General features: G+C 69.2%; 61 protein-coding genes and 2 tRNA genes (1 of these 63 only partly in view). 21 read left to right on the top strand and 42 right to left on the bottom strand.

Translation table 11 applies throughout. The features are described 5' to 3' along the window. The 3 genes from dapF to ftsY all read left to right on the top strand — a co-directional run. Positions 1 to 447, top strand: partial view of a diaminopimelate epimerase gene (dapF, locus tag GXW78_RS14110; protein WP_211869467.1) — the 3' portion only. The gene continues 384 nt to the left of window position 1, outside the view; only the last 447 of its 831 coding nucleotides appear in the window; the start codon falls outside the window, past its left edge; its stop codon occupies positions 445 to 447. Beyond that, positions 444 to 1,712 (top strand): tRNA (N(6)-L-threonylcarbamoyladenosine(37)-C(2))-methylthiotransferase MtaB, encoded by a 1,269-nt coding sequence (mtaB, locus tag GXW78_RS14105; protein ID WP_211869466.1) that lies wholly within the window; start codon positions 444 to 446, stop codon positions 1,710 to 1,712. Before dapF ends, mtaB begins: the two co-directional genes overlap by 4 nt. A gap of 278 nt (positions 1,713 to 1,990) precedes the next feature. After that, positions 1,991 to 2,947: a signal recognition particle-docking protein FtsY gene (ftsY, locus tag GXW78_RS14100; RefSeq protein ID WP_246522189.1), complete on the top strand. Its 957-nt coding sequence runs from the start codon at positions 1,991 to 1,993 to the stop codon at positions 2,945 to 2,947. A 442-nt stretch (positions 2,948 to 3,389) separates the two neighbouring features. Here the strand turns inward: ftsY and GXW78_RS14095 are convergent, their stop codons facing one another. Further along, positions 3,390 to 4,334, bottom strand: a complete 945-nt coding sequence (locus tag GXW78_RS14095) for a hypothetical protein (protein WP_211869465.1) — start codon at positions 4,332 to 4,334, stop codon at positions 3,390 to 3,392. Between the two features lie 323 nt (positions 4,335 to 4,657). On the opposite strand from GXW78_RS14095, the gene GXW78_RS14090 reads away from it, so the two are divergent. The 4 genes from GXW78_RS14090 to mobA all read left to right on the top strand — a co-directional run bounded on the left by GXW78_RS14090 (position 4,658) and on the right by mobA (position 7,558). Further along, positions 4,658 to 5,227 carry a peroxidase-related enzyme gene (locus GXW78_RS14090; protein ID WP_211869464.1) on the top strand — a complete coding sequence of 190 codons (570 nt, stop codon included), beginning with the start codon at positions 4,658 to 4,660 and terminating at the stop codon, positions 5,225 to 5,227. Between the two features lies 1 nt (position 5,228). Next, on the top strand, positions 5,229 to 6,026 hold the full coding sequence (locus tag GXW78_RS14085; protein WP_211869463.1) for a creatininase family protein: 798 nt from the start codon (positions 5,229 to 5,231) through the stop codon (positions 6,024 to 6,026). After that, positions 6,023 to 6,625, top strand: a complete 603-nt coding sequence (locus GXW78_RS14080; protein WP_211869462.1) for a cysteine peptidase family C39 domain-containing protein — start codon at positions 6,023 to 6,025, stop codon at positions 6,623 to 6,625. The genes GXW78_RS14085 and GXW78_RS14080 overlap by 4 nt, the downstream gene beginning before the upstream one ends. Before the next feature lie 315 nt (positions 6,626 to 6,940). Then, the gene (gene mobA, locus GXW78_RS14075; RefSeq protein ID WP_211869461.1) at positions 6,941 to 7,558 is read left to right on the top strand and encodes a molybdenum cofactor guanylyltransferase MobA; all 618 of its coding nucleotides are present in this window, start codon (positions 6,941 to 6,943) and stop codon (positions 7,556 to 7,558) included. Between the two features lie 170 nt (positions 7,559 to 7,728). Here the strand turns inward: mobA and GXW78_RS14070 are convergent, their stop codons facing one another. Both GXW78_RS14070 and mobB read right to left on the bottom strand, forming a co-directional pair. Continuing rightward, positions 7,729 to 8,088: a hypothetical protein gene (locus tag GXW78_RS14070; protein WP_211869460.1), complete on the bottom strand. Its 360-nt coding sequence runs from the start codon at positions 8,086 to 8,088 to the stop codon at positions 7,729 to 7,731. Positions 8,089 to 8,113: 25 nt separating this feature from the next. Further along, positions 8,114 to 8,644: a molybdopterin-guanine dinucleotide biosynthesis protein B gene (gene mobB, locus GXW78_RS14065; protein WP_338147750.1), complete on the bottom strand. Its 531-nt coding sequence runs from the start codon at positions 8,642 to 8,644 to the stop codon at positions 8,114 to 8,116. A gap of 141 nt (positions 8,645 to 8,785) precedes the next feature. Between mobB and GXW78_RS14060 the strand changes: the two genes are divergently transcribed. Further along, entirely contained in the window at positions 8,786 to 9,364 is a 579-nt protein-coding gene (locus GXW78_RS14060; RefSeq protein ID WP_211869459.1) for a DUF4269 domain-containing protein, read from the top strand. Between the two features lie 176 nt (positions 9,365 to 9,540). Next, complete coding sequence (locus tag GXW78_RS14055; protein WP_211869458.1) at positions 9,541 to 10,683, top strand: PA0069 family radical SAM protein; 1,143 nt, start codon at positions 9,541 to 9,543, stop codon at positions 10,681 to 10,683. Positions 10,684 to 10,721: 38 nt separating this feature from the next. Here the strand turns inward: GXW78_RS14055 and GXW78_RS14050 are convergent, their stop codons facing one another. Genes GXW78_RS14050 through otsB form a run of 3 tightly spaced genes read right to left on the bottom strand, consistent with a single transcriptional unit; the run spans position 10,722 to position 14,603 of the window. Beyond that, entirely contained in the window at positions 10,722 to 12,089 is a 1,368-nt protein-coding gene (locus GXW78_RS14050) for an alpha,alpha-trehalose-phosphate synthase (UDP-forming) (protein WP_211869457.1), read from the bottom strand. Beyond that, positions 12,074 to 13,870 (bottom strand): glycoside hydrolase family 15 protein, encoded by a 1,797-nt coding sequence (locus GXW78_RS14045; protein ID WP_211869456.1) that lies wholly within the window; start codon positions 13,868 to 13,870, stop codon positions 12,074 to 12,076. Before GXW78_RS14045 ends, GXW78_RS14050 begins: the two co-directional genes overlap by 16 nt. Further along, the gene (gene otsB / locus GXW78_RS14040; protein WP_211869455.1) at positions 13,857 to 14,603 is read right to left on the bottom strand and encodes a trehalose-phosphatase; all 747 of its coding nucleotides are present in this window, start codon (positions 14,601 to 14,603) and stop codon (positions 13,857 to 13,859) included. The genes GXW78_RS14045 and otsB overlap by 14 nt, the downstream gene beginning before the upstream one ends. Positions 14,604 to 14,760: 157 nt before the next feature. Between otsB and GXW78_RS14035 the strand changes: the two genes are divergently transcribed. Then, positions 14,761 to 15,741 (top strand): DMT family transporter, encoded by a 981-nt coding sequence (locus GXW78_RS14035; protein ID WP_246522185.1) that lies wholly within the window; start codon positions 14,761 to 14,763, stop codon positions 15,739 to 15,741. 55 nt (positions 15,742 to 15,796) lie between these two features. Here GXW78_RS14035 and GXW78_RS14030 read toward each other — a convergent pair whose 3' ends face one another. Further along, complete coding sequence (locus tag GXW78_RS14030; protein WP_211869454.1) at positions 15,797 to 16,273, bottom strand: MarR family winged helix-turn-helix transcriptional regulator; 477 nt, start codon at positions 16,271 to 16,273, stop codon at positions 15,797 to 15,799. 101 nt (positions 16,274 to 16,374) lie between these two features. Between GXW78_RS14030 and GXW78_RS14025 the strand changes: the two genes are divergently transcribed. After that, complete coding sequence (locus GXW78_RS14025; RefSeq protein ID WP_211869453.1) at positions 16,375 to 16,821, top strand: VOC family protein; 447 nt, start codon at positions 16,375 to 16,377, stop codon at positions 16,819 to 16,821. Positions 16,822 to 17,207: 386 nt separating this feature from the next. Here the strand turns inward: GXW78_RS14025 and GXW78_RS14020 are convergent, their stop codons facing one another. The 13 genes from GXW78_RS14020 to ffh all read right to left on the bottom strand — a co-directional run bounded on the left by GXW78_RS14020 (position 17,208) and on the right by ffh (position 25,899). Then, positions 17,208 to 17,978 (bottom strand): ComEC/Rec2 family competence protein, encoded by a 771-nt coding sequence (locus tag GXW78_RS14020; protein WP_211869452.1) that lies wholly within the window; start codon positions 17,976 to 17,978, stop codon positions 17,208 to 17,210. Next, the gene (locus GXW78_RS14015; RefSeq protein ID WP_211869451.1) at positions 17,975 to 18,220 is read right to left on the bottom strand and encodes a hypothetical protein; all 246 of its coding nucleotides are present in this window, start codon (positions 18,218 to 18,220) and stop codon (positions 17,975 to 17,977) included. The genes GXW78_RS14020 and GXW78_RS14015 overlap by 4 nt, the downstream gene beginning before the upstream one ends. Before the next feature lie 147 nt (positions 18,221 to 18,367). Then, a complete protein-coding gene (locus GXW78_RS14010) occupies positions 18,368 to 18,640 on the bottom strand; it encodes a hypothetical protein (protein ID WP_211869450.1) in 273 nt (90 codons plus the stop codon). Positions 18,641 to 18,881: 241 nt separating this feature from the next. Beyond that, positions 18,882 to 18,958: transfer RNA gene (locus GXW78_RS14005), tRNA-Arg, on the bottom strand. A gap of 29 nt (positions 18,959 to 18,987) precedes the next feature. Then, positions 18,988 to 19,064: transfer RNA gene (locus GXW78_RS14000), tRNA-Arg, on the bottom strand. A gap of 77 nt (positions 19,065 to 19,141) precedes the next feature. Further along, a complete protein-coding gene (gene leuB / locus GXW78_RS13995) occupies positions 19,142 to 20,257 on the bottom strand; it encodes a 3-isopropylmalate dehydrogenase (RefSeq protein WP_211869449.1) in 1,116 nt (371 codons plus the stop codon). 68 nt (positions 20,258 to 20,325) lie between these two features. Then, complete coding sequence (leuD, locus tag GXW78_RS13990; protein WP_211869448.1) at positions 20,326 to 20,937, bottom strand: 3-isopropylmalate dehydratase small subunit; 612 nt, start codon at positions 20,935 to 20,937, stop codon at positions 20,326 to 20,328. Beyond that, positions 20,937 to 22,367 carry a 3-isopropylmalate dehydratase large subunit gene (gene leuC, locus GXW78_RS13985; RefSeq protein ID WP_211869447.1) on the bottom strand — a complete coding sequence of 477 codons (1,431 nt, stop codon included), beginning with the start codon at positions 22,365 to 22,367 and terminating at the stop codon, positions 20,937 to 20,939. Before leuC ends, leuD begins: the two co-directional genes overlap by 1 nt. Before the next feature lie 50 nt (positions 22,368 to 22,417). Continuing rightward, positions 22,418 to 22,849 (bottom strand): 50S ribosomal protein L19, encoded by a 432-nt coding sequence (gene rplS / locus GXW78_RS13980; protein WP_211869446.1) that lies wholly within the window; start codon positions 22,847 to 22,849, stop codon positions 22,418 to 22,420. A gap of 24 nt (positions 22,850 to 22,873) precedes the next feature. Further along, positions 22,874 to 23,614, bottom strand: coding sequence for a tRNA (guanosine(37)-N1)-methyltransferase TrmD (trmD, locus tag GXW78_RS13975; protein ID WP_211869445.1), 741 nt, complete (start codon positions 23,612 to 23,614; stop codon positions 22,874 to 22,876). Continuing rightward, complete coding sequence (gene rimM / locus GXW78_RS13970) at positions 23,611 to 24,129, bottom strand: ribosome maturation factor RimM (protein WP_211869444.1); 519 nt, start codon at positions 24,127 to 24,129, stop codon at positions 23,611 to 23,613. Before rimM ends, trmD begins: the two co-directional genes overlap by 4 nt. A gap of 22 nt (positions 24,130 to 24,151) precedes the next feature. Next, positions 24,152 to 24,490: a 30S ribosomal protein S16 gene (gene rpsP / locus GXW78_RS13965; protein WP_211869443.1), complete on the bottom strand. Its 339-nt coding sequence runs from the start codon at positions 24,488 to 24,490 to the stop codon at positions 24,152 to 24,154. Positions 24,491 to 24,513: 23 nt separating this feature from the next. Continuing rightward, on the bottom strand, positions 24,514 to 25,899 hold the full coding sequence (gene ffh / locus GXW78_RS13960; protein ID WP_211869442.1) for a signal recognition particle protein: 1,386 nt from the start codon (positions 25,897 to 25,899) through the stop codon (positions 24,514 to 24,516). 352 nt (positions 25,900 to 26,251) lie between these two features. Here ffh and GXW78_RS13955 point away from each other — a divergent pair, with 352 nt between their 5' ends. Then, positions 26,252 to 26,686 (top strand): DUF1801 domain-containing protein, encoded by a 435-nt coding sequence (locus GXW78_RS13955; protein WP_211869441.1) that lies wholly within the window; start codon positions 26,252 to 26,254, stop codon positions 26,684 to 26,686. Between the two features lie 16 nt (positions 26,687 to 26,702). Beyond that, the gene (locus GXW78_RS13950) at positions 26,703 to 27,104 is read left to right on the top strand and encodes a DUF1801 domain-containing protein (protein WP_211869440.1); all 402 of its coding nucleotides are present in this window, start codon (positions 26,703 to 26,705) and stop codon (positions 27,102 to 27,104) included. Positions 27,105 to 27,115: 11 nt separating this feature from the next. On the opposite strand, the gene GXW78_RS13945 is transcribed toward GXW78_RS13950, so the two are convergent. Next, entirely contained in the window at positions 27,116 to 27,493 is a 378-nt protein-coding gene (locus tag GXW78_RS13945) for a hypothetical protein (protein ID WP_211869439.1), read from the bottom strand. A 355-nt stretch (positions 27,494 to 27,848) separates the two neighbouring features. Here GXW78_RS13945 and GXW78_RS13940 point away from each other — a divergent pair, with 355 nt between their 5' ends. Beyond that, positions 27,849 to 28,775: a cation diffusion facilitator family transporter gene (locus GXW78_RS13940; protein ID WP_211869438.1), complete on the top strand. Its 927-nt coding sequence runs from the start codon at positions 27,849 to 27,851 to the stop codon at positions 28,773 to 28,775. A gap of 464 nt (positions 28,776 to 29,239) precedes the next feature. Here the strand turns inward: GXW78_RS13940 and infC are convergent, their stop codons facing one another. The 4 genes from infC to GXW78_RS13920 all read right to left on the bottom strand — a co-directional run bounded on the left by infC (position 29,240) and on the right by GXW78_RS13920 (position 33,934). Continuing rightward, positions 29,240 to 29,767 (bottom strand): translation initiation factor IF-3, encoded by a 528-nt coding sequence (gene infC / locus GXW78_RS13935; protein WP_211869437.1) that lies wholly within the window; start codon positions 29,765 to 29,767, stop codon positions 29,240 to 29,242. Between the two features lie 133 nt (positions 29,768 to 29,900). After that, the gene (gene thrS, locus GXW78_RS13930) at positions 29,901 to 31,835 is read right to left on the bottom strand and encodes a threonine--tRNA ligase (RefSeq protein ID WP_211869436.1); all 1,935 of its coding nucleotides are present in this window, start codon (positions 31,833 to 31,835) and stop codon (positions 29,901 to 29,903) included. A 63-nt stretch (positions 31,836 to 31,898) separates the two neighbouring features. After that, a complete protein-coding gene (locus tag GXW78_RS13925) occupies positions 31,899 to 32,804 on the bottom strand; it encodes a glycosyltransferase family 9 protein (RefSeq protein WP_211869435.1) in 906 nt (301 codons plus the stop codon). Beyond that, positions 32,804 to 33,934: a glycosyltransferase family 4 protein gene (locus GXW78_RS13920; protein ID WP_211869434.1), complete on the bottom strand. Its 1,131-nt coding sequence runs from the start codon at positions 33,932 to 33,934 to the stop codon at positions 32,804 to 32,806. The genes GXW78_RS13925 and GXW78_RS13920 overlap by 1 nt, the downstream gene beginning before the upstream one ends. Before the next feature lie 44 nt (positions 33,935 to 33,978). Here GXW78_RS13920 and GXW78_RS13915 point away from each other — a divergent pair, with 44 nt between their 5' ends. Continuing rightward, positions 33,979 to 34,305: a multidrug DMT transporter permease gene (locus GXW78_RS13915; RefSeq protein WP_211869433.1), complete on the top strand. Its 327-nt coding sequence runs from the start codon at positions 33,979 to 33,981 to the stop codon at positions 34,303 to 34,305. A gap of 17 nt (positions 34,306 to 34,322) precedes the next feature. On the opposite strand, the gene GXW78_RS13910 is transcribed toward GXW78_RS13915, so the two are convergent. Genes GXW78_RS13910 through GXW78_RS13900 form a run of 3 tightly spaced genes read right to left on the bottom strand, consistent with a single transcriptional unit; the run spans position 34,323 to position 36,485 of the window. Continuing rightward, a complete protein-coding gene (locus tag GXW78_RS13910) occupies positions 34,323 to 35,180 on the bottom strand; it encodes an N-acyl homoserine lactonase family protein (RefSeq protein ID WP_211869432.1) in 858 nt (285 codons plus the stop codon). Continuing rightward, positions 35,177 to 36,082, bottom strand: a complete 906-nt coding sequence (locus tag GXW78_RS13905; protein ID WP_211869431.1) for an NAD(P)-dependent oxidoreductase — start codon at positions 36,080 to 36,082, stop codon at positions 35,177 to 35,179. Before GXW78_RS13905 ends, GXW78_RS13910 begins: the two co-directional genes overlap by 4 nt. 4 nt (positions 36,083 to 36,086) lie before the next feature. Next, positions 36,087 to 36,485: a carboxymuconolactone decarboxylase family protein gene (locus tag GXW78_RS13900; protein ID WP_211869430.1), complete on the bottom strand. Its 399-nt coding sequence runs from the start codon at positions 36,483 to 36,485 to the stop codon at positions 36,087 to 36,089. 134 nt (positions 36,486 to 36,619) lie between these two features. Here GXW78_RS13900 and GXW78_RS13895 point away from each other — a divergent pair, with 134 nt between their 5' ends. Continuing rightward, positions 36,620 to 37,054 carry a cupin domain-containing protein gene (locus GXW78_RS13895; protein WP_211869429.1) on the top strand — a complete coding sequence of 145 codons (435 nt, stop codon included), beginning with the start codon at positions 36,620 to 36,622 and terminating at the stop codon, positions 37,052 to 37,054. 39 nt (positions 37,055 to 37,093) lie between these two features. Then, on the top strand, positions 37,094 to 37,978 hold the full coding sequence (locus GXW78_RS13890) for an alpha/beta fold hydrolase (protein ID WP_211869428.1): 885 nt from the start codon (positions 37,094 to 37,096) through the stop codon (positions 37,976 to 37,978). Here GXW78_RS13890 and GXW78_RS13885 read toward each other — a convergent pair. From GXW78_RS13885 to GXW78_RS13825, 13 genes are all read right to left on the bottom strand, one after another. Beyond that, positions 37,968 to 38,414, bottom strand: a complete 447-nt coding sequence (locus tag GXW78_RS13885) for an ATP-binding protein (RefSeq protein ID WP_211869427.1) — start codon at positions 38,412 to 38,414, stop codon at positions 37,968 to 37,970. The two genes, GXW78_RS13890 and GXW78_RS13885, sit on opposite strands and share 11 nt — an antisense overlap. Further along, positions 38,411 to 38,752, bottom strand: coding sequence for an STAS domain-containing protein (locus GXW78_RS13880; protein WP_211869426.1), 342 nt, complete (start codon positions 38,750 to 38,752; stop codon positions 38,411 to 38,413). The genes GXW78_RS13885 and GXW78_RS13880 overlap by 4 nt, the downstream gene beginning before the upstream one ends. 51 nt (positions 38,753 to 38,803) lie before the next feature. Then, complete coding sequence (locus GXW78_RS13875) at positions 38,804 to 39,946, bottom strand: PP2C family protein-serine/threonine phosphatase (RefSeq protein ID WP_211869425.1); 1,143 nt, start codon at positions 39,944 to 39,946, stop codon at positions 38,804 to 38,806. Further along, positions 39,943 to 40,470, bottom strand: coding sequence for a DinB family protein (locus tag GXW78_RS13870; protein WP_211869424.1), 528 nt, complete (start codon positions 40,468 to 40,470; stop codon positions 39,943 to 39,945). The genes GXW78_RS13875 and GXW78_RS13870 overlap by 4 nt, the downstream gene beginning before the upstream one ends. A 27-nt stretch (positions 40,471 to 40,497) precedes the next feature. Next, positions 40,498 to 41,508 carry a GNAT family N-acetyltransferase gene (locus GXW78_RS13865; RefSeq protein WP_338147749.1) on the bottom strand — a complete coding sequence of 337 codons (1,011 nt, stop codon included), beginning with the start codon at positions 41,506 to 41,508 and terminating at the stop codon, positions 40,498 to 40,500. Continuing rightward, positions 41,505 to 42,707: a pyridoxal phosphate-dependent aminotransferase gene (locus tag GXW78_RS13860; protein WP_211869423.1), complete on the bottom strand. Its 1,203-nt coding sequence runs from the start codon at positions 42,705 to 42,707 to the stop codon at positions 41,505 to 41,507. The genes GXW78_RS13865 and GXW78_RS13860 overlap by 4 nt, the downstream gene beginning before the upstream one ends. A gap of 39 nt (positions 42,708 to 42,746) precedes the next feature. Further along, positions 42,747 to 43,211 (bottom strand): GNAT family N-acetyltransferase, encoded by a 465-nt coding sequence (locus GXW78_RS13855; RefSeq protein ID WP_211869422.1) that lies wholly within the window; start codon positions 43,209 to 43,211, stop codon positions 42,747 to 42,749. Further along, on the bottom strand, positions 43,208 to 44,410 hold the full coding sequence (locus tag GXW78_RS13850; protein WP_211869421.1) for a pyridoxal phosphate-dependent aminotransferase: 1,203 nt from the start codon (positions 44,408 to 44,410) through the stop codon (positions 43,208 to 43,210). The genes GXW78_RS13855 and GXW78_RS13850 overlap by 4 nt, the downstream gene beginning before the upstream one ends. A gap of 83 nt (positions 44,411 to 44,493) precedes the next feature. Then, the gene (locus GXW78_RS13845) at positions 44,494 to 45,453 is read right to left on the bottom strand and encodes a tripartite tricarboxylate transporter substrate binding protein (RefSeq protein WP_211869420.1); all 960 of its coding nucleotides are present in this window, start codon (positions 45,451 to 45,453) and stop codon (positions 44,494 to 44,496) included. A gap of 51 nt (positions 45,454 to 45,504) precedes the next feature. Beyond that, positions 45,505 to 46,305 (bottom strand): ABC transporter permease subunit, encoded by an 801-nt coding sequence (locus tag GXW78_RS13840; protein ID WP_338147748.1) that lies wholly within the window; start codon positions 46,303 to 46,305, stop codon positions 45,505 to 45,507. Beyond that, the gene (locus GXW78_RS13835) at positions 46,302 to 47,132 is read right to left on the bottom strand and encodes an ABC transporter permease (protein WP_211869419.1); all 831 of its coding nucleotides are present in this window, start codon (positions 47,130 to 47,132) and stop codon (positions 46,302 to 46,304) included. The genes GXW78_RS13840 and GXW78_RS13835 overlap by 4 nt, the downstream gene beginning before the upstream one ends. Beyond that, positions 47,129 to 48,217 (bottom strand): ABC transporter ATP-binding protein, encoded by a 1,089-nt coding sequence (locus tag GXW78_RS13830; protein WP_338147747.1) that lies wholly within the window; start codon positions 48,215 to 48,217, stop codon positions 47,129 to 47,131. Before GXW78_RS13830 ends, GXW78_RS13835 begins: the two co-directional genes overlap by 4 nt. A gap of 7 nt (positions 48,218 to 48,224) precedes the next feature. Next, positions 48,225 to 49,319, bottom strand: coding sequence for a polyamine ABC transporter substrate-binding protein (locus tag GXW78_RS13825; RefSeq protein ID WP_211869417.1), 1,095 nt, complete (start codon positions 49,317 to 49,319; stop codon positions 48,225 to 48,227). A 254-nt stretch (positions 49,320 to 49,573) separates the two neighbouring features. On the opposite strand from GXW78_RS13825, the gene GXW78_RS13820 reads away from it, so the two are divergent. From GXW78_RS13820 to GXW78_RS13810, 3 genes are all read left to right on the top strand, one after another. Then, entirely contained in the window at positions 49,574 to 50,221 is a 648-nt protein-coding gene (locus tag GXW78_RS13820; protein ID WP_211869416.1) for a hypothetical protein, read from the top strand. 114 nt (positions 50,222 to 50,335) lie between these two features. Continuing rightward, positions 50,336 to 52,273, top strand: coding sequence for a glycosyl hydrolase family 28-related protein (locus GXW78_RS13815; RefSeq protein WP_211869415.1), 1,938 nt, complete (start codon positions 50,336 to 50,338; stop codon positions 52,271 to 52,273). A gap of 16 nt (positions 52,274 to 52,289) precedes the next feature. After that, on the top strand, positions 52,290 to 52,667 hold the full coding sequence (locus GXW78_RS13810; RefSeq protein WP_211869414.1) for a phage tail fiber protein: 378 nt from the start codon (positions 52,290 to 52,292) through the stop codon (positions 52,665 to 52,667). A 63-nt stretch (positions 52,668 to 52,730) separates the two neighbouring features. Here the strand turns inward: GXW78_RS13810 and GXW78_RS13805 are convergent, their stop codons facing one another. Beyond that, positions 52,731 to 53,144, bottom strand: coding sequence for a hypothetical protein (locus GXW78_RS13805; RefSeq protein WP_211869413.1), 414 nt, complete (start codon positions 53,142 to 53,144; stop codon positions 52,731 to 52,733). 64 nt (positions 53,145 to 53,208) lie between these two features. On the opposite strand from GXW78_RS13805, the gene GXW78_RS13800 reads away from it, so the two are divergent. Further along, positions 53,209 to 53,739 (top strand): structural protein (locus tag GXW78_RS13800; protein WP_211869412.1); only part of this gene is annotated, 531 nt, incomplete at its 3' end.

Raw genomic sequence — 53,739 nt, 5'->3', positions numbered from 1 at the left:
GCGCGGGAGGTCGACACGCTGCACCTGCCGCTCGCCCTCGGCCCGGTCAGCGACCCGGCGGCCTGCTCCATGGGCAATCCGCACGCGACGTTCTTCGTCGATGACCTGGACGCCGTGCCGGTCACCGAGATCGGCCCGCGCCTCGAACACGACCCGATCTTCCCGCAACGCGCCAATATCGGCTTCGCGCAGGTCACGGCACCGGACCGGATGCGATTGGTCATCTGGGAACGGGGCGCCGGGCTGACCCTCGCCTGTGGGTCCGGTGCCTGCGCTGCGATCGTGAACGCCGTGCGCCGCGGCCTGACGCAGCGCCGCGCGACGGTCACGATGCCCGGCGGCGACCTGATCATGGAATGGCGCGAGAGCGACGGCCATGTGCTGATGACCGGCCCCGTTGCCACCAGCTTCACCGGCACGCTGGACCTCGAGGCGCTGGCGGCATGACGGCGGCGCCGGAGGATGCGGCGCCGGTCAGCGTGCTGACCTTCGGCTGCCGGCTGAACACCTACGAATCCGAGGCGATGCGGGATCTGGCCACAAAGGCCGGGCACGCGGGCGCCATTGTCGTGAACACCTGCGCCGTCACCGCCGAGGCCGAACGCCAGGCCCGCCAGGCGATCCGCCGTGCCCATCGCGACAATCCCGGCGCGCGCATCATCGTCACCGGCTGCGCCGCGCAGATCGCGCCGGAGAAGTGGGGCACGATCCCCGGCGTCGAGCGCGTCATCGGCAATGCCGACAAGCTGAAGCCCGAGACCTGGGCGGCGCTCGACGCGCCCCCTGCCCCGGTCACGGACATCATGGCCGCGACCGAGACGGCCGCGCATCTCGTCACCGAATTCGCTGGCCGCGCCCGCGCCTTCGTGCAGGTCCAGCAGGGCTGCGATCATCGCTGCACCTTCTGCGTCATTCCCTTCGGCCGCGGCCCGTCCCGGTCCGTGCCGATGGGCGCGATCGTCGAGCAGGTGCGCGCCCTGGTCGCCGCCGGCTATCGCGAGATCGTGCTGACGGGCGTCGACATCACCTCCTACGGTCCCGACCTCCCGGGACGGCCGACGCTCGGGCAGATGGTGCGGCGGCTGCTGGCGCTGGTGCCCGAGTTGCCGCGGCTGCGGCTGTCCTCGCTCGATCCGGTGGAGGTCGATGACGATCTCTGGCGGCTGATCGCCGAGGAACCGCGGCTGATGCCGCATCTGCATCTGTCGCTGCAACACGGTTCCGACCTGATCCTGAAGCGGATGAAGCGGCGGCACCTGCGGGCGGATGCCATCGCGCTGGCCGACCGCGCGCGTCGGCTGCGGTCGGACATGGTGTTCGGCGCCGACCTCATCGCCGGCTTCCCCACCGAGACGGAAGCCCACTTCGCCGACACGCTCTCGCTGGTCGAGGCCTGCAACCTCTCCTTCCTGCATGTGTTCCCCTATTCCGAACGTCCCGACACGCCTGCGGCGCGGATGCCGCAGCTGCCCGTGCCGGTTCGCCGCGAACGCGCGGCCCGCCTGCGCGAGGCCGGGGCCAAGGCAGCGGCGCGGCTGTTCACCGCGCGCATCGGACAGGAGGAAGACGTGCTCTTCGAACACGAAGACCGCGGCCATACCCAGCAATTCGCCCCGTTGCGCCTGGCGCGGGGTGTCGTGCGACCCGGCGAGATCCGCCGGTTGCGGGTGACGGCGGCCGCCCACGACACGCTGCTGGCGGAGGCCGCCTGATGGCGCTGCGCGACCTTTGGAACCGTATGCGCGGCAGTGACCCGGCCCAGCCCGGCCAGCCGCCCGATCCCACGCCGAGCGAGCCCATCCGGCCGCCTCAGCCGCCGCCCTCGCCCCCGCCTGAGACGCCGCCGCGCCCGCCGGAACCGCCCGCCGAGCCGCCGCCGCCGGTCGAGGACCCGACGCCGGAACGACCCCGGGAAACCCCGCCGCCCATGCGGGAACCACCGGCGGACGCCCCACCCGTGGAGTTGCCGCCACCATCGCAGCTTCCCCCCATGGAAGCCCCCCCACCGACCGCCGAGGAACCAGCCCGCCAGGGCTGGTTCTCACGTCTGAAGGCGGGTCTCGCTCGCTCCACCGCCAAGCTGACTGACAGCGTCACCGCCGTCTTCACGAAGCGGAAGCTGGATGACGCAGCGCTGGAGGAACTGGAGGAGACGCTGATCGCCGCCGATCTCGGCGTCTCGGCGTCGCAACGCATCGTCGAGGGCTTCCGCAAGACTCGCTTCGGCAAGGAAGTCACCGACGAGGAAGTGAAGGCGACCCTCGCCGAGGAGATCGGCGAGATCCTCGCCCCCGTCGCAAAGCCGCTGGTGCTCGATACTTCCCGCGCCCCGCATGTCGTGCTGGTCGTCGGCGTGAACGGCACCGGCAAGACGACGACGATCGCGAAGCTCGGCAAGCAGTATCGCGACCAGGGGCTGCGGACCGGCTTCGTCGCCGGCGACACCTTCCGTGCCGCCGCCGTCGAGCAGCTTCAGGTCTGGGCCGACCGCACCGGCGCCCGCTTCTTCCCGCCTGCCAAGGCGGGCGCCGATGCGGCCGGCCTCGCCTTCGATGCTTTGACTGCTGCACGGTCGGAAGCGCTGGACGTGCTGCTTGTCGACACCGCCGGCCGGCTGCACAACAAGTCGGCGCTGATGGAGGAGCTGCGGAAGGTCATCCGCATCATCCGCCGCGTCGATCCTGGCGCACCCCATTCCGTTCTGCTCGTGCTGGACGCCACCACCGGCCAGAACGCCGTGCAGCAGGTGAAGGTGTTCAAGGAGATGGTCGACGTCACCGGGCTGGCGGTAACAAAGCTCGACGGGTCCGCGAAGGGCGGCGTGGTCGTCGCACTGGCACAGGAATTCGGACTGCCCGTGCATGTCGTCGGCGTCGGCGAGAAGGCGGAGGATCTGCGGCCGTTCTCGGCACGGGAATTCTCGCGCGGGTTGCTCGGGCTGGACTGACGATCGCCCGCGGCCGACGGGAATTGGAGAGGCGGCGCTGGCGCGTTGACGTCAGGGTTGCCGCAGCGGACGGATCAGGAAGGGGCGCCGCCCCTTCCCGAACCCTGCCCCGGCAAAGGCCGAAGGGCCTTTGCAAACCTCAACCTGGTGCTGCGCGCGCAGGGTCGGACCATTGTCGTCATACGGCTCTGCGCACCGAAGGGGTTTTAGATCGGGGGAATGACCTTCGCGCCCGGCGCCAAATGATGGCGGTCCAGGCCATCCATGGCCTGGCGGGGTGAGGCTCGGAGAGGGGCAGAGCCCCTCTCCGATCCACCGTCGCGCAAATGGCCGCGCCCCTCGCCAAACCTCACTGCGTCGACATGCCTGGACCCCAACTCCCTGGCTACAGGGCGACTGTCGCGGAGAGCCGTTACCTGGCCAGGCAAGGGAGCGCCGCGCGTCACGGCGGCGGCCAGCTTCGAATGATCTCCTGCGCCGCCGGCCCCAGCGCATCGCTCTGCAACGCCAGCGGATCGCCGAGGACGCCCTCGGCCAGCACCTTGTCCAGCATCACGGCGGAGAGCAGCCGCATTGCTTCGGGTGACACGCCCTGCTCCAGTGGCGGGGTGCCGGTCAGCGTCTCGGCGACGACCACGCGATCCTCGCGTTCCGGATCGTCGCGCAGCAGCCAGTCGAATAATTGGCGTTGCAGATACAGGCGCCGCGGCTGGTGCGTGGCCATCACGAGGCCCAGGGCGCGGTCCCAGGCCAGCGTCGGATAAGCCGCGCGCCAGCGGTCGAGCTGCGCGCGGAACTGATCCAGCTGCGCCGCGGCCGCGATGTGGAAGCACCGAGCAATCCCCGGCCGCACCGCGTCGCGGTATTCGTCGAGCAGCGGCTGATCGATCTCGCCGCGCTGGCGGATGCGCTGCGTGAAGCGCCGCACTTCCGCGAGCAGGCCCAGCTCGGCGGCGCGCTGTTCGGCCGACAGTCCTGCCTTGGCGGCGGTTTCGGTCTCTGCCGCGGTCAGCCGGCGTTCGAACCCCGCGAGCCAGTCAAGCCGCGCCGCGTCCAGCTGCCCCAAGCCGAAGGGGACCAGTCGCAGATAGAGGGCCGCAGCGCTGTGCGCGACGGAGCGCACGCGGTTGAACGCAGTCTGGTCGACGTTGAAGATCTCAGGCTGGTCGATGCCCGGACGATACAGTGCGATCTGGTCGAAGCGGTTCACCAGCAGCGGGACGGCGGCGCGCTGCGCGGCGAAAAGGTGCGTGCGCGCGGCCTCGTAGGTCTGATGGAAGTCGGCGTTGAGATCGTCAACCGCATCCGCCCGTGCCGCCGCGCCGGCCAGCAGCAGCGGCAGGGCGACGAGCGCCGCCCGGGCCAGCATTCCATGCCTCGATGCCATCCGAAACCCTCCGCTCATGGCCCGGCAAGGCCTGGTGCGAGGGAACTATCGTGACCGGTGGACGGCGGCGCAATGCCGCCCGACGGGGCCGTTATCAGCGCGCCGCGGCCCCGCTGGACCGCGACCGGCCGGTTGCGCGGCGCTGACGATCGCCATGGAACGATGACCTACACCATCGCGCGGGAACCGCGAGCCGGACGGCGATCAGCAGAAGGTCCACGGCCCACATTCCCTCCCCGGATCGCCCACCGCGCCGACCGCGCCCCTTGCCACCGCCGCCTCACGGCGCGACACCCCTCGGCAGGAACGCCAGGACGGAACCGATGAACAAGCCCATCGCTCGCACCCCGATCCCCGACATCGCCACGCTGCCCGAGGATATCCGCACCCGCATCCTGACCGTGCAGGAGAAGTCGGGCTTCGTCCCCAACGTCTTCCTGATGCTCGCGCATCGGCCGGAGGAATTCCGCGCCTTCATGGCCTATCACGACACGCTGATGGACAAGTCGGAGGGTCTGACCAAGGCGGAGCGCGAGATGATCGTCGTCGCCGTCTCCTCGCTGAACCAGTGCCAGTACTGCGTCGTCGCGCATGGCGCGATCCTGCGCATCCGCGCGAAGAACCCGCTGATCGCCGACCAGATCACCGCCAACTGGCGCAAGGCCGACATCACCGACAAGCAGAAGGCGATGCTGGAATTCGCGATGAAGGTGACGCAGCGCGCCAACGAGGTGAACGACGCCGACCACGACGCCCTGCGTCAGTCCGGCTTCGACGACGAGGCGATCTGGGACATCGCCGCCATTGCCGCCTTCTTCGGCATGTCGAACCGTCTGGCCAACGTCACCAATCTGCGGCCCAATGACGAATTCTACGCCATGGGAAGGGGCTGACATGACCGAGGTTCGCTGGGAACGACTGACCGCGCCGCAGCTTCGCGCACTCGCTGACCGCAACGCCGTGGTGGTGGTGCCGGTGGCGAGCCTGGAGCAGCACGGCCCGCATCTGCCGGTCTGGACCGACAGCTTCATCGGCCATTCGGTGGCAGTGCGCGCGGCGGAACTCAGCACGGACCTGCCCGCGGTGGTCCTGCCCCCGATGTGGCTCGGCCTGTCGGAGCACCATTTCCCCTTCGGCGGCACGATCAGCGTGGACTACGCGACCTTCGCCGGCATCCTGCGCTGCATCGTGAAGTCTCTGCTCGCGGATGGCTTCAGCAAGGTGATGCTGTTCAACTCTCATGGCGGCAACATCGATCCGCTGGCGGTTTCGGCGCGCGAGCTCGCGCATGAATTCGGCATCCCGGTGCTGACGACGACGATCACCAAGGTCGCACCGGCCGCGATCTCCGCTGCGCTGACGGCGCAGAAGGCGATCCATCACGCCTGCGAGGGCGAGACCAGCATCTGGATGCATCTCGACCCATCGCAGGTCCGGATGGAGGAGATCGCGAACTCGGTCTCCCCCGGGAACTTCGATGCCGGCAGCCAGGTGTCCTCGCGCTTCTGGTCCTTCTCCGAACGCGCGCCCGTCACCGGCGTGCGCGGCGATGCCCGCGCCGCAACGCCCGAGAAAGGCAAGGTGATCTTCGAGGCCATGGCCGAAGGTCTCGCCAGGGAGCTTCGCGAGACATCCAACTGGTCGCCGCCGGACGATGTCTGGCAGCGCGGCCGGGCCCAGGGGAAGCGGTGATCCCACCGTATTACGGGCAATGGGAATCGGCGGAGCGGATCGGCGCGGTCCTCGCAGGCGGGTTGCGGGCAGCCGATGATCCGCTCTGGCCGCGTTCGGGCGCGGCCGGCGCCGCCGACTACGAACGCTGGGCCGACCATCTCTGCGGCGTCGCCTGCCTGCGCATGGTGCTGGCCGCCCGCGGCATCGTGCCGCCGCGCGCCTTCGACCTGGCGCGAGAACTGACGTCGCGCGGCGGCTATGTGCTGCAGCGCGATGGTGGCATTCGCGGCCTGATCTACGCCCCGGCCGCCGCCTGGTTGCAGCAGACCTACGGCATCCCCGCCACGGTCCGCATCGATGTCCCGGCCGCGGCGATCTCGGCGCAGGTGAGCGGCCGCGGGATGTTCATCGCGTCAGTGCATCCTTCGATCCGCCAGCCAAGCATCGAGCCGCCATCGCGCGGCGGGCACCTGGTGCTGGTCTTCGCCGCTGCCGACGGCGCGCTGCGCTTCCATAACCCCTCCGGCGATACGCCGGCGTCGCGACAGGATGTGCGGCTGCCGGTCAGCGCGTTCGATCGCTTCTACGCCGGCCGGGGGATCGCGCTGGAAGGATAGCGCGCGCCGGGCGTCGGTTTCCAAAGGCCCTCCTGATGACCTTGTCGCCTGTAGCCGCCGCCATCGGAGGGGCCCTGCCCCTCCGAACCACCCCGCCAGGTGCTTGGAGCACCTGGACCGCAATCTGTTGGCGCGGGAGATCGCGACCGCGCATTTCACGCGCGAAGGCGGGCCTCGGCACCCTTCCCCACCCGGCCGCGCGGCGCCAGCTGGCGTTGGCGGGGCCTCCGGCCTCGGGCGGGCAGCGTGCAGCGGCCAAGCCCCTGCAATTCTCCCCGGGATCATCCAATGTCCTCCGCATGGATGACGACCTCCATGCGCTCTGACACGCTGGGCGTGCTGCTGGCGGGCGGCTTGGCGCGCCGGATGGGCGGCGGGGACAAGCCGTTGCGGCATCTCGGCGGCAGGCCGATGCTGGACCATGCGCTTGGCCGGCTCGCGCCGCAGGTCGCGGTGGTGATCCTGAACGCGAACGGCGATCCATCGCGCTTCGGGTCCTATGGGCTGCCCGTCGTCGCTGATGGGCTACCGGACCATCCGGGGCCCTTGGCCGGTATCCTGGCCGCGCTCGACTGGGCGGCGGAGCACCGGCCCGACCTCCCTTGGGTGATCTCGGTACCCGGGGATTCGCCGTTCATCCCGCTGGACCTGGTGGCGCGGTTGCATGCGGCACGGAAGGCTGCGGGGTTGCCGATCGCCTGTGCGCGCTCAGGGCACCGGACGCACCCGCCTGTCGGACTATGGCCCGTTGCGCTGCGCGCGGATCTCGCCGACGCCCTTGCCGCCGGGGAGCGCAAGGTCGCCCGCTGGGCAGGCGGCCATGGCTGCGCGGAAGCCGAATGGCCCGATCGACCGGTGGATCCCTTCTTCAACGCCAATGCGCCGGCGGACCTGGCGGCGGCGGAGGCGTTCCTGCCCGAGGTTGAGCCATGAGCTGCGCCGGACCTCGGCGCGCGATGTGCCGAACGGACGCCCCCGGCCGCGCATGCTGGCGCGGCGCTGCCGGAGGAGGTCGCGGCCACACGCGGCGGCCGGCAAAGGAACGGCTCGCCCCCTGGCGCAGGCGGGCGAGCGTTGCGTCCGTCCTAAGCCTCGCCACGTGATCAGCCGAGAATCTGCGAGAGCCCGAGCGCCGCTAGTCCAAGCCCCACAGCCAGCCGCAGGGCGCTGCCGCCTGGAATCTCGACCTCCCGCCCCGGCGCGTGCGGGTCGTAGAGGATTGTCACCGGCCCGGGTCCGTCCCGCCGCGCCAAACCGCGCAGGTCGTTGGTCGGCACGCTGACAGGCGAACCATCGGGCAGGACGAAGTCGAAACGCCAGGCCGGGCCGGCCGAGGTCGACTGGTACAGGACCGTCGCGCGCGCCCGCCGCCAGCGCAGCCGCCGCCACAGTCCTCGCAGATCGTGCCGGAGCAGCATCACCGCCAGAAGGCAGAGCAGGACACCGGAGGAAGTCGCCGTCACGTCAGCTTGTCCGCCATGCGGCCCATCAGGCTTCCTGACGCTGCGCCCAGGCGATCGTCTCGACGGACCTCGCATGAGCGAGGACGAGCGCGGCGACGCCCTCGACATCGTCGAGCAGCGCATGCGGCAGGTCATAGGGCGGCGCGATGTCCGAAGCGACGGCCACGATCCCCGGCATCTCCGGCCGCATCCAGGGCTTGCCGTTGGCAGCGCGATGCACCTCGATCTTCGGATGGGCGTCGCGCTTGAAGCCTTCGACGATGATGAGGTCAGCCGGGTCCATCCGCGCGAGAAGTTCCGGCAGCGTCGGCTCCCGTGCCGTGCGGAGTTCTGTCATCAGCGCCCACCGCGCGCCGGATGCCACCATCACCTGCTGCGCCCCGGCCTTGCGGTGTTCCCAGGAATCCTTGCCGGGCACGTCCACATCGAAGCGGTGATGCGCGTGCTTCAACGTGGAGACCGACAGGCCCTGCCCGATCAGCCGAGGCAGCAGCTTCACCATCAGCGTGGTCTTGCCTGCGCCGCTCCAGCCTGCGAGGCCGATGATGCGCGTCACGTCCGCTCCCGAATGACGTTCGGCGCGCGGCCTGCGCCACGCGCCTTTCACATGTGCGGCGCGGGCGGCGCGCGGTCAATCGTCGCCGAGCGGTCATGCATCAGCTACAGGCGGCGTGTCGGGGCACGGGTGGACGGAAGGGTGGCCGGGGCGAAGGGAGCGTATGTCGAGCCGGACTGGCGGGACTGGCGCGGTCTGCTCGCGCCCTGGCCCGAGGGCGCCGCGGCGATCGCCGCGCTGGAGGCCGCCGATGTCTTTGGTCGCCTGGAACCGTTTGGGCCGCTGCTGATCGGCACTTTCCCGCTCGGGCTCGCCGTGGTTGGCAGCGACCTCGACATCGCCTGCCACCTGCCCGATCCGGCTGCCTCGCGCCAGTCGATCCGGGCCGCCTTCGGCGCAGAGACCGGCCTGCGCGACCGCCTGTTCACGCTGGGGGGACAGCCCACACTTGTGCTGGGCTTCGAGGCCGGCGGCCATGCCATCGAGATCTTCGGCCAGCCCGTGCCGCCCCGCGACCAGTTCGGCCATCGGCACCTGCGCGCGGAGCACTTCCTGCTGTGGCGGCATGGCGAGCCGCTGCGCCTTGCCGTTCGTGCACTGAAGCGGCAGGGCATGAAGACCGAACCGGCCTTCGCCGCGGCGCTCGGCCTGCCGGCGGGCGATCCTTACGTCCAACTCCTCGAGCATGCGACCACCATGGCGCAGGGGCTGCACTTCTGATCGCTGGAACGCCGCTGCTCCCGTCGCAATGTTCCTGATTTTCCCTCACTGAGGCACGCGCGCCTTAATCATTTGTTCCCATTATGTTCTTGACGACTGCCACCGCCCCGCGCAGGATGATGAAGAACACAACGGGAACATGATCCCCGTCCCCTCACGGACAAAGGACGCCCGCCATGCCCGACGGCAGTCTTCCGACGCTCGGTCCCCAACACGGCCTGCCGCCGCTGGCGCGCAAGGGCCGCGGCGCCGGCCTCAACCCGCCTGTCCGCTTCGAGCACAGCGCGCGGGAGGCCTTCGATGACGGCTGGGGTACGCTGGAGGCCGCCTTCGCCGACCTCCCGCCGCTGCCGACCACGCTCACCAAGGATACCGCGAAGTCGGCGCTGGCGTGGAACCAGAGCCCCGATATCGGCTTCGATCGTTCGATCAATCCGTATCGCGGCTGCGAACATGGCTGCGTCTACTGCTATGCGCGCCCCTCCCACGCTTATCTCGGCCTTTCGCCGGGGATGGATTTCGAGACACGCCTACTCTTCAAGCCCGACGTCGCTACGCTGCTGGACAAGGAACTGCGCAAGTCCGGCTACGAAGCCAAGCCCATCGCGCTGGGTGCGAACACCGATCCTTACCAGCCGGTGGAACGCACGCTGAAGCTGACGCGCGGCGTGCTGGAGGTGCTGGACCGTTTCAACCATCCCGTCACGATCGTGACGAAATCGGCCGGCGTGCTGCGCGACCTCGACATCCTCACCGACATGGCGCGGCGCAACCTGGTGCGGGTCTGCCTGTCGATCACCACGCTCGATGCACGGCTCGCACGCATCATGGAACCGCGCGCGGCATCGCCGGAACGGCGGCTTGCCGCGGTGCGGGACCTTACCGCCGCCGGCGTACCCACCGCCGTTCTGGCCGCGCCGATGATCCCCGCCGTGAACGACGCCGAGCTGGAGACGATCCTGGAACGCGCCGCAGCCGCCGGCGCGTCGCACGCGGGCTACGTCCTGCTGCGGTTACCGCTCGAGATCAAGGAACTGTTCGAGGAATGGCTCGCGCGGCACATGCCCGACCGCGCGGCGCGGGTATTGTCGCTGATCCGCCAGACACGCGGCGGCGCTCTGTACGACAGCCGCTTCGGCGTGCGGCAGAAAGGCACCGGCGCCTATGCCGACCTCCTGGCGCAGCGCTTCGCGGTGGCGGCGAAGCGGCTCGGCCTGGAGCGGCGCGGTGGTGGCGTCGGCGGGTTGGATTGCAGCCAGTTCCGTGTGCCGGCGGTGCCCGGTGCAGAGCCGAAGCAGGCACAGCTCGCGTTGTTCTGAAGAAGTGGCGGAGAGACTGAGCCCCACTCCGCCCCGGCTCACGCCCCCCTCAGCGCATCCACAAACACGTTGCAGTACCGCGCCGCCGTCACGTCGAACACCGCTCGGCGCAGCACCGCGTGCCGTTCGCGGCGTTCGTCGATCGACATCTCCAGCGCCACATGCATCGCCTCGGCGATCGCATCGGGGTCGTAGGGATTCACCAGCAGCGCATCCGACAATTCCTCCGCCGCGCCGGCGAACTGGGACAGGATCAGCACGCCCGGATCGGCCGGGTCCTGGGCGGCGACGAATTCCTTGGCCACTAGGTTCATCCCGTCGCGCAGCGGGGTCACCAGCCCGATCCGCGCCGCGCGGAACAGGCCGGCGAGCTTGGTGCGCGCCACCGTCTGCGTCATGTAGCGCAGCGGAACCCAGTCGAACTGTGAGAAGCGGCCGTTGATGTCGCCGGCCAGACGGTCCAGTTCGCGCCGCAGCACCTGGTACTCGGCCACGTCCTCCCGCGAGCGCGCAGCGATCTGCAGCATGGAAATATGCCGGTGATGCTGGGGGAAGCGTGAGAGGAGCCGCGCGAAGCCCTCGAACCGGTTCGGCAGGCCCTTCGAGTAGTCCAGCCGCTCGGCGCTGATCGCCAGCGCGCGGCCGATCAGGCTGTCACGGACGCGCTGGATGTAGGCCGTGCCGGCCGATCGCGCGGCGACACGCGCGAAGCCGGCGGCGTCGATGCCGATCGGGTCGGCGATGGCGCGCACGCGCCGCCCGTTCGTCACCACCTCCTGCCCTTCCACCGCGAAGCCGGTGAAGCGACGGGCGCAGTCCAGGAAGTCCTCGAGATGCGTATGGGTCTGGAACCCCACCACGTCGTAGGCGCATAGCGCCCGGAGCAGATCGCGGGCGGGCGGCAGTGCCTCGAGCACCGAAGCCGGGACGAAGGGGATGTGCAGGAAGAAGCCGATCCGCCCGTTGAAGCCGCGCTCACGCAACGCGAGGGCGAGCGGGATCAGGTGGTAATCGTGCACCCAGATCATGTCGTCGTCGCGCAGCATCGGCATCAGCGCGTCGGCGAAGTTGCCGTTGACGACGAGGTAGCCCTCGAAATCCTCGCGCCGATAGCGCATCAGGCCGAGCCGGAAATGCAGCAGCGGCCACAAGGATGAATTGGCGAAGCCAACGTAGAACCGGTCGTAATCCTCGGAACTGAGGTCGATCGTCGCGTAGGTGACACCCTGCCCATCCGCGAACCCCGGCTTGCCGGACGGCTTCTCGGTCACGCGGCCGCTCCACCCGAACCACAGCGTGCCGGGTTCAACGAAGGACTGGAGCGCGACCGCCAGGCCGCCTGCGCTTACCCCGCCGGTCGCCCGCGGCGGCGGAACGCGGTTGGAGACGATTACGAGGCGCGCCACAGACCTTCCTCCCAGCTTCGGGACAAGCGCATCGCCGACAGGATGAGCCCGACCTGGGAATAGGTCTGCGGAAAATTGCCCCAAAGGGCGCCGGTCCCCGGGGCCACGTCCTCCGACAGCAATCCCACATGGTTGCGCCAGGCCAGCGCGCGCTCGAACACCTCGCGCGCTTCCTTCCGCCGGCCGATGCGGGCCAGCGTGTCGATGTACCAGAAGGTGCAGACGAGGAATCCGACCTCCGGCGTGCCGAAATCATCGGCATGGTCGTAGCGTAGCACGATCCCGTCCCGGACCAGCCGGCGTTCCAGCACCTCGACGGTGCGGAGGAACAGCGGGTCCGTGGCCTTGATCAGGCCGAGTTCCGGCAGCAGGAAGGTCGAGGCATCGGCGACGGAATCGCCGTTCAGCACGCCGGAGATCCAGCCCTCCCCCGGCACGGTCGCTGCTTCGATGATCCGTCCCTTCAGCGCATCGGCGCGGCGCTCCCAGTCCTGCGCCTCCGTCGTCAGGCCAAGATGCTGCGCGATGGCGCCGAGCCGGTCGAGCGCCGTCCAGCACATCGCCGCCGAGTGGGTGTGCGCCGCAGCGCGCCCGCGATACTCCCACAGCCCGGCATCGGGCTCGAAGGCGTCGTGCTCCGCATGGCGACCGATGGCGGCAAGCTGCCGGTACAGCGAGACGTCGCCGGTACGGCTCAGCCGCTGGTCCCAGAACATCTGCGTCGCCGCCATGATGATGGCGCCATAGCTGTCGTTCTGCCGCTGCGAGACGGCGGCGTTGCCGATGCGCACCGGGCCATCGCCGCGGAAGCCGGGCAGCGCGACGGCGATGCGTTCGTCCATCGTGGTGCCCGGCGCGATCGGGAACAACGGCGGGATCGGTCCGCCGGAGCCGTCCGGCACGGCATCGAGGATGAAGCGCAGGAAGCCTTCCATGGTGCGTGTCGCGTTCAGCCGGTTCAGCGCACCGACGGTGAAGAAGGCGTCGCGCAGCCAGCAGAAGCGGTAGTCCCAGCACCGCCCGCTGTTCGGCGCCTCGGGCAGCGACGTGGTCAGCGCCGCGACGATGCCGCCGGTATCCTCGAAGGAGCACAGCTTCAGCGTGATCGCCGCGCGGATCACGGCATCCTGCCAGTCGAAGGGCAGGTTCAGGCCGCGCACCCAGTCGAGCCAGTAGGCCTCGGTTTCCGCGAGGGCTTGGCGCGCAACCATATCCGGCGCCTCGGGGAGGCTCTCGTCGGTGCCGATGATCAGGCTGACGGGGCGGTCGAGCCCGAATTCGGCTTCCTCGGTCACATAGGACAGCGGCGCGTCGGTCGTCAGCCGCAGCACGGCATTGGCGCCGCGATAGCGGATGTGGTTGCTGCCGATGTTGGTGACGCCGGCATCGGTGCCGTAGTCGAAAGACGGGCGGATACGCAGCCGAATGCGCGGCCGGCCCGACACGGGCTCGATCCGTCGCACCAGGGCGGGCGGGCGGTACATGCGGCCGAAGCGGCGGAAGCGCGGCGCGACGTCGAGGATGCGGATGCCGCCGCCGCTTGCATCGGTCAGCACCGTCTCGAGCACCGCAGTGTTGCGCAGGTAGCGCTGGCGGCAGCCGGTGCGGTCACGCAGGACCACGTCCATGAAGCCGCGCTCGGGGTCCTCCCCGCCCAGCAGCCCGTTGAATACCGGATCGGCATCGATGCGGGGGTAGCAGAACCATTCATGGCGCCCCTCGCGTGAGACGAGGGACGCTACGGCGCAATTGCCGATGACGGCGTAGTCAAGATTGGGCATGGGCGATATCCGGGCTCAGATGGGCGACGGCGCGGGCGATCCAGTTGCGGACTTGCGCCGGGCCGCCGGTGAAGTCGCGGCCGACATGCAGGCCGAGCCCGCCAAACCGGCGCGCAGCCTCCATCCCATCCTCATCCGTCACATCATCCCCCACGAAGACCGGTCGCCGGCCCGTGAACGGCGGGGCGGCCATCAGGGTTTCCACCGCGCGTGCCTTGGTGGCGGCGCGTGGGCGGATCTCGAAGGCCATGTGCGCGGGCAGCACGGCGAAGTCGGCCGGCCGCGTCGCCGCCAGGCGCTGCATGCTCTCGTGCACCCGCGTACCCTCGTCGGGAACGGCGCGGAAATGCACGGCGAGGCCATGCGGCTTGCGTTCCAGCAGCAGCCCCGGGCGCGAGGCAACCAGTGCCGCAAGGGACTCGGCCCAGGCGGCAGGCGGCACCGGCATGCTGTCGGGCAGCAGAATCCCGTCGGCACTGCGCAGCTCCGCGCCGTGGCCGAAGCCGCCCGGCGGCGCGAACGGGGCGAGCAGATGGTCGATGGTGCTGCAATCGCGGCCGCTGACGACTGCGAGCGCACCGCCCAGGCATTGGGAAAGGCCGGCGAGATCGCCGGGCAGTCGGTCCGGCACGCGGACCGCGTCGGGTCGGGGCGCAATGTCGAGAAGGGTGCCGTCAAGATCGAGGAAGAGCGCCCAATCGGCCTCGATCTCGGGAACACCGAGACGTGTCACCTGTCCTAGTTAGGACGCATCGGTCGGGATTGCACCCCGTTATCTGAACGGTCACGTTCCGCGCGCGGTGCGGAACGGACTATCGTGGCGCCGCGCGGCGCGACGGCAGAACCGTGCGACGAAGGGAGGGAAACCCGGCACAAAGGAATGGATTGCCTTGGATCAGCGAAGCCGCGGGGGCTCCGGCGTGCCCACCGATCATGCGACGCGGGGCGTGCTGCTCGGCTTCCTGGCCTTCGCCGCATTTTCCTTCAGCGACGCCAGCGTGAAGGCGATCGAAGGCGCGCTACCGGCCTACGAATCGGCCTTCTTCGGCGCCGCCTTCGCGCTGGTCGCCATGCCCTTCCTGCTGAAGCCGGGCGATCGGTGGACCGATGTGTTCGCCACCACCAGCAGGCCGCTCTGGCTGCTGCGCTTCATCGCCTATCCGCTCGGCGTCATCGGCAGCGTCACTGCGTTCACGCTGCTGCCGATGGCGGAAGCCTTCGCGCTGATCTTCCTGCAGCCGGCTTTCGTGACGCTGATGTCGCTGCTGTTCCTGAAGGAACGCATCGGGCTGCGGCGCTGGGCGGCAGTCCTGATCGGGTTCATCGGCGTGCTGGTCGTGCTGCGGCCAGGGCTGCGCGAGTTGACGGTCGGGCATCTGGGCGCGGTCGCCGCGGGGCTCGGCGGCGCGGTCGTCGTCATCACCTTTCGCGCGGCGGGCGCCACCGAGAAGCGGATCTCGCTGTTCGGGGCGGGTATTCTCGGCACCATCTTGATCTGCGGACTGCTGACCCTGCCGGTCTTCCGCGCGCCGAGTGCCGTGGAATGGGTGTTCCTCGCCGGCTATGGGCTGCTGGCGGCGCTCGCCAACGTGCTGCTGATGTATGCCGCAGCGGATGCACCGGCCGCCTGGATCAGCCCGACGCAGTACAGCCAGATGCTGTGGGCGATCCTGCTCGGCTACCTGTTCTTCGGCGACCGGGTGGACCTGCCGATGCTGGCCGGCAGCGCCCTGATCATCGGGGCGGGCATGCTGACGCTGATGCGCGAGCGCCGCCGCGGCACCACGCTGCCGCCGCCCGTCGCGAGCGGCAGCACGGCGCCCACGATGGCGCTGACGCCCGAAGAGCTGCCGCGCCAGAGCATTCTTTGATCAGGCGGCACAGGCTGGCGCCGCTCCAGCCTCAGCGAAAAAAGCTCCAGCCCGGTCAGGCCGCCGGATCACCGGGCCGCGACAGGCGGTTCAGATCGGCGCGCAGGCGGTCGGCATCGGGCAGCGCTGCTTCCATCGTCCCGTGAAGCCGTTGCCAGATCGGCACCGCCGCCGCAAGCACGGCCCGGCCGGCGGCCGTCAGCAGCAGCCGCCGCGCCCGCCGATCGGCCGGGTCAGTCGTGTTCTCCACCAGGCCGCGGCGCGCCAACGGCTTCAGATTGGCCGTCAGCGTTGTCCGGTCGATCGCGAGCAGAGCGGCGACGCTGCCGAACGAGACCGGGCCAGGCCGGTTCAGCGACATGAGGAGCGAGAACTGCCCGCTGGTGATCCCCGCCGGTTTCAAGGCGATGTCGAACTGCCGCGCCAGGGCGCGCGCGGCACGCTGCACATGCAGGCAGAGGCAGGCGTCGCGCACCAGGATCGTGGTCGCGAAAGGAACGTCGTCGAGAGCATGTAGTTGAATGGTTGACATCGCAGAGGCCATTACGTTGATATCAACCCACTTCGCCAAACGTCAATCATCAAGGCGCGGCGGCATCGACCGCCGGCCGTCGACGCCGGAGAGCATTCAACATGAAGATCGTGACCAGCCTCAGCTTCCAGGGCCAGTGCCGCGAAGCCTTCGAGTTCTACGCAAAGGTTCTGGGCGGCAGGATCACCGCCGCCTTCCCCTATGCCGACGCTCCGCCGGGCATGCCGATCGCCGATGAGAAGTACAAGACTTGGCTGATGCATTGCTGGCTGGAGGTCGGCGATCAGGCGCTGATGGGCGCCGACATGGATGTCGCCTGGGCGCCCAACATCGACAAGCCGAAGAACGGCTTCGACGTCGCCCTGCACACCAGCGACAAGGCCGAGGCGAAGCGCTGGTTCGATGCGCTGTCGGAAGGCGGCCGGGCGGTGATGCCCTTCGGCGAGACCTTCTGGTCCCCCGCCTTTGGCGCCCTGGTCGACAAGTTCGGCGTGCCCTGGATGATCAACACCATCCCGTCGGGCGACTGGAAGCCGACGCAGGCCTGAGACAGCGCGCCGCCGTCAGCATCGTCGCGGCGATCGTCCATGCACCATGCCCTTTGGATGGATGATCGCCGCGGCGGCGTGGGCTATGCCCCTTCAGCAGCGAGGCAGGACGGACCAGCCGTCAGTCGAGACGCGTCGCCGATTCAAGCGAAAGCAACGCCGATGGCGCCCGGATCGATGTGATGGGATTGATATGGCGCGCCCGGGAAGCGTAGCAGTGACGTTCGCCCCCGCTCTTGGTAGTCCGCGGGAGTGCGGAAGCAAAACTCAACACTTGCGTAATTCTGCGGAAGAGAAGCCCCGGTCATTCGCCTTCGTTCACTCGACGCCGCGGCCGTATGCGGGCAGCCAGAACTGATGAAGGGGGTAGCGAGCAGGGCAATCATCTAGCGGGAACCTCTCCGGGACATTAAAATCCCTACGTAGGGGCGTGGGAGATGCTGAAGATGTTGACGGATGCGCGCGTGCGGTCGGCACCGCCGGGCTACCATGGCGATTCGGGCAGACATGATGCAGAGCTGCGGCTTGTGCGAATACATGGCGTCGAAAAGGTCCTGGCTGCACCCGTTCTCTCGACCATGGTGGGGCGCGACCAGCACGTGAACGTTGCTGACGGCCCGAGCAAACAGGGGAGCGTGTAGAACGTTCCTCATCCCCGCGCGCTCTAGGTCACCCGGGAAGAGCACGCTCACCGACCCCATCGAGACCACGGCCGCGAGCGAAAGGTTGTTGGTGTCATCGAAGGAAACGCCGCAGACGTTCCATCCGTAGACAACGCCCACCGAGGCGGGCAGAGGGGCGAAGGGTAGGTTGACCCTCCCGGCGCCCATCAGGGCGCACAGCGCCTCGATGTCCCGGCTCACCACCCCGCCATCCTCCTTGATGGCGCGAAGCCACGCCGGCGTGATGCTCGGATTGACCAGGATGTTGCCGATCCCGGTGGTGTGGAGCAGCGCCGCCAAACCGCTGAGGTGGTCCTGGTCGAGATTGGTGAGCCAGAGCTCGTCCAGCCAGTTAGTGCCGAGGCTCTGCAGGTGGCGGTGCAGGGTCCAACCCGTACTGCTGTTATGTCCGCAGTCGATGGCGATGCGCCGGCCGTCATCCAGGGTGATGAGCGCGCACGCGCCGTGCTCGACGTTGAAGACCTCAAGCTTCATGTCGGCGGTTCCTCGAAGGCGATGTGCCGGTAAATCTCGGCGGTGAAGAGCCGGTAGTTTTTCAGGAAGCGAAACAGCATCGTCACGGCTGTCGCCGCAGCCGCAGCAGCCCACCACCGATCGGCTTCACGGCCCTGGACCAGAGCCGACCACGTGAGCAACGCGGCGCAGATCGACACGGCGAAGGTGGTGTTCCGCGCCATGCCGTACTGATTCAGGAATACCGGCAGCCGCTCCGACACCGCCTTCTTCTCGCGCGCGACGGAGTAGGCCCACTGGAACAGGGCTTCGGAGTCCTTGCCGATGCCGGCCTTCTCCGCCTTCTCGGAAACCCGTTCGGGGGCCGGTGGCGGCAGCGGCCGGTAGTAGTTCCGGAAGATGCGGCGCGCTCATTTCGGACCGGCATCCGGATTCAGCAGCACAACCGAAGGCGGCTTGAGAATGCGGTGCACCAGCCCGCGTTCGACGATCAAGCTGGCGAGCGATGCGCAGGCGTGCCCGACCACATACGCACAGGCGATGGCGAAGACGGCGCCGACGGTCGTCCAGGTGTCCCGCCAAATCCATCCCAGACGGAGGACGTGATCACCCGCCGCCAGCAGCAGGAAGCCCGGCGTGAGGCAGGCCCAGGTGTCGTAGTCCGTGAGCGGCGACCGGAACATGGTAACCCCAGCGTGAACTGGGGACATGTTGGAGCCGGTTCATATGAATTCAAGGGGCGGGGACACCATATGTGCCCACGCTGTGGCGGTGCCTACCCAACATGTTGTGGCAGAGCCCGCCCAACTGACGTCCGGCGTCGGCAACACGGCGCCAGCCTGAGGCGCGGTTCCGAGGCTACCAATCGCGATGAAGGGGGTTACGAATGGGGTTAGTCTCGAAACCGCGGATTTCTGCGGCAGGTGGCGCGCCCGGGAAGGTTCGAACTCCCAACCCCCAGATCCGAAGTCTGGTGCTCTGTCCAGTTGAGCTACGGGCGCAGCCGGGAGCGTCGGTGAGTGAGAAGAAGTGGCGCGCCCGAAAGGATTCGAACCTCTGACCCCCAGATTCGTAGTCTGGTGCTCTATCCAGCTGAGCTACGGGCGCCCCGTGCCGCGTATCGCGGCGAGGCCGGGGAAATAGCGGAGGCGGCGGAGGGACGCAACCCCTCCGCCGCAGCTTTGTCACGCGGCGAGCTTGTCGAGCTCCCGCACCACGGCCTCACCCATCACGGTGGTGCCGACGCGGGCCATGCCGGCCTGCATGATGTCGGCCGTGCGCAGACCACCGCCCAGCACCTTGCCAACGGCGGTTTCGACCAGCGCGGCATCCTCCTCCATGCCGAAGGACCAGCGCAGCAGCATCGCGAAGGACAGGATCTGCGCGAGCGGATTGGCCACGCCCTTCCCCGCGATATCGGGCGCCGAGCCGTGAATCGGCTCGTACAGCGCGTGCCGCTTGCCGGTGATCGGATCGACCGCCCCGAGCGTCGCGGAGGGCAGCATGCCGAGCGAGCCCGTCAGCGCCGCCGCGAGGTCCGACAGCACGTCCCCGAACAGGTTGTTGCCGAGGATCACGTCGAACTGCTTGGGCCGGCTGCAGAGCTGCATGGCGCAGTTGTCGGCATACATGTTCTCGAGCTCGACATCGGCGAACTCGGCTTTGTGAACCTCGCCCACCACGGCGCGCCACAGGCGGCCGGACTGCATCACGTTCGCCTTCTCGACCGACGTCACCTTGTTACGGCGCTTGCGCGCCAGGTCGAAGGCGACGCGGGCGACGCGGGCGATCTCGTCCTCGACATAGACATCGGTGTCGAAGCCGCGGCGCTTGCCGTCCGGCATCGTCTCGACGCCGCGGGGCTCACCGAAATAGACGCCGCCGGTCGATTCGCGGACCACCATGATGTCGACGCCGCGGACGACATCGGCCTTCAGGGACGAGGCATCGACCAACGGATCGAGCACCACCGCCGGGCGGAGATTCGCGAACAGGCCTAGATCCTTCCGCAGCCGGAGGATGCCGAGCTCCGGGCGCTGCTCGAAGGGCAGGCTGTCCCACTTGGGGCCGCCGACCGAGCCGAACAGCACGGCATCGGCGGTCTTGGCCTTCTCGACCGTCTCATCCGTGATCGGCGTGCCCTGCGCATCGATGGAGGCGCCGCCGACGATGCCTTCCTCGATGTCGAAGGACACGGCGCGGCGACGGCCCATCCAATCGACGACGCGACGGACTTCGCGCATCACCTCGGGGCCGATCCCGTCGCCGGGCAGAATGAGAAGCTTCTTGTTGGACGGCATTGGTTCGGGCGTCTCCTGGTCAGGCCGGGAGACGCCCCCGGTGGACGCCGCCCGGGGGTGAAGTCAGCTCAGGCGTAGAGCCAGGGCTGGGCGGCCTTCTGCTTCGCTTCGAAGCTGTCGATGGCGGGCGCGTGCTGCATGGTCTGGCCGATGTCGTCGAGGCCGTTGAGCAGCAGGTGCCGGCGCAGCGGGTCGATCTTGAACGGAATTTCCTCGCCGTTCGGGCGCACGACGACTTCGCGTTCGAGGTCGACGGTGACGCGGGCGTTCGGGCCCATCTTCGCGTCTTCCATCAGCTGCGCGCAGACTTCCTTCGGAAGCCGCACCGGCAGGATGCCGTTCTTGAAGCTGTTGTTGTGGAAGATGTCAGCGAAGTCCGGCGCGATGACGCAGCGGATGCCGAAATCGAGCAGCGCCCACGGCGCATGCTCGCGGGACGAACCGCAGCCGAAATTCTCGAAGGCGATCAGCACTTCGGCCTTGCGGTACGGTTCCTGGTTGAGGACGAAATCGGGGTTCTCCGACCCGTCCTCATTGTAGCGGAAGTTCGCGAACAGGTTCTTGCCGAAGCCGGCGCGCGAGATGGACTTCAGGAAGCGCGCCGGGATGATCTGGTCGGTGTCGACATTCGCCTTGGGGAGTGGGGCGGCGATGCCGGTCAGCGTCGTGAAGGCCTGCATCACACGGTCTCCTTCGGCTGGTAGTCGCGGACGTCGGCGAGATGCCCGGCCAGCGCCGCGGCGGCGGCCATGGCGGGCGACAGCAGGTGGGTGCGGCCGCCCGGCCCCTGACGACCTTCGAAGTTCCGGTTCGACGTGCTGGCCGAACGCTGGCCCGGCGTCAGCTTGTCCGGGTTCATGCCGAGGCACATGGAGCACCCGGCCTCGCGCCACTCGAAGCCCGCTTCCTTGAGGATGCGGTCGAGCCCTTCGGCTTCCGCCGCCTTCTTCACCAGGCCCGAGCCGGGGACGACCATGGCACGGACGCCATCGGCGACCTTGCGGCCCTTCGCGATGGCGGCGGCCATGCGGATGTCCTCGATGCGGGAATTGGTGCAGGAGCCGATGAAGACGACATCGACCTTGAGGTCCTGCAACCGCTGGCCCGGCGTCAGGCCCATATACTGGACCATGCGCTCCATCTGGACGCGCTTCGCCTCGTCATCGACCTCGGCCGGGTTGGGCACGACGCCGGTGATCGGCAGCACGGCCTCGGGGTTGGTGCCCCAGGTGACCTGCGGCGCGATCTCATGCGCGTTGAGGCGGAGCACCGTGTCGAAATGCGCGCCGTCATCGGTTGGCAGCGTCTTCCACCATTCCATCGCGCGAGCCAGTGCCGCACCCTTCGGCCCGTCCGGCGTCTTCGCGATGTAGTCGTAGGTCGTCTGGTCTGGCGCAACCATGCCGGCACGGGCACCGCCCTCGATCGACATGTTGCACACCGTCATGCGTCCGGCCATGTCGAGCGCGCGGATCGCGTCGCCCGCATATTCGATCACATGGCCCGTGCCGCCCGCCGTGCCGATGCGCCCGATGATGGCGAGCACGATATCCTTGCCCGAGCAGCCGACCGCGAGGTTGCCGTCCACGCTGACCAGCATGTTCTTCGCCGGCTTCTGCAGCAGCGTCTGCGTGGCGAGCACGTGCTCGACCTCGCTGGTGCCGATGCCGAAGGCGAGCGCGCCCATCGCGCCATGCGTCGAGGTATGGCTGTCGCCGCAGACGATCGTCATGCCGGGCAGCGAACGGCCGAGCTCCGGCCCGATGACGTGCACGATGCCTTGGCGCTCATCCAGCAGCGGGATCAGCGGCATGCCGAACTCGGCGGCGTTCTTCTCGAGCGTCGCGACCTGCAACGCGCTCTCCGGATCGACGATGCCGGTGTAGCGCGACGCGTCGGTCGCGATGTTGTGGTCGATCACGCCGAGCGTCGCATCCGGGCGGCGGATGCCGCGCCCGGCCGCGCGCAGGCCATCGAAGGCCTGCGGCGTGGTGACTTCATGGGTGAGGTGAAGGTCGATGTAGAGCAGAGCCGTGCCGTCCGGGAGCGTATCCACCACATGGGCGTCCCAGATCTTGTCGAACAAAGTGCGCGGCTTCTGCGCTGACATCGTTATCTCCCTTCCCGTCGGCCCCGCCCGATGCGGGGCCCGTGGAACAGTTACGCTTCGGTCGTCGTCGCGGGCGCGGCAGCGGCGGCGGCAGCAGCAGCAGCCGCCTTCGCGTCCGGCTTCGCACCCAGCTTCTCGGCGATGCGCGCCGACTTGCCGGTACGGCCACGCAGGTAATACAGCTTCGCGCGGCGCACCTTGCCGCGGCGCACCACCTGGATCTCGGCCACGTTCGGCGAATACAGCGGGAACACGCGCTCCACGCCCTCGCCATAGGACAGCTTGCGGACCGTGAAGTTGCTCTGCACGCCCTTGTTGTTGCGCGCGATCACCACGCCCTCATAGGCCTGGGTACGCACGCGCTCACCCTCGACCACCTTCACCATCACGCGGACGGTGTCGCCCGGCGCGAAATCCGGCGTGGCGCGGGCGGCGCTGAGGCGGGCCAGCTGGTCGGCCTCGAACTGCTCCAGAAGGTTCATGACCTTGTCCTTTCGTCGATTCTCTTAAGCGGCGGCAGGGTGGCCGTCCATGCCCCCAGCCCCGCGTTGTTTCGCTTCGTGCCGTGCCCACAGGTCGGGTCGGCGCTCTTTCGTGATTCGCTCGCTCTCGGCCCGCCGCCAGCGCGCGATCTCCGCGTGGTGGCCCGACAGCAGCACGTCCGGGATGGCGCGGCCGTTCCACTCGGCCGGTCGCGTGTAGTGCGGGTATTCCAGCAGGCCCTCGGCGCCGTGGCTTTCCTCGGCCGCGCTGTCGGCCGCGCCCATCACGCCCGGCAGCAGGCGGATGCAGGCGTCGAGCAGGACCAGCGCCGCCGGTTCGCCGCCGCTCAGCACGTAGTCGCCGACGGAAAGCTCGACCATGCCGCGCGCCTCGATGACGCGCTGGTCGATGCCTTCGTAGCGGCCGCAGAGAAGGACGCAGCCCGGGCCTTCGGCCAGGGATCGCACCGTGGCCTGATCCAGCAGCCGCCCGCGGGGCGTCAGGTAAATCAGCGGCCGCGCATCGCCTTCCGGCATGACGGCGCCGATCGCGCTGTCCAGCACGTCCGGCCGCATCACCATCCCGGCCCCGCCACCGGCCGGCGTGTCGTCCACCGTGCGGTGGCGATCCGTCGCGGCGGCGCGGATGTCATGCGCGTCGATGGCCCAGCGGCCCTCGCGCAGCGCACGGCCGGCGAGCGACAGCCCGAGCGGCCCGGGGAACATCTCCGGGAACAGCGTGAGGACGGAGGCGCGCCAGTTCATGCCGCATCCTCCCCCGCCTGCGGCTGGACGATGATCTCGCCCGGCAGCACCACCGTGACCGACCCGCCCGCGACATCCACGACCGGCACCACCGCCTTGGTGAACGGCAGCAGATACTCCCGGCCCGCCCCATCGACGATCAGGAACGGCCCCGCGCCATGGTCCTCGACCGCGCGCACCCGCCCGAGGCTCTCCCCGCTTTCCGTCACGGCCGCGAGGCCGATTAGGTCGGTCAGGTAGAACTCCTCCTCCGCCGGCGCCGGCAGCCTGTCGCGCTCGACGAACAGCTTCGTCCCGGTCAGGCGCTGCGCCGCGTCGCGATCGGCCACGCCCTCGACGGCAGCGATGTCGCCGCCCTTCAGGGTCAGGGCGAAGCTACGCGCACCGCTCTCGTCGGTCAGCGGGGAGTAGGCGGCGATCGCGGCGGGGTCCTCGGTGAAGGCGCGCAGGCGCACGAGACCGCGCACGCCATGCGGCCTGCCGATCTCCCCCACCATCACGCGCTTCACCGCCACGTCACGTCACCCGGTCCGAAGGTCAGCCGGCCGCCGCGGCGGCCGCGGCGCGCTCCTGCGCCTTCTTCTTCGGCGCGGACTGCTTCGGCTGCTCGGCGAACACCGGCATCGGCGCCAGGCCGGCCTTGCCGAGGAACTTCGCGACGCGATCCGTCGCGACCGCACCCTGGCCGATCCAATGGGTGATGCGCTCATCCTTCAGGCGGATGCGGTCCGCATGGTCGGAGGGCAGCATCGGGTTGTAGGAACCGACCTGCTCGATGAAGCGGCCATCGCGCGGCGAGCGGCTATCGGCCACCACGATGTGGTAGTAGGGGCGCTTCTTCGCACCGGCGCGGGCGAGGCGGATCTTGAGGCCCATAGAGGCTTCCTTTCGTCGTATTTCTAGAAGGGTCGTTTGTTGGCCATGCCGGGAAGAAGCGAGGCGAGACCGCCACGCATCATCCCCTTCTGGCCCATCTTGCTCATCCGCTTCATCATCACGGACATGTCGTCGAACTGCTTGAGCAGCTTGTTCACTTCCTGAACCGAGGTGCCGGACCCCGCGGCGATGCGCTTCTTGCGCGACGCCTTGATGATGTCCGGCGTGCGGCGTTCCTTCGGTGTCATCGAACTGATGATCGCCGCCTGCCGCCCCAGGATGGAGGTATCGAGATTGGCGTCGTTGATCTGCTGCTTGATCTTGCCGACGCCGGGCAGCATCCCGAGGATGCCCTGCAGGCTGCCCATCTTGCCGATCTGCTTGAGCTGGCTCGCATAGTCCTCCAGCGAGAACTGGCCCTTCTGCATCCGGGCCGCGAGCTTCTCGGCTTCCTCCTGATCGATCGTCGCCGCCGCCTTCTCGACGAGGGAGACGATGTCTCCCATGCCGAGGATGCGCGACGCGATGCGGTCCGGATGGAAGTCTTCCAGCGCGTCCAGCTTCTCGCCCGCGCCCAGCAGCTTGATCGGCGCGCCGGTGACGGCCCGCATGGACAGCGCCGCGCCGCCGCGCGCATCGCCGTCGATGCGCGTCATGACGATGCCGGTGACGCCCATCTTCTCGTGGAACGCCTTCGCGGTGTTCACCGCGTCCTGGCCGGTCATCGCGTCCACGACCAGGAAGGTCTCGTGCGGGTTGGTGGCGAGCTTGACCTGCGCCACCTCCTCCATCAGCGCCTCATCGATCGCGAGGCGGCCGGCGGTGTCGAGCACCACCACGTCGTACAGCTCGCGCCGCGCCACATCCATCGCCCGCGCGGCGATCTGGATCGGCGTCTGTCCCGCGATGATCGGCAGGGACGTCACCTCGGCCTGCTGCGCCAGCGTCTGCAACTGAAGCTGCGCCGCGGGGCGATGCACGTCGAGCGACGCCAGCAGCACCTTCTTCTTGTCCCGCGTGCGCAGCCGCAGCGCGATCTTGCCGGACGTCGTCGTCTTGCCCGAGCCCTGGAGGCCGACCATCAGGATCGGCACGGGGGACGGCGCGTTCAGGTCGATGCCGCGCTTGCCGTCATCATTCGCACCGCCGCCGAGCGCTTCCACCAGCGCATCGTTGACGATCTTGATGACCTGCTGCGCGGGGGAGACCGAGCGCAGGACCTCCTGCCCCACCGCCCGCTCGCGGACCTTGTTGACTAGGTCGCGGACCACCGGCAACGCGACGTCGGCCTCCAGCAACGCCACGCGAACCTCGCGCAGCGCCTCGGACACATCAGCCTCCGACAACGCACCACGGCGGCGCAGCCGGTCGAAGACCCCGTTCAGCTTGCTGGACAATGCCTCGAACATCGGGCGGTCCGTTCAGTCCTTCACAACGCGTTGCGGCCGCCCCAAAAGAGTACGCGCCGCTGCGCGAGCCTTCGCGGAGCGGCGGAGCCCAGCCCATCAGGGGCCGGACCAACGGTTCAGGGCGAACCGGGGATTGCGGCGTTTACGACCGGGGGAGGCCCATAGTCAAGCGCGGAACCGGAGGGGCTCCACCCCTCCGGACCACCCGGCCAGGGCCCTGCCCTGGACCCGCCAAAGGCCGAAAGGCCTTTGGAAACCTCGACCTGGCGCCGGCGCCGGCAGGGTTTTGAGTTTGGCCGCGGCGGCGCTGGCGGGTAAAGGCGTTGCGAAATGAGGGCGGGAGATAAGCGGCATGACTAGCAAGGCGCGGGCCAAGGCTACCGAGAAACCCGTCCTGTTGTCGGGCGGCAACCCGCAGATCGCCAAAGGCGATGGCGACGCACCCGTCCAGGCCTACATCGCCGCCATGCCGGGCTGGAAAAGCGATGTCGGGCAGCAGCTCGACACGCTGATCGGCAGGGCGGTGCCGAATGTGCAAAAGGCCGTGAAATGGAACTCGCCGCTCTATGGCGTCGAAGGCCAAGGCTTCTTCCTCGGTCTCCATTGCTTCGCGAAATACATCAAGCTCGCCTTCTTCCGCGGCGCTGCGCTCGATCCCGTACCGCCGGTCGCGTCGAAGGATGCGAATACGCGATACTTCCACATCCATGAGGATGATCCGATCGACGAAGCGCAATTGACGGCCTGGATCCGCCAGGCCGCCAGGCTGCCCGGCTGGACACCGTGATGGCGGAGGGTTGGCGATGACCACGAAGGCCGAGGAGCCCGCGGCGGATGCCGGGGCGCTGATCGACGCCCGGATCAGGGAACTGGGTGATTGGCGGGGCGAAACCCTCACCCGCATCCGCGCCCTGATCCACGCCGCCGACCCCGAAGTGGTCGAAACGTGGAAATGGCGTGGCGTGCCGGTCTGGGAGGACGCCGGCATCCTCTGCACCGGCGAGACGTACAAGGCCGTGGTGAAGCTGACCTTCGCCAAGGGCGCCGCCCTGCCCGACCCCGCCGGCCTGTTCAACGCCAGCCTGGACGGCAATACGCGCCGCGCCATCGACATCCGCGATGAAGAGACGATCGACGAGGATGCCTTCAAGGCGCTGATCCGGGCGGCCGTGGCGGTGAACCGCGCGAAGAAGAAGAAAGGCTGAACAGGCCCGCGTCAGTCGGGCAGGAGCGCGCCGGTCGACGGTCCCACCCGCCCCAGGGTAAGCCACACCGACACGGCGTCGCCATCTTCCAACACACGGAAGTCAATCCCGTAGCCTTCGGACGGCTCGGGAAGACCTACATAGCGCCGCGCCAGATCCACCAGCCGTGCCACGCCGTCGATTCCGCGAATCCCGTTCACGGCCTCGGCCGTGCAGACAGCGTCGTCGATCTCCATCTCCGCCAACCGGAAGAAGTGCGCCGCCGCATGGCGGTCGCCCTGCGCCGCCGCGGCTTCCGCGCGGTCGAGATGCCCCAAAGAAACGACAAACCGACGCCATCGCGGCTCCGGTGCCTCACGGTCCCAAGGTGACAAGCGCGCGACGCTCATGACGAACCACCGTGCCCGGCGCTTCGGGCAACTGTCCACGAGAAACGGGTACGATCCCGATGATCAAATCAAACGGCACCCTTGGCCGGATCGCGCAATCGATGTTAAACTAATCGCAATTATAAACCGACCACGGACGATTCCCATGCCGGACGATCGAGCAGCGATCCGGATCCATCTCAAGACTTTCCTCGATCGGCAGGGCTTTCTGCACGATCGATAGGGACTTTCTCCCCAAGGAGACCGCACTGCCGGTCGCCGATACCTGATCCGTCATTTCATTATTCTGTCACATACGCCCCGCAGACTGCGGCGGGCGTCTGGCAGCGCGATTTCATCGCCGAAAGGCAGTTCCATGCGTACCGAACAAGACGTCCTGAAGACGTCCATCGGCGCCACCATCCTTGTTGCCGCATCCGGCATCTTCTTCGGCATCGTCTCGGGCTCCTCCTCCATCGCCTTCGACGGCGCCTATTCCCTGATGGACGCGGTCATGAGCGTCCTCGCCCTGATCGTCGCCCGGCTGATCATGGGCTACGCCACGGACACCATCGCGCCGAGCCGGCTGCGCGACCGCTTCTCCGTCGGCTTCTGGCATCTGGAGCCCATCGTGCTCGGCGTGAACGGGCTGCTGCTGATGGGCGTCTCGGCCTATGCGCTGATCAATGCCGTGGGCAGCCTGCTCGCCGGCGGCAATCCGCTGCTGTTCGACTACGCGATCATCTATGCGGCAGTGACGCTCGCCGCCTGCGTCGCCATGGCGAGCTTCGCGAAGCGGGCGAACCGGTCCATCCGGTCGGAGTTCATCGCGCTCGATGCCACGGCCTGGATGATGTCCGCAGGCATCACCGCCGCGCTGCTGGTCGCCTTCATCGGCGGGCAACTCGTCCAGGGCACGCGCTTCGACTGGGTCACGCCCTACATCGACCCGGCAGTATTGGCGCTGGTCTGCCTGGTGCTCATCCCGCTGCCGGTGCCGGTCGTGCGCCGCGCGCTGGAGGACATCCTGCTGATGACGCCGGATGGGCTGCGCGCGCATGTCGATGCGGTTGCCGCCGACGCCGTGCGGCAGCACGGCTTCGAGTCCTACAGGGCCTATGTCGCCCGTGTAGGCCGCTCAACGCAGATCGACCTGTATTTCGTGGTTCCATCCGGCATGCCGGCGCGGACGATGGAGGCCTGGGACCGGCTGCGGAGCGAGATCAGCGAGCGGGTCGGCGAGGAAAGCCCCAACCGGTGGCTGACCATCGTGTTCACGGCGGATGAGGGCTGGGCGGACTGAGGGGGGAGATCACGAACGGGCTCTGTCCCCTCCAGCCCCCTTCCCCGGCACGGGCACCCATTCGCATGGCCATCGCAATGTGAATGGGGCCCGCATCGGCCAAAGGACGTTTGCAAACCTCGCCCTGGCATCGCGCGCAGGGGTCGGATCATTTTCATGACCCGCCTCAGGGGCCCCGACAGGGTTTGGAGAAGAGGAACAGCCGTCTCGCTCAGCGTCAGGTAGCTGCGGTCCAGGTGCTCCAAGCACCTGGCGGGGTGAGGTTCGGAAAGGGGCGGAGCCTCTCTCTGACCTTACGCGCACACCCGGCCAGCCCCCGTCCACTTGATCCGGCCTGCCGCGCAGGCTATAGGAATATTATCAATATCACGAGCGCGCCGGCTTTCACGCGCTCACGAAGATAAAGGCCTAAAGCGTTAAAGTGATAAAGCTGCAACAGGGAGGGCCGAGCCCTCCCCTGCGGCTTACTTCGGTGCCAGCACCATGATCATCTGGCGATTCTCCATCCGCGGGAACTGCTCGACCTTGGTGGTCTCGGTCAGTTCGTCGCGGATGCGCTGAAGCACCTTGGCGCCCAGGTCCTGGTGCGCCATTTCGCGGCCACGGAACCGCAGCGTCACCTTCACCTTGTCGCCTTCCGAGATGAAGGTCTTCATCTGGCGCATCTTCACATCGTAGTCGTGGTCGTCGATGTTCGGGCGGACCTTGATTTCCTTGATCTCGACGACCTTCTGCTTCTTGCGGGCCTCGTTGGCCTTCTTCTGCTGCTCGTACTTATACTTGCCGTAGTCGAGGATCTTGCAGACAGGCGGAATAGCGTTCGGGGAAATCTCGACCAGGTCGAGGCCGACATCGTAGGCGCGGATCAGCGCCTCGCGCTGGGACACCACGCCCTGCATTTCGCCGTGCTGGTCGATCAGGCGCACCTGAGGGACGCGGATCTCGTCGTTGATGCGCGGGCCGTCACGGGTCGGGGCCTGGCCGGCAGCCATGGGGGGTCGGGCTATGGTCGTCTCCTGTCGTAGTTTCGGAACAATCAACGGCGATATATGGATCGACGGTCGTACGACCGCAACCATCAAGCGCGGCCGGCCCCGCAGGGCCGGCGCGCATTCTCGTCAAGGCTCAGCGGGCGAGGTCGGGCGGGGTCGCCTCGGCCTTCAGCAGCGCGACGGCGTCGGCAAGCGGCATCGTCTCCTGCTCGCGCCCGGGCAGGCGGCGCAGCACGAGCGTGCCTTCCTCGGCCTCCCGGCGCCCGACCACGGCGAGCACCGGCACGCGCTGCTCGATGTGGTCGACCACCTTGCGGTTGATCTTCTCGTTGCGAAGATCAAGCGAAACAGCCACTCCAGCTTTCTCAAGCTCGGCGGCAGCCTTGCGCGCATAGTCGTCGGCGTCCGAGACGATGGTGGTGACCACCACCTGCACCGGCGCCATCCAGGACGGGAAGCGGCCGGCATGCTGCTCGATCAGGATGCCGAGGAAGCGTTCGAAGGACCCCAGGATCGCCCGGTGCAGCATGACGGGGCGCCGCCGCGACCCGTCCTCAGCCACGTATTCGGCACCGAGCCGTTCCGGCAGCACATAGTCTACCTGCAGGGTGCCGCACTGCCAGTCGCGCCCGATCGCGTCGCGCAGCACGAATTCCAGCTTCGGGCCATAGAAGGCGCCCTCCCCCGGGTTCAGCTCATACTCGACGCCGGCGAGGCGGCAGGCTTCCTTCAGCCCTTCCTCGGCCTTGTCCCAGGATTCCTCGGTACCGGCGCGCTTCTCGGGGCGGTCGGAGAACTTCACGCGGAAATCGGCAAAGCCGAGGTCGCGATAGATGCCGGCCAGCAGCGCCACGAAGCGCGCGGTCTCCTCGGCGATCTGGTGCTCCTCGCAGAAGATGTGCGCGTCGTCCTGGGTGAAGGCGCGCACGCGCATGATCCCGTGCAGCGCGCCGGACGGCTCGAAGCGGTGGCAGGCGCCGAATTCCGCGAGACGCATCGGCAGCTCGCGGTAGCTGCGCAGGCCGTGATTGAAGATCTGCACATGGCAGGGGCAGTTCATCGGCTTGATCGCCAGCACGCGCTCGCGCTCCGTCTCGTCCTCGACGGTCGCGATGAACATGTGGGGGCGGTAGTTCTCCCAATGGCCCGAGGCTTCCCACAGCTTGCGGTCGACAAGCTGCGGGGTCTTCACCTCCTGGTACCCGGCCGCATCCAGCCGGCGGCGCATGTAGGCCTCGATGTTGCGGTACAGCTTCCAGCCCTTGGGGTGCCAGAAGACCGAGCCGACCGCTTCCTCCTGGAGATGGAACAGGTCCATCTCCTTGCCGATCTTGCGGTGGTCGCGGCGCTCCGCCTCCTCCAGCTGATGGAGATGGGCGTCGAGCTCCTTCTGATCGCGCCAAGCGGTGCCGTAGATACGCGACAGCATCGCGTTGCGGTGGTCGCCGCGCCAATAGGCGCCGGCCACCTTCATCAGCTTGAAGGCGGTGCCGACATCGCCGGTGCCGCGCATATGCGGGCCGCGGCACAGGTCGATCCAGTCGCCCTGCTTGTACAGGGTGATGGTCTCGCCCTGCGGCAGGTCCTGGATCAGCTCGACCTTGTATTTCTCGCCCTTCTCGGCGAACAGCGCCATCGCCTCGTGGCGGCTGGTCACGATGCGCTCGAAGGCGGCGTTGCGCGCGACGATCTCGCGCATCTTCGCCTCGATGCCGGCGAAGTCCTCCGGGGTGAAGGGCTCGTTGCGGGCGAAGTCGTAGTAGAAGCCGTTCTCGATCGACGGGCCGATGGTGACCTGGGTGCCGGGGAACAGCTCCTGCACGGCTTCGGCCAGCACATGGGCGGCGTCGTGGCGGATCAGCTCGAGCGCCTCGGGGTCCTTGCGGGTGACGAAGCGCAGCGCGGCATCGGCCTCGATGGTCCGGGCGAGGTCCTGCATCTGCCCGTCCACCACCATGGCGAGCGCGGCCTTGGCGAGGCCCGGCCCGATGGCGGCCGCGACCTGCGTGCCCGTCACCGGCCCATCGAAGGACCGGACGGAACCATCAGGCAGGGTGATCGCGGGCATCGGAAAGGGCATCTCCTGAGGGGGAAAAGAGGGCGCGGACCATGGGCATCGCGCCCGGCCGGGTCAAGTCAGGGCGGCGGCCACCGCGGCGACTTCGGCGGGATCCAGTGTCGCCAGCGGCAGATGGCGCAGGAAGGTGGCATGCCGGCCACGGGGGGCGCAGAGAGCCGGGTCGCTGTCCGCACCGAACAAGGCGAGGGTCGGGCAGCCGGCGGCGGCGACCAGATGCGTCGGGCCGGTGTCGTTGCCGATGCAGAAGGCAGCGCGGCGCCCGAGGGCGGCAATGTCGGCGAAGCTGGTCTTGCCGGTCAGGTCCAGTGTCCCGGGCGCGGCGGCCTTGATGGCGGCGGCGAGCGGCGCCTCGCCCGGGCCGCCGATGATCAGCGCCGGGTCGCCGAGGCCCGCGGCCAGCGCACCGAAAGCGTGCTCCGGCCACCGCTTGGCCGGCCGGCCGGGCGAGGCACCCGGCACCAGCAGGCAGAAGCGCTGCGGCAAGGCGAAGCGCGACAGGTCGGCATCCAGCCAGGACAGGTCGGGTTCCGGAAAGTCCGGGATGCCGGCCATCTCAAGCTGTTCCCGCTGGCGGTCGACCGTGTGCATCAGGTCGCGGCGGGGATTGGCGTGGGGATGGGACGCACCGGGCGCGATCCCCGACCACTCGGTCCGCCGCCCCACGAACCAGCGGTAGCGGGAGGATCGCGAAGACGTCTGCAGGTCATAGACCCGGTCGAACCCGGCGGCCCGGAGGCGCCGCGCGAGGCGGAATACGGCCGGCGGGTCGGTCCAGTCCGGGCGCCCATCTTCCCAAACCTCGTCGAACCACGGGGACATACGGGCCAGCGGTGCATAGGGCTTCGTCGTCAGCAGCGTGATCCGTGCGCCGGGGTGATGCGCGCGGATCGCCGCGAAGGGACCGAAGGCCTGCGCAAAATCCCCGAGCGCGGCGAGCTTGATGACCAGCACGCGCATCACAGCAATTCCCGGTACACGTCGAGGGTCGCCGCCTGCATGCGCGCCGTGGTGTAGCCCGCCAGCACCGCCGCTCGCGCCCGGGCGCCGGCTGCGGCGCGTTCCTCAGGTGGCATGGCGAGCACGCGGTCGATCGCGGCGGCAAGCGCGTCCGGATCGCCGGGCGGCACGCGCCAGCCGGTCACGCCCTGCTCCACCGTCTCGGTCGGGCCGCCGAGGTCGCTCGCGATGACGCAGCGTTCCATCGCCTGGGCCTCGATGACAGTGCGGCCGAAGGCTTCGGGGTCGGTAGAAGCGTGCACGACGACATCGGCGAGCAGCAGAGCCGCCGGCACATCGGCCGCGTGCCCGACAAGCCGGACGCGACCACCCAGGCCCAGCGCGGCAATGCGACCCCGCAGCTCCTCCTGGAAGGCCGGCTTGGCGCCGGCATCGCCGACCAGCAGCGCCTGGGCATCGGTGCCCAGCTTCGCCATCGCCTCGACCAGCACGCCCTGCCCTTTCCAGCGCGTCACCCGCGCCGGCAGCATCACAACCGGCCGGCCGGGCGCCACGCCCCAGGCGGCGCGCAGGGCGGCGACGCGATCCGGCGCGACGGCGGCGGGGTCGAACCGGCGCTCATCCACGCCGCGGGGGATGATGCGCAGCCGATCCTCGCCGACGCCGTGGCGGTCATGAACGAGCTTGGCGATGAAGTGGCTGATGGCGATGACGCGATCGCCGCGGGCCATGACGGAATTGTACAGCCGCTTGCCGGGGAAGCCTTCGTTGTAGGTGCCGTGATAGGTCGTGACGAAGCGCGCGCGGGTCCGCCGCGCCGCCAGCAACGCCGACCAGGCCGGCGCGCGGGACCGGGCGTGGAGCAGGCCGACCCCCTCCGCCGTCACGATCTCGGCCAGGCGCGCGGCATTGCGCCAGATGGCGGCCGGCGACTTCGTGGCGAGCGGCAGCGTCACATGACGCGCGCCCAGCGCCTCCAGCGGCGCCACCAGCGGGCCGCCGGCCGAGGCGACGTAGGCGCGGAATCCGGCCGCCACCGTGGCCTCCGCGATCTCCAGCGTACCGCGCTCGACGCCGCCCGAGACCAGCGTGGGCAGCACCTGCAGGATGGCGGGCGGCGGGGCGGTCATGGCGGGGTCTTGCGCGGAAGCCGCGACCGACGCAAGTGGACCCCATGCTGAACTACTTCATGGCGATGCTGATGCTCTCGGTCGGGAGCTTCATCCGCACCCGGTCGGCCGCGCCGGAGATGCGCCCCGCCTCCGCCGCATCGGACCTGATCTGGGGTCTCGTGGCGCGCGCCGCCTTCTTCATGTGGCTGGCGCTGATCGTCTGGGGGTTCATGACCTACCACTGGTCACAGCCCGTGGCGGGGGTGATGCTTTCGCTCGCCGCCAACGCGCTGATCGCGATGCGCGGACCGATGCGCACCTGGCCCGGCCTGTCGCTGCTGTTCTCCGTCGCCGGGCTGATGGCCGGGACGGTGGTCTTCGTCGGGTAGCGGCAGCCGGGCGCCGATCAGGCAGTCGGCGCCAGGTGCAGGGCGACGACCTCGCCACCCTGCCCTTCCACCGCAGGGAAGCGGTTGCGCACCGCCGGGTCGTGGCCCGGGATGACGCGGCTGTCGTCGCCGCCCGCGAGCTTCTTCGCCGCGCGCCAGCCCGCCGCCATGGCGCCGAGGTCGAAGATGATCGGGAAGGGATTCCCGCTCAGCGCATTGGCGTAGAAATGCATGGCGTCGGAGGCGAGCACGACTGGCCCGCGCGCGGTTTCGACGCGCACCATCTGCAACCCGTCCGAATGGCCGCCGACGCGATGCACGGTCACGCCGGGCGCGACTTCCGCATCCCCATCGTGGAACTCCACGCGGTCGGCATAGACGGCGCGGACCATGGCGACGACGTGGTCGGCCTCGAACGGCATGCGGATGGCGTGGACGCACATGTGCCGGCCGACGGCGAAGTGCATCTCGCGTTCCTGGAGATGGAAGCGCGCCGTGGGGAAGATGCCGAGGCTGCCCGCGTGGTCGTAATGCAGATGCGTGACGATGACATCCGCGACCTTCGCCGGGTCGGTTCCCATCGAGGTCAGGCAGTCGGCGACCGAGCGCGACAGCTTGCGGCCGCGCTTCTCGGCAAGCTCGGCGTCGAAGCCGGTATCGACCACGATCTCCCGCCCATCCGGGCCGCGCAGCAGCCAGACATAGTAGTCGAGCGGCATGGCCTCGTGCGGGTCGGGCAGCGGCAGCAGGTGGTTGGATTGCGCCGTGCGGTCGTGCCGCCCGTAGCGGATGGCGTAGACTTCCCAGAGCGCCTGGGCCGCCCCGGTGGACGCGGGCTGCGCCACGCCCACCTGCAGGCCGTTCGATGCGGTCATGTTTCCTTGTTCCCCCCTAGGACCGTGGCGCTCATCTGTTCCGAGAGCTTCGCCACGGCGGTGTGATCCGCGCCCGGTCCGAGCATCGCCGCCGCCGAGGCCCACATCTCGCGGCACAGCGCGGCGAAGGGCGTCGGCGTCGTCGTCTCGCGGCCGACTTCCAACGCGATCGACAGGTCCTTGACCATCAGGTCGAGGCCGAAGCCGGCGTCGAAGCGGCGCGACAGGACGTATTCCTTGAACTTCTTCTGCGTCGAGTTGTTCATCCCCGTGCTGGCGTTCAGCACATCGACCATCTTCGACGGGTCAAGGCCGAAGCGCTGGCCGATCAGCAGCGCCTCAATGCCGATCAGGTAGCCGCCGGCGGAGACGAGGTTGTTCAGCGCCTTCATCGCCTGCCCGGCGCCGATCGGCCCGCAGCGGTGGATGGAGGTGCCCATCGCCTTCAGCACGGCATCCGCGCGGTCGAGATCGGCCTCCTCGCCGCCCGCCATGATGGCGAGCTGGCCGGTCTTGGCGCGCGGCACGCCACCGGAGACGGGGCAGTCGATCATCGCGACGCCACGCTCGGCGAGGCCTGCCGCGATCTCCCGCGTGCGGCCCGGCTGGCCGGAGGTCATGTCGATGACGAGCATGCCCTTCGCCAGCGACGGAGCGATCGCTTCGACCGCCTCGGCCACCTGCTTGCTGGTCGGCACGATGGTGACGACGCAATCGGCGCCCTGCGCCGCCTCGGCCGGCGTCGCCGCAGCCTTGCCGCCGGTCTCGGCGGCGAAGGCTTCGGCACGGCCCGGCACCACATCGGCGACGGTGACCTCGAAGCCGGCCTTCACCAGGTTGGCCGCCATCGGCCAGCCCATGTTGCCGATGCCGACGAAGGCGACCTTCCTGATGGCAGCCATGGTCTTACTTCTTCCCCGGGATGGCGCCTTCGGCGATCAGCACCTCATGCGCCGCCTTGAAGGCGTCGAGGCCGGCAGGGATGCCGCAATAGGCGGTGGCGTGCAGCAGCGTCGCCTTGATCTCGTCGACCGTGATGCCGTTGTTCAGCGCGCCCTTCACATGCAGCTTCACCTCCGGGATCTTGCCCAGCGCGGTCAGCATGGCGAGGTTCAGCAGCGAGCGCGTCTTGCGGTCCAGCGTCGGGTCGCCCCAGGCCCAGCCCCAGGCCCAGGCGGTCGTCGCGCGCTGGAACGACATCATGAATTCGTCGGCCTTCGCCATGGACGAATCCACGTATTCCGGGCCGAGCACCGCGCGGCGGATGGGCAGCCCCTTGTCGAACAGCGCCTGATCGTCGGACATCCTGTGTCCCTCCCTCGGGAATTGAGCGCGCACGCTGGCCCGTCGCGGCCGGGCGGTCAACGGGCCGAGGACGATGGCCTGCCCCGTCGATCTGCGCCAGGATGGGCCACGCCATCATCGCGCGGAGATTGCCCATGGACGCCGCCCGGTCGCCTCGCATCGTGCGCATCGGCGCGCTGGAGCTTCGCTTCCATGTGGACGAGGATGACGGCGCCGGCGATGTCGTGATGTTCGAGTTCGTCGTGCCCGAGAAGGCGCGCGTGCCGGTGCCGCATTACCACGAAGCCTGCGACGAAATCGTCCATGGCCTGGAAGGCACCATGACGACGACGCTGGATGGCGTGGCGCGGGAGGTGCGGGCGGGCGACGTCGTCTTCATCCCGCGCGGCACGGTGCACCACCACGCCAATCTGCACGACGGCACGGCCAGGGCGATGATCGTCATCGCCCCCGGCACCATCGGCCGCCGCTACTTCGAGGAGATCGCCGAGCTCGTCAGCCGCCCCGGCCCGCCGGATGCCGATCAGATGAAGGCGATCATGCTGCGCCACGGGCTGGTGCCCGCCTGACGCTTTCATGCGAGGCTGCGGGCCGGAGGTGACGACCCCATGTTCTTCGACGGCTTCGCGCTCGAATTCCAGGAAGCGGCAGGCAAGCGGTTCCGCCTGCGCCGTGCCGGCGAAGGCCCGCCCCTGCTGCTGCTGCACGGCAACCCGCAGACGCATGCGATGTGGCACAAGGTCGCGCCTGTCCTCGCACGCCGCTTCAGCGTGTACTGCCCGGACATCACCGGATACGGCCAGTCGGCCAAGCCGCCGGTCAGCGACGACCACGCGCCCTACGCCAAGCGCGCCATGGCCGCGGACATGGTGGCGCTGATGGGAAGCTACGGGCATCGCCGCTTCCAGGTCGTCGCCCATGACCGCGGGGCCCGAGTCGCGCATCGCATCGCGCTCGACCACGCCGGCGCCGTCGAACGGCTCTGCACAATGGACATCATCCCGACGCTCGAACACTTCGAGCGTGCCGACATGAGTTTCGGCATGGGCTACTGGCACTGGTTCTTCCTCGCCCAACGCCATCCGGGGCCGGAGAACATGATCCGCGCGGACATCGAGCCCTGGTTCGACTTCCACACCTCGCGCGAGCCGAAGCCCGCGGATTTCTTTCACCCCGAAGCCCGCGCCGACTATCTTGCCGCGCTGCACGCACCCGACACGATCGAGGCGATCTGCGAGGATTACCGCGCAGCGGCGACGATCGACCTGGACCATGACCGCGCATCCCGCGATGCCGGGCAGACCGTGACCTGCCCGATGCTCGCGCTGTGGGGCGCCAAGGGCAGCATCCCGAAATGGTATGACGCACCGGCCATCTGGCGCCGCTACGCCTCCGGGCCGCTGGAGACCGCCGCAGTACCGTCCGGGCATTACCTGGCGGAGGAAGCGCCGGAGGCGGTGCTGAGCCACCTCGACGGCTTCCTCAGCCGATAGCGGCGTCCTCAGCCGGCAGCACCAGGCGCAGGTGGTTGCGCCCGTCCCCACTTCGCTCATAGGCGATCTCGGCGGCGATCCGATGCAGCAGCGGCAGGCCGAGCCCGCCGACTGGCGCATCCTGCAGTCGGCCTGGTTTCACCGGCAGCGGCGCCAGGGTGGGATCGAAGGGTGCGCCGCGATCCTCGAAGTCGAGGCCGCAGCGTCCATCGTCCTGCCAGGCGGTGACCGCAACTTCCGGCGTGCTGCCATCCGCGAAACCGTGGCGCAGGGTGTTCAGCGCCATCTCCTCCAGCAGCAGTTCGGCTCGTGATGCCGTGTTCGGCCCCGCGCCGCGGGCGGCCAGAAAAGCGGCGACGGCAAGCTGCGCCTGCCTCAGGGCCTCGAGCCCCTCGCCCAGGACGAGGCGCAGCGTCTCCCCGCCCGGTGGCCTCACGTCCTGATCTGCGCCAACGCCGCGGCCTGATCCGGCAGGACCGGGATCAGGTCGTCGAGGGCGATGGTGCGGAATACTTCGGCGACTGCGGGCTGCACGCCGAAGATGGCGACGCGGCGGCCGGCCCGGTCGGCGGTGCGGGCCGCCGAGATCAGCAGGCGAATGCCAAGCGAGCCGACGAAGCTGACCCCCGCCATGTCCATCAGCACATGGCCCGGGGCGCGGCGGACATGCGCCATCACCGACGTTTCCACCAGCTCGGTCGCTGCCGCATCGAGCCGCCCGGTCAGCACCAGGCACATCGGCGCGCCATCAGCCTCGACCACCACCACATCCATCAGCGCTTCTCCCCGACCGTCACCGAATGCCTTTGTGACATCGCACGAGGCTCAGGTGAAATCGAGCGTGACGAGCGATACGTCGTCATCCAGCGGCCCAGGCCGCGCAGCGCCGCGCACGGCGCGCCACAGGCGTTCGGGCTCGGTTGCGCCGGGCATCGCCGGCCTGCCGAGCAGCGGCAGGAAATCCCCAAGAGTGAGTTGGCGCCCATCGGCCGTCTGGATCTCGAACGCGCCGTCGCTGAACAGATAGAGCCGCGCCCCGGCGGGGACAGCGACCTCGGCGCGGCGATAGGGCCAGTCCTCCGCGAGGCCGACGGCCGGGTTCTTCACCCACAGCGCCTGCGCGTCCGCGTCCCCCGGCACCGACATGAAGGCCGGGTGCTGGCCGGCACAGCCGAAGCCGAGCAGGCGCGTGCGGGTGTCGTACACGCCGTACCAGATGGTGAAGTACATCCCGCCCTGGCGGTCCATCTGGAAGCGGTCGTTCAATGCGGCGAGCACCGCGGCGGCATCCGTGAAATCCGTGCCCGGCAGCGAATGCACGCGCAGCAGGTTCATCACCGAAGCGGCAAGCAGCGCCGAGCCCGCGCCGTGCCCCGAGACATCCAGCAGCCACATCGCGAAGCGGTGCTGGTCGATCCAGCCATAGCCGAAGCCGTCGCCGCCGATGTTCGTCGAAGGCACGAAGCGCCAGGTCGCGCGCACCGGCCCATCCGCGATGGGCAACGGCAGCAGCGCCTCGACATAGCGGCCGGCACGGGCGAGGTCCTTCTCCACCTCCTCTGTCCGCGCGAGGTCCGAGGCACGGCCATTGCGATAGACCAGGGTGAAGGGGCCGAGCACCAGCCGCGCGCCGGGAATCAGCCGCGCCGGCGCCTCGATCCGCCGCCCGTCGACGATGGTGCCGTTGGTCGAGCCCAGATCGGTGACGATGACCGCCTCACCGTCCATCGCCATGATGCAATGGCTGCGCGATACGTCGCCGGATGGCAGGACGAGACCCGCCTGAGCACCACGGCCGACAGTCAGCGGTCCGGGGCCGATGGCGACGCGGCGGGCCGGCAGGCCTTCCGCCGCCTCGACATCAAGGACGTGCACGATCGGTTCCGCCGTCGCCACCGATGGCGCGGCGCGGCGGAGCATGGTGCGCTCCTCCTCCGGCTCGTGGCGTTCGGTGGCGTCGCTGGTCACGCCGGCAGCAGCCCGAGCCGCGCGAGATCCACGGCCCAGGGAAGATCGGTGTCCTCGGTCTTCGCGCCGGCGGCGGTGACCAGTGCGTGCGCCTGGCCGCGATGGTGGGTCTGGTGATTGAAGAAATGCGTGACCGTGATCCAGCGCGGCTGCGACATCTGCCGCTGCGTGGCGCCGGAGAACCAGACGAGCGGCTCCGCCAGATGCGCGGCCGTCAGGCGTCCCGCCCAGGCCTCGATGCGGTCGTCGGCGTCCACGCGCGCGGCCTTCAGGGCGCTCCAATCCGCCACCAGGCCGGGGCTTTCCTTGATGCCGATCGGGGGCTTCGTCCAGCCGTCAAAGCGGCTCATCCAGGTGGTGTCGCCCCACAGAAGGTGCGACAGCGTGCCGTGCAGCGACCCGAAGAAGGCACCGCGATCGAGCCGCCGCGCGGCGTCGTCCAGCGTATCGGCGGCGCGGTAGAGGCGGCGGTTCATCTCGGCGTTGTAGGCCGCCATCATGCGGCACCAGTCCGGGGTGATCATGCTGCGCTGCGCCTCGCCTTCCGCCGATCAGAGCGCCTTCCAGAAGAACACCGTATCGCAGGGCCGGCGCTCCGCATCGATCTCGTAGCGTGGAATGCGGCCGAGTTCGACCCAGGATTCCATGCGGTAGAGCGCTTCCGCCGCGCTGCCGGCGCGGGCGTCGAGGGTGAGGATGCGCCGGCCATGGGCGCGCGCCGCCTGCTCCGCACGGCGCATCAGGGCGCGGCCGATGCCCCGGCGGCGCAGCGCCGGATCGACCATCAGCGTGCGGATGGCGGCGGCATCGGGCGTCGTCTGTTCCGTCGCGAACTCGATGGTGACGCTGCCGGCGAGGCGGCCGTCCAGCCAGGCGGCCAGCAGCACGCGCGTCCCGGCGGCGACGGCGGCGGAATGTCCCTTCCAGAAGCCGGCCGCACGGTCGCGCGGGAGCGGCGGCAGGAAGGTGAGCGAGGCGCCATCCGCGACGCAGGCGATCAGCAGGTCGGACAGGCGCCGTTCCGCGCTCGCCACCGCGGCGGCGTCCAGCGCCTCGACCACCAGCCCGGCGGCGGGCTTGGCGTAGCGGAATTCCAGCGAGTGGGAGATGTCGTCGAGGATGCGGATCGAGCCGTGCCGGACGTAGCCGAGCTTCTCATAGAAGCCATGCGCACGGGTGAAGCGGGTATCGGTCCACAGCACCATGCGCTCCGCGCCCGAGTTCCGCGCATGGGTTTCGGCTGTGTCGAGGAGAGCGCCGGCGATGCCGCTGCCGCGCGCGGCGGCATCGACATACATGCGGCAGATCTCCCAGGCCGCGTCCTCCTTCAGCGGGCGCGTGGCGATCATGCCGACGAGGCGGCCATCCTGCTCCGCGGCCCAGAGCCGGCCGCCCTGGTCGCGGAAATAGGTAGCGAGGGCGCGGAGTTCCGGCACCTCGCCATCCACGTCGAGAATGCAGCCGGGATATTCGGCCCAGCAGGTCCCGACCAGGGCGATGAAGCCCTCGGCGTCCTCGTCACGGCCATCGCGGATGGCCGCGCGGGGCGCCGCTGGCGTCACGAGAGCTCCTTGCAGAACTCCTGGATGCGGGCGCAGGCCTCGCGCAGGCTCTCGGCATCCGTCGCGTAGGAGATGCGGAGATAGGGCGACATGCCGTAGGCCGCGCCCTGCACGGCGGCGACGTACTTTTCCTCGAGCAGCGCGACGGCGAAATCCGTGTCGGTCTCGATCTTCTTGCCCGCCTTCGTCGTCTTGCCGAGGCAGCCGGCGACGTTCGGGAAGACGTAGAAGGCGCCTTCAGGCTTGTGGCAGACGATGCCCGGCGCGGCGTTCAGCATGTCGACGACAAGATCGCGGCGCTGGCGGTACTCCTCGGCGCGTTCGCGCACCAGGTCCTGCGGACCGTCGAGCGCGGCGGCCGCGGCGGCCTGGCCGACCGTGGACACGCCGGAGGTCGCCTGCCCCTGCATGTTCATCATCGCCTTGATGAGCGCCTTCGGCCCGCCGCAGAAGCCGATGCGCCAGCCGGTCATGGCGTAGGTCTTGGATGCGCCGTTGACCGTCAGCGTCCGGTCCTTCAGCGCGGGCTCGACCTCGGCAATCGTGCAGAACTCGAAGCCGTCATAGACGAGGTGCTCATACATGTCGTCGGTCATGACCCAGACATGCGGGTGCTTCTTCAGCACCTGGGCGATGGCCGCCATTTCCTCACGCGAGCAGGCAGCACCCGTCGGGTTGTTCGGGAAGTTCAGCATCACCCACTTGGTCTTGGGGGTGATGGCTGCTTCCAGATCCTCGGGGCGCAGCTTGAAGCCGTTGTTCTGCGGGCAGGACACCAACACCGGCGTGCCGCCCGCGACCTTCGCCATGTCGGCGTAGGAAATCCAGTACGGGGCGGGGATCACCACCTCGTCGCCCGGGTCGAGCGTCGCCATGAAGGCGTTGAAGATGCACTGCTTGCCGCCATTGGTGACGAGGATCTCGTCCAGCGCGTAGTCGAGGTTGTTGTCGCGCTTGAACTTGCGCTGGATGGCCGACTTCAGTTCCTTGGTGCCGTCCTGCGGCGGGTACTTCGTGTCGCCGGCCAGCGCGGCCTTGTGCGCGGCCTCGATCGCGTGCTGCGGGGTCGGGAAGTCCGGCTCGCCGGTGCCGAGGCTGATGACCTTGATGCCTTTCGCCGCCAGCTCGCGCGCCTTCATCGTCATGACGACGGAAGCGGAGACGGAAACCTCACTCATACGGGCGGCGAGAGCTGGCATTTTCTTCCTTGGTCCCTTCGGGAGAACGATGTCGCGAAACTAGGCCGGCGTCGCAACGGCGCCAAGGCCGGCCGGGCGTTCATAGCGCCAGTCGAAATCCTGCTCCCCGGTCCGGACGAAGCCCTGCTTCTCCCAGAAGCGATGGACCGGGGCGCCCTTCAGCACTTCGATCCGCAGCGGCAGGCCGGCATGGCGGGCGGCGACGGCGGCGAAGACGGCGGCACCGAGGCCACGGCCCTGGACGGCGGGGTCGAGGTAGAAGGAATGGATCTCGACATGGTCGTCAGCGGGCACGACGGCGATGCAGCCGACGAGAAGGCCGTCGCAGTCGATGGCGGACAGCGTCGCCGGGTCGAAGCCGGCGCGCATCCGGGCGCGCCGCCGGTCCGGGTCGAACCGGCCGACGCGGTCCAGATCCGCGCGGAGCACGCGGATCGAGAGGTCGAGGAGCGGCTCGAAATCCGCTTCCCCGACCGGGCGCAGCGTAAAACCCGCCGCGCTCACTTCATCCCGGCGCAGAAGGCCTGGATGCGGGTGCAGGCCTCCTTCAGCACGTCGTCCGACGTGGCGTAGGAGATGCGGAAATGCCCCGGCGAGAGGAAGGCCGCGCCATGCACGGTGGCGACGCCGGTCTCCTCGAGCAGCGCGATGGTGAAGCCCTCGCAATCCTCGATCTTCCGGCCGCCCGCGGTGGTCTTGCCGATGCAGCCGCGGATGTCCGGGAACACGTAGAAGGCGCCTTCCGGCTTGTGGCAGCGGATGCCCGGGGCGGCATTCAGCATGTCCACCACCATGTCGCGGCGGCGTTCATAGACCTTGCGCATCTCCTCGATGCTGTCCTGCTGGCCGTCGAGTGCCTCGACCGCCGCCGCCTGGGAGATGCTGCTGGTGCCCGAGGTGGACTGGCCCTGCAGCTTGTCCATCGCCTTGATCAGCGCCACGGGGGCGCCGGCGAAGCCGATGCGCCAGCCGGTCATCGCATAGGCCTTGGAGCAGCCGTTCATCGTGACCGTGCGGTCGCGCAGGCGCGGCTCGACCTCGAGGATCGTCGCGATCTTGAAGCCGTCATAGACCAGCTTCTCGTAGATATCGTCGGTGAAGATCCAGACGTTCGGGTGCTTCATCAGCACATCCGTCAGCGCCTTGAGCTCGGCCGCGGAATAGGCGGCGCCGGTCGGGTTGCACGGGTTGTTCAGGATCAGCCACTTGGTCTTCGGCGTGATCGCGGCTTCCAGCTGCTCGGCGGACATCTTGAAGCCGGCATTCTGGCCGCACTGCACGATCACCGGCGTGCCTTCGGCGAGCTTCACGATGTCCGGGTAGGACACCCAGCACGGCGCCGGGATGATCGCCTCGTCGCCCGCATTGATGGTGGCGATCAGCGCGTCGAAGATCACCTGCTTGCCGCCGGTGCAGACGATGATCTCCTCGGGCTTGTAGTCGAGGCCGCTGTCGCGCTTGAACTTCTCGCAGACGGCCTTGCGCAGCGCCAGGGTGCCGGCGACGTCCGTGTACTTCGTCTCGCCGCGCTGGATCGCGGCGATCGCGGCATCCTTGACGTTCTGCGGCGTGTCGAAATCGGGCTCGCCGGAGGACAGGCCGATGACGTCCTTGCCGGCCGCCTTCAGAGCACGCGCCTTCGTCGTCATGACGGTGGTCAGCGAGGGTGAGATCCGGTTGAGGCGGTCGGCAATCAGGTTCATGGCAGTCCCGGTCGGGTTCTGAAGGGAGGGGCCGGACCCTAGTCCCGCCCCTCCCCGCCATCAACCCGGCTTTGTTGCAATCCTCAGTCGCGCCAGGGCTTGCGGGCCCAGATGGCGCGGAGGCGGGCGTCCTCGTCGAGGAACAGGCGTTCCTGCGCCTCGGCGGTCATGGGGCGCAACGGCAGGTTGAGTCGGGTTGCGTCGGCGATCCAGGCGGGGTCGGCATTCGCCGCGGCGATGGCGGTGCGCAGCTCGTCCCGGATGGCAGCCGGCAGGTTGGGTGGCGCGACCAGCCCGCGGGTGGACCCGCCCAGCACATCGAAGCCCTGGTCCTTGAAGGTCGGCACGGAGCTGGTCACGGCCCAGCGTTCCGGGCCGCCCTGGGCAAGACCGCGCACCAGCCCTTCGCGCATCAGACCGAGTCCCTCGCTCATGTTGAAGGACCCGACATCGATCGCGCCGGACAGCACACCCGTGACGATCGGCGGCGTGCCGTTGAACGGCACGTGGGAATATTCTGTCTGAGTCGCGTCCTGCAGCGCGAGCATCAGCAGATGATCGTCGCTGCCGACGCCGGCGGTGCCGACCGTGACCTGCCCCGGCCGGGCGCGCGCGGCGGCGACGAGGTCCGCGACGTTGCGGAACGGGCTGTCTGCCTTCACCCACAGGCCGCAGGGGTCCTCGATGACGTTGCCGAGGAAGGTGAAGTCCTGCACGCGGTAGCGCACCTGGCGTTCGATCGGCAGGGTGATGGAATTCGGCGCCTGCGCGGCGCCGATGGTGAAGCCGTCGGGCGCCGCCTGGGCGATGCCCTCGAAGGCCTGCTGGCCGCCGGCGGCCGGGCGGTTCACCACGACGAAATTCGCGCCGCGCAGCCGCTGCTGCACGAAGGGCAGGATGGTGCGGGCCAGGATGTCCATGCCGCCGCCGGCGGGACCCGGCACCAGGACCTGGATCGGCCGGTCGGCCGGCCAGGCGGCCTGGGCGATTCCCGGCGCGGCCACGGCACCCGCCGCGGCCATGAGCATCGTTCTGCGACGCATGCGTTTCCTCCTGCTCGTCTGATTGGGCAGGAGGCTAGGCCGCTTCGTCGTTCAGCGGGAGTCGCCCCGGCCGCGCAGCAGCAGCGCGGCGACCGCAAGCATGGCACCGACACCCAGCACGACGACGGCGCCGAGCGCGTTGACCTCCGGCGTCAGTCCCCGGCGCAGCATGGCGAAGAGCGCCATGGGCAGCGTGGTCCCCTGCGGGCCGGAGACGAAGGAGGCGATCACCACGTCATCCAGCGACAGCGTGAAGGCCAGCAGCCAGCCCGCTGCCAGCGCCGGCGCGATCAGCGGCAGCGTCACGGTGCGGAAGGCGGTGAAGGGCGTGGCGCCGAGATCCATCGCCGCTTCCTCGAGGCTGCGATCGGTCTCGGCGAGGCGCGACTGCACGACCACGGCGACGAAGGCGGCCCCGAGTGTCGCGTGGGCGAGCAGGACGGTGAACGCACCGCGACCCTCGGGCCAGCCCGTCATGGATTCCAGCGCCACGAACAGCAGCAGCAGCGAGAGGCCGGTGACGACCTCCGGCAGTACCAGCGGCGCGCCGATCAGCGCGCCGAAGATCGCGCGGCCCCTGAAGCGCCCGTAGCGCGCGAGCGCCCAGCCCGCCGCGCCGCCGAGCAGCACCGCGAGCGTCGCGGCACCGGCCGCGATGCGCAGGGACAGCAGCGCGGCCTCCACGACGCGTTCGTTTGCCGCAAGTGCGACAAACCATTGCAGCGAGAAACCGCCCCATTGGAAGGGAATGCGATCGGCGCTGAAGGCGTAGGCGACGAGCAGGATGATAGGCAGCCAGAGGAAGACGTAGCCCGCGCCCATCGCGAGCGCGACGAAATGGCCGCGCCTCACGACTGCGCCTCCAGCCGCTGGAACAGCCGGATCGGCACGAGCAGGAGGACCAGCAGCGCCACGGCGAGCGCGGCGGCGACGGGCCAGTCCCGGTTCTGGAAGAATTCCTGCCACAGCACGCGGCCGACAAGCTGCGCCTCCGGCGGCCCCATCAGCTCGGGAATGACGAACTCGCCGGCGGCCGGGATGAAGACCAGCAGGAAGGCGGCGATGGCGGCGGGGAGCGTCGCCGGCAGCGTCACGGTGACGAACGCGACGGCCGGGCGCGCGCCGAGATCCGCCGCAGCCTCGCCCAGCGTCGGGTCCAGCCGCACCAGCGCGGCGAACAGCGGCAGCACGGCGAAGGGCAGATAGGCGTGCACCATGCCGACCAGCATCGCGCCTTCGGTGTAGAGCAGCGGCAGCGGGGCGTCGGTGATGCCGAGGCTGATGAGCACGCCGTTGATCCAGCCTTCGTCACGCAGCAGTCCGATCCAGGCGCCGACGCGCAGCAGGAAGCCGGTCCAGAAGGGCAGCATCAGCGCGGCGAGCAGCAGCACGCGTCGCCCCGGTGCGGCCCGCGCGATGCCCATGGCCATGGGATAGGCGATCAGCAGGCAGCACCCCGCCGTCATCGCCGCGATGCGGAGCGCCGTCAGCAGCGCATCGAGGTAATAGGAATCCTCGACCAGCATGCCGAAACCGGCGAGCGACCAGGCGAGGCGGAAGGGCGGGATGCCGGAATCGGCCTCGCCCAGCGCGATGGCCAGCAGGATCGCCGCCGGCGCCGCGACGAAGACCAGCAGCCAGGCCCAGACGGGCAGCAGGACCAGCAGGCGCCCGATCATGAGGCGAGCGGCACCACGTCGTCGGCATCCCAGGCGACGAGGACCGCAGCGCCGCGTTCGGGGGGCGCGCCGTCCTCCTCGGCATGGGCGACGCGCAGCAGGGCGCCGCCCGCCATGCGAATCAGCAGCAGGGTATCGTCACCGCGGAAGGCGGCGTCCTCGACCGTGCCGGGCGCTGTGTTCGGCTCGTCGGCCCCGGGCGGCAGGATGCGCAGTCGCTCCGGTCGCAACGCCAGCGCCACGGTACCGGCGGGAATGTCGGTGAAGGTGGCGCCGGCCTCGGCACTGTCGAAGGCGCCATCCGCCGCGCGGCCTTCCAGCACATTCGCGGCGCCGAGGAAGCGGGCGACGAAGCGCGAGGCGGGACGCTCATAGATCGCGCGTGGCGCGCCGCGTTGCGCGATGCGCCCACCATCCAGCACGGCGACGCGGTCGGCGAGAGCCAGCGCCTCCTCCTGATCATGCGTCACCATGACGAAGGCCGCGCCAGTCTCTCGCTGCAAGGCGCGCAGCTCAAAGCCCGTCCGCTCGCGCAGCCCGGCATCGAGCGCGCCGAGCGGTTCATCGAGCAGCAGCAGCCGCGGCCGCATCACCAGACTGCGCGCGAGCGCGACGCGCTGGCGCTGCCCGCCCGAGAGCTGATGCGGCTTGCGCCGGTCGAAGCCGGCGAGGCCCACCATCGCCAGCGCGGCCGCGACGCGCGCTCCCGTCTCCGCCTTCGCCACGCCCGCGCGCCGCAGGCCGTAGGCGACGTTGTCAGCGACGGACAGATGCGGGAACAGCGCGTAGGACTGGAACATCATGTTGACCGGTCGGGCCCATGGCGGCGTCGCCGCGATGTCGGCGCCATCCAGCAGCAGGCGGCCGGAATCGGGCGTCTCGAACCCCGCCATGATGCGCAGCAGCGTCGACTTGCCCGACCCCGACCCGCCGAGCAGCGCGAAGAACTCGCCATCCGCGATGTCGAGGTCGAGCGCGTCGAGGGCGAGCGTCGCGCCGAAGCGTTTGGTGATCGCCTTGGCCTGGAGGAGCGCCGCCGGCCCGATGACCGTAGGGCCGGATGGCCCGAAGGTCTGAATCGGCACGGCCACTCTATCGACCGGCCTTGAAGCGCGACCAGAGCCGCGTGCGCAGCCGCTCCGCATCGCGCGGCGGCGTGCCGGCGACGAAGGTGCGCGCCAGCGCCTCGGGCGAAAGGAAGACGTTGGGGTCGTTGCGCACCGCCTCGTTGATCATCGGCAGGCTCGCCGGCACGGCGTTCGGGTAGCGGACCTGGTTGGTGACCGCCGCCATCACGTCCGGCTGCAGCATGAAGTTGATGAAGCGCTGCGCGTCCTCGGGGTTCGGGGCGTCCGCCGGGATCGCCATCATGTCGAACCAGAGCTGCGCACCCTCGCGCGGCAGGACATAGCCGACCTCGACGCCACGCCCGGCCTCCCGCGCGCGGTTCGCCGCCTGGATCACGTCGCCGGAATAGGTCAGGGCCACGCAGGCCTCACCGGTCGCCAGCGCGTCGAGGATCGAGGAGGAAGCGATGATCGCGCGGACATGGCGCCGCATGGCCATCAGCGCCTGCTCGGCGGCGCGCAGGCCTTCCGCGGAGTTGTCGTCAGGGTTGCGCCCGAGCCACCGCAGCACGGACGGAATCACGTCCGTCGGGCTGTCCATCACCATGATGCCGCAACGGGCAAGCTTCGCCGCGTTCTCCGGCCGCATCAGGATATCCAGGCTGTCGAGACGCACATCCGGCCCCAGCGCGGCGCGCACCCGGTCCACCCGGATGCCGAGGCCGACCGTGCCCCACAGATAGATCGCGCCATGCCGGTTGCCCGGGTCGATCGTCGCGACACGCTCCATCAGCACCGGGTCAAGGTTCTGCCAGTTCGGCACCGCCGCGCGGTCGATCGGGCGCAGGGCGCCGGCGCGCACCAGCCGGGCGAAGGTCGGCTCGCTGGTCGGCACCACGATGTCGTAGCCGGATCGTCCAGCGGAAAGCCGCCCCTCCAGGGTCTCCAGACTGTCGTAGACGTCGTAGCGGACACGGATGCCAGTCTCTCGGGTGAAACGCTCCACGACCGCCGGATCGATGTAGTCGGACCAGTTGTAGACGTTCAGCACCCTGTCCTGCGCCGCCGCCGGCAAGGCGGTCAGCAGCACGGCAAGCAGCGGCAGCAGGCGTCGGAGCATCGGCGCGGGTCCCTTGGGCGGCGGTCGGCGGATAGGGCGAGACTAGCCATGCACGCCGTCGCTGCCATCCCCTCGCGTTGTCGTTGTCTAGGATTTTTTGCCTTGACGTTCTTTATTTGTTCCTGTACGTCAGCCGCATCACGGGGCGAACTGCGTCCAACGCCGCCCCGGACGACCTCCTGACAGCCCCGACCCCCAGTGCCCGCCCCGGCGGAAGGCGCCCGCCTTCCCTCGCGGCGGGCGAGGAGCCATGCATGCCCTTCCTCCCGAGTGGCCTTTCGGCGCTGACCACCGCGAACGGCTTCACCCTGTGGCACTACCGCACCGGGGACGACCGGACGAGCGTGCTGGCGCCTGGCTACTTCTCGGCCGCCGCGGCGCGGCTGTTGCCGGGCGACATCGTGATCGTCCAGGCGGCGGATGCCACCGCCCTCGTGCCGATCCGCGGCGGCTCGATCGCCGGCGGCGGCGTGACCGTGGATGCGGCCGGATTCGCGCCGTCGCTGATGCGATCGGCAACCTTGCTCGCCGAGATCTTCCTGACGACGACCGCGGTGGCACGCGCCATCGTGCTCGATGCGGTGCCGGCCCTGTCGCCCGGGGACATGCTGTCGGCGGGCGCCACCGTCACCGGCCCCATCGCCCAGTTGACCTTCAGCTTCCGGCGGTCGGACGGATCCAACGTCAGTGCGCCGCAGACGGTGCCGGTGCTGGCGGGCCGTGCGGTCGCCGGCTTCCTCGCGCCGGAGCCGGCGGGGGGCTACCGCCTTCATGCCGTCGACCCCGCCGACCCGGCCAATGCGACGCTCTCGCCGCCCTTCGCCGTGACGCATCCGCCGCGGCTGCTGACCGAACTGGGCGGCCGGCTGCTCGCCGAGGATGGTGCGCAGCTCGTCCTCTGAAGCCGCGTCCCGCGGCAACGGCTTTGGGTCCTGCTTCTGCGAGCACGCCACCCGGATCGGGATCCGCCTAGCCCCCCTGTCCTTCCGTCCCCAGCCCCCTCCAGGGAGACCTTCATGTCCGACACCAAGATCAGCGCGCTGCCGTCCATCGCGGCGGCGGCGGATACCGACGTGCTGCCCATCGTGCAGGGCAGCGGCAGCGCAGCGGCGACGCGCCGCGTTTCGCTGGCCCAGCTGCGCGGCGGCATCCTTGCCGACCGCGCCTATCACGTGCGGGACTTCGGGGCGGTCGGTGACGGCACGACCAACGACGCTCCGGCAATCCAGGCCGCGATCGATACCATGGCGACCAGCGGCGGCGGCGTGCTGGAATTCGGGCCCCGCTCCTACCGCATCGCCAGCCCCGTCGTCGTCAACGGCGCCGCCATCACCTTCCAGGGCGCGGGCATCACCGAGAATCCCTCGGGCACGAACGGCACCTGGCTGCGTATCGACAGCATCGGCTTCACGCCCTTCACCTTCACCGGCACGGCGGCGCGCGGCTGCTCCGTGCGCGACCTCGGCGTGCGGCAGGTGCATAGCGCTGCGCAGGTGCCCGGCTGGGAGCCGACCAACTACGATTTCGTCTTCCGCGTCCAGGACTGCCTCGGCGGCGTCGAATTCCGCAACATGATGATGGTTGGGGTGAACCGCGGCATTTGGTGCGACAATTCCGGCCGGCTGAACGTGGAGCGCCTGCGCGGCCAGGTCTTCACCACCGGCATCCAGATCGACCGCGCCTATGACACCTGCCGAATCCAGAACATCCATTTCTGGCCCTTCGCAACGGCCGATGACGATGTGGTGCGCTGGCAGCAGCAGAACAGCGACGCCATCCTGCTGCAGCGGACGGACGGCGTGTTCATCGATGACGTCTTCGCCCTCGGCGCGCGTTCGGTGCTACGCCTCACGCCATCGGCCTCGGGCGTCACGAACAAGGTGTATGTCGGCAAGCTCTATGCCGATTTCGCCCTCTATCCGATCTGGATCGAGAGCAGCGGCGTCGCCGCCCAGATCGCCAACCTGACGACCCAGTCCGAGATCTTCAACGCCGGCGGCGCGTCGCTGGCCGGGGCCAGCGGCATCCGGATAGACGGCAACAACGTCCGGCTGCAGATCGGCAACCTCCGCATCGACGATGCGGAGAGCAACGCGATCCGCGTCAACGGTTCCGGCAACCGGCTCGATGTCTTTTCCCTGCGGGTGCTGAACTACAACCGCCTGAACGACGGATCGGCTGCGATACACCTCGCCGACGTGCCGACCGGCACGCCGAACGCGATCTATCTGGGAAGCCCGCCGCTCCTGACGGGCGGCGGGAGCGGGCCGGTGCTGAACAGCGGCAGCAACGGCCACATGACGCTCGGCGCACCGTCCGGACGGCTCGATCGCCCGGGCGTCACGCTGGGGTTTGAGAACAGCGGACTCTTCGCACCATCCGCCACCGAGGTCGCGGTCTCGGCCGCGGGGGTGGAGGTGCTGCGCGCTGCCTCGACCGGCACGCTGACGCTGGGCGGGGCGTCCGGCGCGCATGGGTTCGGCGTCAGCACGCCCGCGAACAGCGTGAATCGGGTGAACGTCGCCGGCGCTGTGGCGGCCGGCACGCCCAGCATCGCGGTGCAGGGCAACGACGCCAACATCCCTCTCGCCCTCATCGCCAAGGGCAACGCCACCATCCGGCTGCTGACGCGCGGCCAGACCGCCTTCGAGGTGAACGCGACCGGCACGCCGAGCAACTACATCCGGACCGACGCCGCTGCCTCGGGTGGACCGCCGCGCTTCCTGGCGCAGGGCGGCGACACCAACATCCACCTGCAGCTGTCGCCGAAGGGCACGGCTTACGTCGAGACCACCGCGCCGCTGCGGCTGCCGGCCTACACGGTGGCGACGCTACCCGCCGCCGCAGCCTTCGCACGCTGCCTGATCTACGTGTCGGATGGTGCGGCGAACAGGCGCTTCGCGGTCAGCGACGGCACGAGCTGGCGCTGGCCGGATGGCGCGACGGTGAGCTGAGAGGGGACCCACAGCCATGACCGCACTGACCGACTACTCGAAGAACCTGCTGGCCCGGTCCCTGACCGGGCGGCAACCCGCCTTACCGACCGGCGTCTGGGTAGGGTTGGGGACCGGCGGCACCGATGCCACCGGGCTGACCGGCGAACCCGCCGCCCCGACGGGCTACGCCCGTCTGCCAGCATCCTTCACCGGCAGCGGAACGCAGCGGAACGCCGCCGCGCTGCGCTTCGGCTTCATCACCGCAGCCGGGACGCTGACCCATGTCGGCCTGTTCGACGCGCCGGCGGGCGGCAACGCCCTGGCCTGGGCGCCGCTGGGGTCCCCGGCGACACTCGGCGCCGCGGGGAGCGTCACGATCCCTGCGGAGAGCCTGACGGTGCTGGCTGATTGAGGACGGCGCAGGAGAGAGGAAAGGCCTCTCTCCGGTTCCGCGTCGAAACCGGGGGCTGCGCGCTCAGAACCCCGGCGTTCGCGACCGGATCCCCGCCCCCGCCGATTGCCCGGCATCCAGCAGGGCCTGAGTGCGGTCCATCGCCCAGGTCGCGCCCATGTGTGGCCGCACGTCGGCCTCCCGTTCGTCCGTCACGGCATATGTGACGAGGTAGCCGCGGCCCGACCGCCCGGCGATGACCGCCAGTTCCACCACCATGAAGCTGATGTGCAGGTCCGGCGTGCAGCTGTCGTTGCGCTCGATCTGCATGCGGACCGCGCGCTGCAGGCCGGCGGTGAAGGCGATTGCGTCGTCGCGCGCTTCCGCGTGGCGGACGACGTGAATGCAGGACGCCGCCGCGCCGCCCGTTGCGGCGAGGAGGCCGAGCATCGCCGTCGCCATTGCCCGCACCGCCACCATCCCGATCCCCCGTTCCACGACCCGAGGATGCTCCGGAAGCACCGCCGGCGGCCAGCCTCGTTCCCATTCCCTGGAGCTTGCCATGGATCCCCGACAGAGCCGCGGCTATCGCAACCGCAACCCCGGAAACATCGAGCATAACGCGGCCAATCGCTGGCAGGGGCTGGATCAGCCACCGATCGAGTCCGCCCCGCCCGGCGGCCGCGCCCGCTTCGCCCGCTTCGTCGCCCCCGAATACGGCATCCGCGCGCTGGCGATGCTGCTGACCACCTACCAGGACCGGCACGGGCTGCGGACGATCCGCGGCATCATCTCACGTTGGGCGCCGGGCAGCGAGAACGACACCGAGGCCTACATCGCCGCCGTGGCGCGACGCATGGACCGGCATCCGCGCGGCGAGCTGGACCTGCATCGCTTCGATGACCTTCGCCCGCTGGTGGAGGCGATCATCGTCCATGAGCTCGGGGGCAACCCCTATGGCCGCGCGACGATCGATGCGGGGCTGCGGCTGGCCGGCGTGGTGCCGGGCGGGCGAGAGGCCGTCACGCGCAACGGCACTGCCCGCGCCGCAGCCGGCACGGCGGCGGCGGGCGTGGGCGGCGTCGCGGCGGCC

This window comes from Neoroseomonas terrae, assembly GCF_018129025.1.
In the GTDB taxonomy this organism is placed as follows: Bacteria; Pseudomonadota; Alphaproteobacteria; order Acetobacterales; family Acetobacteraceae; genus Neoroseomonas; species Neoroseomonas terrae.
This window is presented reverse-complemented; position numbering and strand designations above follow the sequence as displayed.

Excerpts from the sequence above, each read along its gene's own strand:
- GXW78_RS13835 (WP_211869419.1), bottom strand. The coding sequence starts at position 47,132 with ATGATCGGGCGCCTGCTGGTCCTGCTGCCCGTCTGGGCCTGGCTGCTG.
- GXW78_RS14090 (WP_211869464.1), top strand. The coding sequence starts at position 4,658 with ATGAACAAGCCCATCGCTCGCACCCCGATCCCCGACATCGCCACGCTG.
- GXW78_RS14045 (WP_211869456.1), bottom strand. The coding sequence starts at position 13,870 with ATGCCCAATCTTGACTACGCCGTCATCGGCAATTGCGCCGTAGCGTCC.
- GXW78_RS14085 (WP_211869463.1), top strand. The coding sequence starts at position 5,229 with ATGACCGAGGTTCGCTGGGAACGACTGACCGCGCCGCAGCTTCGCGCA.
- GXW78_RS13820 (WP_211869416.1), top strand. The coding sequence starts at position 49,574 with ATGCCCTTCCTCCCGAGTGGCCTTTCGGCGCTGACCACCGCGAACGGC.
- leuC (WP_211869447.1), bottom strand. The coding sequence starts at position 22,367 with ATGTCAGCGCAGAAGCCGCGCACTTTGTTCGACAAGATCTGGGACGCC.
- GXW78_RS13920 (WP_211869434.1), bottom strand. The coding sequence starts at position 33,934 with ATGACCGCCCCGCCGCCCGCCATCCTGCAGGTGCTGCCCACGCTGGTC.
- GXW78_RS13890 (WP_211869428.1), top strand. The coding sequence starts at position 37,094 with ATGTTCTTCGACGGCTTCGCGCTCGAATTCCAGGAAGCGGCAGGCAAG.
- GXW78_RS13940 (WP_211869438.1), top strand. The coding sequence starts at position 27,849 with ATGCGTACCGAACAAGACGTCCTGAAGACGTCCATCGGCGCCACCATC.
- GXW78_RS13910 (WP_211869432.1), bottom strand. The coding sequence starts at position 35,180 with ATGACCGCATCGAACGGCCTGCAGGTGGGCGTGGCGCAGCCCGCGTCC.
- ffh (WP_211869442.1), bottom strand. The coding sequence starts at position 25,899 with ATGTTCGAGGCATTGTCCAGCAAGCTGAACGGGGTCTTCGACCGGCTG.
- GXW78_RS13825 (WP_211869417.1), bottom strand. The coding sequence starts at position 49,319 with ATGCTCCGACGCCTGCTGCCGCTGCTTGCCGTGCTGCTGACCGCCTTG.
- GXW78_RS14025 (WP_211869453.1), top strand. The coding sequence starts at position 16,375 with ATGAAGATCGTGACCAGCCTCAGCTTCCAGGGCCAGTGCCGCGAAGCC.
- trmD (WP_211869445.1), bottom strand. The coding sequence starts at position 23,614 with ATGAACTGGCGCGCCTCCGTCCTCACGCTGTTCCCGGAGATGTTCCCC.
- GXW78_RS13955 (WP_211869441.1), top strand. The coding sequence starts at position 26,252 with ATGACTAGCAAGGCGCGGGCCAAGGCTACCGAGAAACCCGTCCTGTTG.
- GXW78_RS14095 (WP_211869465.1), bottom strand. The coding sequence starts at position 4,334 with ATGGCATCGAGGCATGGAATGCTGGCCCGGGCGGCGCTCGTCGCCCTG.
- GXW78_RS13860 (WP_211869423.1), bottom strand. The coding sequence starts at position 42,707 with ATGCCAGCTCTCGCCGCCCGTATGAGTGAGGTTTCCGTCTCCGCTTCC.
- ftsY (WP_246522189.1), top strand. The coding sequence starts at position 1,991 with ATGGAAGCCCCCCCACCGACCGCCGAGGAACCAGCCCGCCAGGGCTGG.
- GXW78_RS13905 (WP_211869431.1), bottom strand. The coding sequence starts at position 36,082 with ATGGCTGCCATCAGGAAGGTCGCCTTCGTCGGCATCGGCAACATGGGC.
- leuD (WP_211869448.1), bottom strand. The coding sequence starts at position 20,937 with ATGCAGGCCTTCACGACGCTGACCGGCATCGCCGCCCCACTCCCCAAG.
- GXW78_RS14055 (WP_211869458.1), top strand. The coding sequence starts at position 9,541 with ATGCCCGACGGCAGTCTTCCGACGCTCGGTCCCCAACACGGCCTGCCG.
- rpsP (WP_211869443.1), bottom strand. The coding sequence starts at position 24,490 with ATGGGCCTCAAGATCCGCCTCGCCCGCGCCGGTGCGAAGAAGCGCCCC.
- rplS (WP_211869446.1), bottom strand. The coding sequence starts at position 22,849 with ATGAACCTTCTGGAGCAGTTCGAGGCCGACCAGCTGGCCCGCCTCAGC.
- GXW78_RS13925 (WP_211869435.1), bottom strand. The coding sequence starts at position 32,804 with ATGCGCGTGCTGGTCATCAAGCTCGCCGCGCTCGGGGATTTTGCGCAG.
- GXW78_RS13950 (WP_211869440.1), top strand. The coding sequence starts at position 26,703 with ATGACCACGAAGGCCGAGGAGCCCGCGGCGGATGCCGGGGCGCTGATC.
- mobA (WP_211869461.1), top strand. The coding sequence starts at position 6,941 with ATGCGCTCTGACACGCTGGGCGTGCTGCTGGCGGGCGGCTTGGCGCGC.
- GXW78_RS13845 (WP_211869420.1), bottom strand. The coding sequence starts at position 45,453 with ATGCGTCGCAGAACGATGCTCATGGCCGCGGCGGGTGCCGTGGCCGCG.
- GXW78_RS13915 (WP_211869433.1), top strand. The coding sequence starts at position 33,979 with ATGCTGAACTACTTCATGGCGATGCTGATGCTCTCGGTCGGGAGCTTC.
- GXW78_RS13880 (WP_211869426.1), bottom strand. The coding sequence starts at position 38,752 with ATGGATGTGGTGGTGGTCGAGGCTGATGGCGCGCCGATGTGCCTGGTG.
- GXW78_RS13900 (WP_211869430.1), bottom strand. The coding sequence starts at position 36,485 with ATGTCCGACGATCAGGCGCTGTTCGACAAGGGGCTGCCCATCCGCCGC.
- GXW78_RS13870 (WP_211869424.1), bottom strand. The coding sequence starts at position 40,470 with ATGATCACCCCGGACTGGTGCCGCATGATGGCGGCCTACAACGCCGAG.
- GXW78_RS14020 (WP_211869452.1), bottom strand. The coding sequence starts at position 17,978 with ATGAAGCTTGAGGTCTTCAACGTCGAGCACGGCGCGTGCGCGCTCATC.
- GXW78_RS13945 (WP_211869439.1), bottom strand. The coding sequence starts at position 27,493 with ATGAGCGTCGCGCGCTTGTCACCTTGGGACCGTGAGGCACCGGAGCCG.
- GXW78_RS13850 (WP_211869421.1), bottom strand. The coding sequence starts at position 44,410 with ATGAACCTGATTGCCGACCGCCTCAACCGGATCTCACCCTCGCTGACC.
- GXW78_RS13815 (WP_211869415.1), top strand. The coding sequence starts at position 50,336 with ATGTCCGACACCAAGATCAGCGCGCTGCCGTCCATCGCGGCGGCGGCG.
- GXW78_RS13810 (WP_211869414.1), top strand. The coding sequence starts at position 52,290 with ATGACCGCACTGACCGACTACTCGAAGAACCTGCTGGCCCGGTCCCTG.
- mtaB (WP_211869466.1), top strand. The coding sequence starts at position 444 with ATGACGGCGGCGCCGGAGGATGCGGCGCCGGTCAGCGTGCTGACCTTC.
- infC (WP_211869437.1), bottom strand. The coding sequence starts at position 29,767 with ATGGCTGCCGGCCAGGCCCCGACCCGTGACGGCCCGCGCATCAACGAC.
- GXW78_RS13895 (WP_211869429.1), top strand. The coding sequence starts at position 36,620 with ATGGACGCCGCCCGGTCGCCTCGCATCGTGCGCATCGGCGCGCTGGAG.
- GXW78_RS14030 (WP_211869454.1), bottom strand. The coding sequence starts at position 16,273 with ATGTCAACCATTCAACTACATGCTCTCGACGACGTTCCTTTCGCGACC.
- leuB (WP_211869449.1), bottom strand. The coding sequence starts at position 20,257 with ATGCCGTCCAACAAGAAGCTTCTCATTCTGCCCGGCGACGGGATCGGC.
- thrS (WP_211869436.1), bottom strand. The coding sequence starts at position 31,835 with ATGCCCGCGATCACCCTGCCTGATGGTTCCGTCCGGTCCTTCGATGGG.
- GXW78_RS14010 (WP_211869450.1), bottom strand. The coding sequence starts at position 18,640 with ATGTTCCGGTCGCCGCTCACGGACTACGACACCTGGGCCTGCCTCACG.